56 protein-coding genes and 3 pseudogenes (2 of these 59 only partly in view) are annotated in these 55451 nt (G+C 71.4%); 22 read left to right on the top strand and 37 right to left on the bottom strand.

The annotated features are described in order from the left end of the window. Positions 1-216, top strand: partial view of a DUF3224 domain-containing protein gene (locus tag OG534_RS04420; RefSeq protein WP_326586748.1) — the 3' portion only. The gene continues 192 nt to the left of window position 1, outside the view; the window shows 216 of its 408 coding nt (coding positions 193-408); its start codon lies beyond the left edge, outside the window; its stop codon occupies positions 214-216. A gap of 34 nt (positions 217-250) precedes the next feature. Here OG534_RS04420 and OG534_RS04415 read toward each other — a convergent pair whose 3' ends face one another. From OG534_RS04415 to OG534_RS04370, 10 genes are all read right to left on the bottom strand, one after another. Beyond that, the gene (locus OG534_RS04415; RefSeq protein ID WP_326586747.1) at positions 251-1492 is read right to left on the bottom strand and encodes a glycosyltransferase; all 1242 of its coding nucleotides are present in this window, start codon (positions 1490-1492) and stop codon (positions 251-253) included. 135 nt (positions 1493-1627) lie between these two features. Then, positions 1628-1870 (bottom strand): DUF6296 family protein, encoded by a 243-nt coding sequence (locus OG534_RS04410; protein ID WP_326586746.1) that lies wholly within the window; start codon positions 1868-1870, stop codon positions 1628-1630. 251 nt (positions 1871-2121) lie between these two features. Then, positions 2122-2475: a PRC-barrel domain-containing protein gene (locus tag OG534_RS04405; RefSeq protein ID WP_326586745.1), complete on the bottom strand. Its 354-nt coding sequence runs from the start codon at positions 2473-2475 to the stop codon at positions 2122-2124. A 95-nt stretch (positions 2476-2570) separates the two neighbouring features. Beyond that, entirely contained in the window at positions 2571-3251 is a 681-nt protein-coding gene (locus tag OG534_RS04400) for a YoaK family protein (RefSeq protein WP_326586744.1), read from the bottom strand. A gap of 143 nt (positions 3252-3394) precedes the next feature. After that, positions 3395-3781, bottom strand: coding sequence for a VOC family protein (locus OG534_RS04395; RefSeq protein WP_326586743.1), 387 nt, complete (start codon positions 3779-3781; stop codon positions 3395-3397). A gap of 194 nt (positions 3782-3975) precedes the next feature. Beyond that, on the bottom strand, positions 3976-4782 hold the full coding sequence (locus OG534_RS04390; protein ID WP_442807211.1) for a polysaccharide deacetylase family protein: 807 nt from the start codon (positions 4780-4782) through the stop codon (positions 3976-3978). A 210-nt stretch (positions 4783-4992) separates the two neighbouring features. Further along, the gene (locus OG534_RS04385) at positions 4993-7194 is read right to left on the bottom strand and encodes a xanthine dehydrogenase family protein molybdopterin-binding subunit (RefSeq protein ID WP_326586741.1); all 2202 of its coding nucleotides are present in this window, start codon (positions 7192-7194) and stop codon (positions 4993-4995) included. Positions 7195-7261: 67 nt separating this feature from the next. After that, positions 7262-8254, bottom strand: coding sequence for an FAD binding domain-containing protein (locus OG534_RS04380; protein ID WP_326586740.1), 993 nt, complete (start codon positions 8252-8254; stop codon positions 7262-7264). Further along, a complete protein-coding gene (locus tag OG534_RS04375; RefSeq protein WP_326586739.1) occupies positions 8251-8823 on the bottom strand; it encodes a (2Fe-2S)-binding protein in 573 nt (190 codons plus the stop codon). Before OG534_RS04375 ends, OG534_RS04380 begins: the two co-directional genes overlap by 4 nt. Before the next feature lie 146 nt (positions 8824-8969). Then, a complete protein-coding gene (locus tag OG534_RS04370) occupies positions 8970-9557 on the bottom strand; it encodes a TetR family transcriptional regulator (protein WP_326586738.1) in 588 nt (195 codons plus the stop codon). Between the two features lie 112 nt (positions 9558-9669). Between OG534_RS04370 and OG534_RS04365 the strand changes: the two genes are divergently transcribed. After that, the gene (locus OG534_RS04365) at positions 9670-10653 is read left to right on the top strand and encodes an aldo/keto reductase (protein WP_326586737.1); all 984 of its coding nucleotides are present in this window, start codon (positions 9670-9672) and stop codon (positions 10651-10653) included. Here the strand turns inward: OG534_RS04365 and OG534_RS04360 are convergent. The 3 genes and pseudogenes from OG534_RS04360 to OG534_RS04350 all read right to left on the bottom strand — a co-directional run bounded on the left by OG534_RS04360 (position 10631) and on the right by OG534_RS04350 (position 11531). Beyond that, the gene (locus OG534_RS04360; RefSeq protein ID WP_326586736.1) at positions 10631-10834 is read right to left on the bottom strand and encodes a hypothetical protein; all 204 of its coding nucleotides are present in this window, start codon (positions 10832-10834) and stop codon (positions 10631-10633) included. The two genes, OG534_RS04365 and OG534_RS04360, sit on opposite strands and share 23 nt — an antisense overlap. A gap of 82 nt (positions 10835-10916) precedes the next feature. Next, positions 10917-11237 (bottom strand): annotated as a pseudogene (locus tag OG534_RS04355) (hypothetical protein); the annotation flags it as partial. A 102-nt stretch (positions 11238-11339) separates the two neighbouring features. After that, the gene (locus tag OG534_RS04350; protein WP_326586735.1) at positions 11340-11531 is read right to left on the bottom strand and encodes a hypothetical protein; all 192 of its coding nucleotides are present in this window, start codon (positions 11529-11531) and stop codon (positions 11340-11342) included. A gap of 308 nt (positions 11532-11839) precedes the next feature. On the opposite strand from OG534_RS04350, the gene OG534_RS04345 reads away from it, so the two are divergent. Continuing rightward, entirely contained in the window at positions 11840-12892 is a 1053-nt protein-coding gene (locus tag OG534_RS04345; RefSeq protein ID WP_326586734.1) for an ATP-binding cassette domain-containing protein, read from the top strand. Beyond that, positions 12889-13704 carry an ABC transporter permease gene (locus OG534_RS04340; protein WP_326586733.1) on the top strand — a complete coding sequence of 272 codons (816 nt, stop codon included), beginning with the start codon at positions 12889-12891 and terminating at the stop codon, positions 13702-13704. Before OG534_RS04345 ends, OG534_RS04340 begins: the two co-directional genes overlap by 4 nt. A gap of 26 nt (positions 13705-13730) precedes the next feature. On the opposite strand, the gene OG534_RS04335 is transcribed toward OG534_RS04340, so the two are convergent. From OG534_RS04335 to OG534_RS04325, 3 genes are all read right to left on the bottom strand, one after another. Beyond that, positions 13731-14528 carry a VOC family protein gene (locus tag OG534_RS04335; RefSeq protein WP_326586732.1) on the bottom strand — a complete coding sequence of 266 codons (798 nt, stop codon included), beginning with the start codon at positions 14526-14528 and terminating at the stop codon, positions 13731-13733. Between the two features lie 113 nt (positions 14529-14641). Then, positions 14642-15388 carry a hypothetical protein gene (locus OG534_RS04330; RefSeq protein ID WP_326586731.1) on the bottom strand — a complete coding sequence of 249 codons (747 nt, stop codon included), beginning with the start codon at positions 15386-15388 and terminating at the stop codon, positions 14642-14644. A gap of 120 nt (positions 15389-15508) precedes the next feature. Further along, complete coding sequence (locus OG534_RS04325; RefSeq protein WP_326586730.1) at positions 15509-15748, bottom strand: hypothetical protein; 240 nt, start codon at positions 15746-15748, stop codon at positions 15509-15511. Between the two features lie 124 nt (positions 15749-15872). On the opposite strand from OG534_RS04325, the gene OG534_RS04320 reads away from it, so the two are divergent. After that, entirely contained in the window at positions 15873-16394 is a 522-nt protein-coding gene (locus tag OG534_RS04320) for an AAA family ATPase (RefSeq protein ID WP_326586729.1), read from the top strand. A 71-nt stretch (positions 16395-16465) separates the two neighbouring features. Continuing rightward, on the top strand, positions 16466-17050 hold the full coding sequence (locus OG534_RS04315; RefSeq protein WP_326586728.1) for a GNAT family N-acetyltransferase: 585 nt from the start codon (positions 16466-16468) through the stop codon (positions 17048-17050). A gap of 157 nt (positions 17051-17207) precedes the next feature. On the opposite strand, the gene OG534_RS04310 is transcribed toward OG534_RS04315, so the two are convergent. From OG534_RS04310 to OG534_RS04300, 3 genes and pseudogenes are all read right to left on the bottom strand, one after another. Next, positions 17208-17834 carry an ATP-binding protein gene (locus OG534_RS04310; RefSeq protein ID WP_326586727.1) on the bottom strand — a complete coding sequence of 209 codons (627 nt, stop codon included), beginning with the start codon at positions 17832-17834 and terminating at the stop codon, positions 17208-17210. Between the two features lie 114 nt (positions 17835-17948). Next, positions 17949-18593 carry a thioredoxin domain-containing protein gene (locus OG534_RS04305; protein ID WP_326586726.1) on the bottom strand — a complete coding sequence of 215 codons (645 nt, stop codon included), beginning with the start codon at positions 18591-18593 and terminating at the stop codon, positions 17949-17951. A 25-nt stretch (positions 18594-18618) separates the two neighbouring features. Beyond that, a pseudogene (locus OG534_RS04300) lies at positions 18619-19095 on the bottom strand (helix-turn-helix domain-containing protein); the annotation flags it as partial. A gap of 163 nt (positions 19096-19258) precedes the next feature. On the opposite strand from OG534_RS04300, the gene OG534_RS04295 reads away from it, so the two are divergent. Together OG534_RS04295 and OG534_RS04290 are read left to right on the top strand one after the other, a co-directional pair. Next, complete coding sequence (locus OG534_RS04295) at positions 19259-19741, top strand: hypothetical protein (RefSeq protein ID WP_326593460.1); 483 nt, start codon at positions 19259-19261, stop codon at positions 19739-19741. Between the two features lie 80 nt (positions 19742-19821). After that, positions 19822-20430 carry a response regulator transcription factor gene (locus OG534_RS04290; protein ID WP_326586724.1) on the top strand — a complete coding sequence of 203 codons (609 nt, stop codon included), beginning with the start codon at positions 19822-19824 and terminating at the stop codon, positions 20428-20430. A 7-nt stretch (positions 20431-20437) separates the two neighbouring features. Here the strand turns inward: OG534_RS04290 and OG534_RS04285 are convergent, their stop codons facing one another. Next, positions 20438-22438 (bottom strand): sensor histidine kinase, encoded by a 2001-nt coding sequence (locus OG534_RS04285; protein WP_326586723.1) that lies wholly within the window; start codon positions 22436-22438, stop codon positions 20438-20440. Between the two features lie 115 nt (positions 22439-22553). Here OG534_RS04285 and OG534_RS04280 point away from each other — a divergent pair, with 115 nt between their 5' ends. From OG534_RS04280 to OG534_RS04270, 3 genes are all read left to right on the top strand, one after another. After that, entirely contained in the window at positions 22554-24554 is a 2001-nt protein-coding gene (locus tag OG534_RS04280; RefSeq protein WP_326586722.1) for a serine hydrolase domain-containing protein, read from the top strand. 84 nt (positions 24555-24638) lie between these two features. Then, positions 24639-25559: a twin-arginine translocation signal domain-containing protein gene (locus tag OG534_RS04275; RefSeq protein ID WP_326586721.1), complete on the top strand. Its 921-nt coding sequence runs from the start codon at positions 24639-24641 to the stop codon at positions 25557-25559. Positions 25560-25711: 152 nt separating this feature from the next. Then, positions 25712-26020 carry an SHOCT domain-containing protein gene (locus OG534_RS04270; protein WP_326586720.1) on the top strand — a complete coding sequence of 103 codons (309 nt, stop codon included), beginning with the start codon at positions 25712-25714 and terminating at the stop codon, positions 26018-26020. A 44-nt stretch (positions 26021-26064) separates the two neighbouring features. Here OG534_RS04270 and OG534_RS04265 read toward each other — a convergent pair whose 3' ends face one another. After that, positions 26065-26502: a DUF6325 family protein gene (locus OG534_RS04265; protein ID WP_326586719.1), complete on the bottom strand. Its 438-nt coding sequence runs from the start codon at positions 26500-26502 to the stop codon at positions 26065-26067. A 181-nt stretch (positions 26503-26683) separates the two neighbouring features. Then, entirely contained in the window at positions 26684-27385 is a 702-nt protein-coding gene (locus tag OG534_RS04260) for a GAP family protein (protein WP_326586718.1), read from the bottom strand. Positions 27386-27692: 307 nt separating this feature from the next. Between OG534_RS04260 and OG534_RS04255 the strand changes: the two genes are divergently transcribed. Further along, positions 27693-28664, top strand: a complete 972-nt coding sequence (locus tag OG534_RS04255; RefSeq protein ID WP_326586717.1) for a hypothetical protein — start codon at positions 27693-27695, stop codon at positions 28662-28664. A 160-nt stretch (positions 28665-28824) separates the two neighbouring features. Continuing rightward, the gene (locus OG534_RS04250; RefSeq protein WP_326586716.1) at positions 28825-29100 is read left to right on the top strand and encodes an SH3 domain-containing protein; all 276 of its coding nucleotides are present in this window, start codon (positions 28825-28827) and stop codon (positions 29098-29100) included. A gap of 129 nt (positions 29101-29229) precedes the next feature. Here the strand turns inward: OG534_RS04250 and OG534_RS04245 are convergent, their stop codons facing one another. The 5 genes from OG534_RS04245 to OG534_RS04225 all read right to left on the bottom strand — a co-directional run bounded on the left by OG534_RS04245 (position 29230) and on the right by OG534_RS04225 (position 36417). Then, entirely contained in the window at positions 29230-30183 is a 954-nt protein-coding gene (locus OG534_RS04245; protein WP_326586481.1) for an IS481 family transposase, read from the bottom strand. Between the two features lie 120 nt (positions 30184-30303). Beyond that, on the bottom strand, positions 30304-31512 hold the full coding sequence (locus tag OG534_RS04240) for an amidohydrolase family protein (protein WP_326593459.1): 1209 nt from the start codon (positions 31510-31512) through the stop codon (positions 30304-30306). Positions 31513-31667: 155 nt separating this feature from the next. Beyond that, a complete protein-coding gene (locus tag OG534_RS04235; protein ID WP_442807034.1) occupies positions 31668-32705 on the bottom strand; it encodes an ABC transporter substrate-binding protein in 1038 nt (345 codons plus the stop codon). 233 nt (positions 32706-32938) lie between these two features. Continuing rightward, on the bottom strand, positions 32939-35773 hold the full coding sequence (locus OG534_RS04230; RefSeq protein WP_326586715.1) for a SpoIIE family protein phosphatase: 2835 nt from the start codon (positions 35771-35773) through the stop codon (positions 32939-32941). A 47-nt stretch (positions 35774-35820) separates the two neighbouring features. Further along, positions 35821-36417 carry a hypothetical protein gene (locus tag OG534_RS04225; protein WP_326586714.1) on the bottom strand — a complete coding sequence of 199 codons (597 nt, stop codon included), beginning with the start codon at positions 36415-36417 and terminating at the stop codon, positions 35821-35823. A 200-nt stretch (positions 36418-36617) separates the two neighbouring features. Here OG534_RS04225 and OG534_RS38655 point away from each other — a divergent pair. From OG534_RS38655 to OG534_RS04215, 3 genes and pseudogenes are all read left to right on the top strand, one after another. Further along, positions 36618-36959: pseudogene (locus OG534_RS38655) on the top strand (serine hydrolase); the annotation flags it as partial. Next, entirely contained in the window at positions 36949-37701 is a 753-nt protein-coding gene (locus OG534_RS04220) for a serine hydrolase domain-containing protein (RefSeq protein WP_442807210.1), read from the top strand. The pseudogene OG534_RS38655 and the gene OG534_RS04220, both read left to right, overlap by 11 nt. 1188 nt (positions 37702-38889) lie before the next feature. Further along, complete coding sequence (locus tag OG534_RS04215) at positions 38890-39342, top strand: hypothetical protein (RefSeq protein ID WP_326586713.1); 453 nt, start codon at positions 38890-38892, stop codon at positions 39340-39342. Between the two features lie 288 nt (positions 39343-39630). Here the strand turns inward: OG534_RS04215 and OG534_RS04210 are convergent, their stop codons facing one another. The 3 genes from OG534_RS04210 to OG534_RS04200 all read right to left on the bottom strand — a co-directional run bounded on the left by OG534_RS04210 (position 39631) and on the right by OG534_RS04200 (position 42008). After that, positions 39631-40452: a hypothetical protein gene (locus tag OG534_RS04210; RefSeq protein ID WP_326586712.1), complete on the bottom strand. Its 822-nt coding sequence runs from the start codon at positions 40450-40452 to the stop codon at positions 39631-39633. After that, positions 40449-40982 (bottom strand): SigE family RNA polymerase sigma factor, encoded by a 534-nt coding sequence (locus tag OG534_RS04205; RefSeq protein WP_326586711.1) that lies wholly within the window; start codon positions 40980-40982, stop codon positions 40449-40451. The genes OG534_RS04210 and OG534_RS04205 overlap by 4 nt, the downstream gene beginning before the upstream one ends. Before the next feature lie 126 nt (positions 40983-41108). Beyond that, a complete protein-coding gene (locus OG534_RS04200) occupies positions 41109-42008 on the bottom strand; it encodes an expansin EXLX1 family cellulose-binding protein (protein ID WP_326586710.1) in 900 nt (299 codons plus the stop codon). Positions 42009-42250: 242 nt separating this feature from the next. On the opposite strand from OG534_RS04200, the gene OG534_RS04195 reads away from it, so the two are divergent. After that, on the top strand, positions 42251-42661 hold the full coding sequence (locus OG534_RS04195) for a hypothetical protein (protein WP_442807033.1): 411 nt from the start codon (positions 42251-42253) through the stop codon (positions 42659-42661). Next, positions 42658-43005 (top strand): hypothetical protein, encoded by a 348-nt coding sequence (locus OG534_RS04190; protein WP_326586709.1) that lies wholly within the window; start codon positions 42658-42660, stop codon positions 43003-43005. The genes OG534_RS04195 and OG534_RS04190 overlap by 4 nt, the downstream gene beginning before the upstream one ends. A gap of 55 nt (positions 43006-43060) precedes the next feature. Here OG534_RS04190 and mmsB read toward each other — a convergent pair whose 3' ends face one another. From mmsB to chvE, 3 genes are all read right to left on the bottom strand, one after another. Next, entirely contained in the window at positions 43061-44296 is a 1236-nt protein-coding gene (gene mmsB / locus OG534_RS04185; protein WP_326586708.1) for a multiple monosaccharide ABC transporter permease, read from the bottom strand. Positions 44297-44299: 3 nt separating this feature from the next. After that, on the bottom strand, positions 44300-45847 hold the full coding sequence (mmsA, locus tag OG534_RS04180; RefSeq protein WP_326586707.1) for a multiple monosaccharide ABC transporter ATP-binding protein: 1548 nt from the start codon (positions 45845-45847) through the stop codon (positions 44300-44302). A gap of 102 nt (positions 45848-45949) precedes the next feature. After that, positions 45950-47044, bottom strand: a complete 1095-nt coding sequence (gene chvE / locus OG534_RS04175; protein ID WP_326586706.1) for a multiple monosaccharide ABC transporter substrate-binding protein — start codon at positions 47042-47044, stop codon at positions 45950-45952. 1084 nt (positions 47045-48128) lie between these two features. Here chvE and OG534_RS04170 point away from each other — a divergent pair. Beyond that, positions 48129-49559 (top strand): non-reducing end alpha-L-arabinofuranosidase family hydrolase, encoded by a 1431-nt coding sequence (locus tag OG534_RS04170; protein ID WP_326586705.1) that lies wholly within the window; start codon positions 48129-48131, stop codon positions 49557-49559. A gap of 318 nt (positions 49560-49877) precedes the next feature. Here the strand turns inward: OG534_RS04170 and OG534_RS04165 are convergent, their stop codons facing one another. Both OG534_RS04165 and OG534_RS04160 read right to left on the bottom strand, forming a co-directional pair. Continuing rightward, positions 49878-50858 carry an NADPH:quinone reductase gene (locus OG534_RS04165; protein ID WP_326586704.1) on the bottom strand — a complete coding sequence of 327 codons (981 nt, stop codon included), beginning with the start codon at positions 50856-50858 and terminating at the stop codon, positions 49878-49880. A gap of 2 nt (positions 50859-50860) precedes the next feature. Next, a complete protein-coding gene (locus OG534_RS04160) occupies positions 50861-51436 on the bottom strand; it encodes a PadR family transcriptional regulator (protein ID WP_326586703.1) in 576 nt (191 codons plus the stop codon). Between the two features lie 132 nt (positions 51437-51568). On the opposite strand from OG534_RS04160, the gene OG534_RS04155 reads away from it, so the two are divergent. The 3 genes from OG534_RS04155 (at position 51569) to OG534_RS04145 (ending at position 53344) form a co-directional block, all read left to right on the top strand. Continuing rightward, complete coding sequence (locus OG534_RS04155; RefSeq protein ID WP_326586702.1) at positions 51569-52375, top strand: alpha/beta fold hydrolase; 807 nt, start codon at positions 51569-51571, stop codon at positions 52373-52375. A 73-nt stretch (positions 52376-52448) separates the two neighbouring features. Then, positions 52449-53186 carry a recombinase family protein gene (locus OG534_RS04150; RefSeq protein WP_326586701.1) on the top strand — a complete coding sequence of 246 codons (738 nt, stop codon included), beginning with the start codon at positions 52449-52451 and terminating at the stop codon, positions 53184-53186. Next, the gene (locus tag OG534_RS04145; protein WP_326586700.1) at positions 53132-53344 is read left to right on the top strand and encodes a hypothetical protein; all 213 of its coding nucleotides are present in this window, start codon (positions 53132-53134) and stop codon (positions 53342-53344) included. Before OG534_RS04150 ends, OG534_RS04145 begins: the two co-directional genes overlap by 55 nt. An 82-nt stretch (positions 53345-53426) precedes the next feature. Here OG534_RS04145 and araA read toward each other — a convergent pair whose 3' ends face one another. Next, positions 53427-54938, bottom strand: coding sequence for an L-arabinose isomerase (gene araA, locus OG534_RS04140; RefSeq protein WP_326586699.1), 1512 nt, complete (start codon positions 54936-54938; stop codon positions 53427-53429). Between the two features lie 83 nt (positions 54939-55021). Continuing rightward, a protein-coding gene (gene araB, locus OG534_RS04135; protein WP_326586698.1) for a ribulokinase crosses the window boundary here: on the bottom strand, positions 55022-55451 show its final stretch. The gene runs 1265 nt beyond the window's last position; only the last 430 of its 1695 coding nucleotides appear in the window; the start codon falls outside the window, past its right edge — the gene reads right to left on this strand; its stop codon occupies positions 55022-55024.

The raw sequence follows: 55451 nt of genomic DNA, 5'->3' as shown, positions 1-55451 counted from the left end.
GCCATGGAGTCCTTCGAGGGCTCGCTGCACGGCCGGGAGGGCGCCTTCAACTTCGTGCACTCGGCGACGACGTCCGGCAGCGACCGCACCGCCGAGTTCTTCACCGTCGTCCCCACGAGCGGCACCGGGGACCTTGCCGGGATCTCCGGCTCCGGCGGAATCGCGGTCGACTCCGACGGAACGCACCGGATCTGGTTCGACTACGAGCTCGGCTGACGGCTGACGACGGACGACGGACGACGGACGGGCCTCAACCGAGCCGCTCCACCGCGGTGAGGACCCGCGCGGCGCCGTCCTCCCGGGAGAGGCCGGCGGCAACGTGGCGGGCGCGGGCGGCGAAGGCGGGGGTCCGGGTGGCCGCCACGATCGCGGCGGCCAGCCGCGCTGCGGTCAGGCGCTGGTAGCGAAGCGGCGGGCCGCTGACGCCCAGGGCGGCGAGGCGGGCGGCCCAGAAGTGCTGGTCCAACTGGACCGGGACGGGGACGGCCGGGACCCCCGCGCGCAGACCGGCCGCGGTGGTGCCGGCGCCCGCGTGGTGGATCACGGCGGCCGTGCGAGGGAACAGCCAGGCGTGGGGCACCTCTTGGACGGTGAGCACCTCGTCGCCCTCGGCGCGCAGGCCGGACCATCCCGCCTGGACGATGCCGCGCACCCCGGCCCGTCGCAGGGCCTCGGTGACGAGCGCGCTCAGCCGCTCGGCATCGGCGGCGACGAAGCTGCCGAAGCCGACGAACACCGGCGGCGGCCCCGCGTCGAGGAAATCCAGCAGCCGCGGATCCGGCTGCCAGCCGGGCGGCGCCGCGGGCCACCAGTAGCCGGAGACGTCATGGCCCTCCGGCCAGTCGGCGGGGCGGCGGACGACCGTCGGGCTGAACCCGTGCAGGACGGTGCGCCCGCGCGGCAGGCCGAGCGGACCCCCGAACCTCTGTGCGGGCAGGCCCAGTTCGCGCCGCAGTTCACCCACCGCCGGGGCGAAGAGCCGGTCGGTCGCGGCCCACAGGGCCTGCGCGGCCAGCCTGTTCCCGTACGGTCCGAATGACCGGGTCCCGGTGACGAGGGGCGGGAAGGCCCCGGTCGGTTCGATCGGCTGCAGGTAGACACCGATGCTGGGCACCGCCGACGCCTCGCCGAGCGTCGCGCACACGGGGTCGGTGAGCGTGGAGGTCAGCAGCACGTCGGCGCCCTGCCGTACGGCGGCCACGACGCCCTCGGTGAGGCGGGGCATGAACTCCCGTGCCATGCGCACCACCCGGGCCATGGCCACGGGCGGGCTGACCGCTCGGGCCAGTCCCTGGCCGGCCGCGGAAGCCAGTTCCTCCCGCGGGTCCACGGGCAGGGGGCGGAAGCCGAGCCCGTGGGCGGTGACCGCGCCGTCGAAGCGGCCGTGCGTCGCGATCGTCACCTCGTGCCCCGCGGCACGCAGCCGTGCCCCCAACCCGGTGTAGGGGGCGACATCACCCCAGGATCCCGCGGTCACGATGAGTACGCGCACGACCTCATGATGTCAGGTCGGCCCCGGCTCATGGGAGGGTGACGGCGTCGCCCCGGGCCGCCGTTCTCCCGGGGGTTCCGCCGCCGACACCTCACCCGTGTCCGGTGCTTGGGGGTGTCAGCCCGGCTGATCGCCCTACCCCGCGCGGCGGGCGCGAACGGGGTGGGTCAGGGCCTGCTGGCCCCCTGACTGCAGTATCCGGAGTTCGCCCTGGTCGCTGATCTCGGCACGGATGATCCCGGTGTCGTCGGCGTAGACGGGATGGCCGCCCGGACCGGTCTGCGTCGTGCGGGTGACGACGACGATGTCCGTGCCTTCCGCCCCCGGTTCACCCCTGTCGAACACCAGCTCGTAGCGATCCTCTTGGTCGTCGCCCACCGCGTGCCTCCACATCCCGCTGTCGCGTGGCCCGCGCACCGGCGGGCCGCGTACCAACGTGCCCCATCAGCCTCGATGACGAGACGCACCACGCGGCACCGGGGTCCGACTGGGGGATCGAGGGATCCGGCAGGGGGCGCGGAGCCGGGCGCCGGGCCCGGTCGCCTCGGCCACGGCCGACGACGTCTCGGCGACCACGTCTCGGTCGACGCGGTCTCGGCCGACCACGGTCACGGCCGACCCCGTTCACGTCACATCAGCGGGCGGATGCCGTAGTAGCCGCCGAGCCGCTGCCAGTACTCCAGGTCCTGGAGGTGCTCTTCCCGTACGAAGACGGGGGCGTTCTTGATCTGGTCCTTGGTCAGCCTGACGTGGATCTTCTTCTCGTCCACGTCGATGCCGGTGACGGTGCCCGCCGGGAGGAGGACCTCCCTGCCGAAGATCCACGGGCCGGTGTCGACCACGAGATGGGCGGATCCGGCCTCGTGGGAGTGCTTGTCGACCTTTCCGATGCTGCCGTCGGTCGCCTCCACCTTGTAGCCGGACAGGTCCACGTCCTCGATGCGGCCCACCGTGAGGCGGTAGGTCCAGACGTTCTCTGTCATGGGGGAACAGCTCCCTTCATCGCGCCTTTGCCGTCATGGCGCGCTTGCCCTGCGGTCGTCCGGTCATGCGGTCGTCCGGTCATGCGGCCTGCCAGTCATGCGGCCTGCCCGGCCCGGTAGGCCCTCCCGGCCGCCACCGCGACGCCCGCCAGCAACACCAGCACGACCACCAGCACCCACCCCGGCCCCGGACCGGCGTGCAGCAGGCCGCCCACGAGCGCACCGCAGGCGAGGGACGCCACCGACAGGCCCCGCCGCCCCGCGGCCGGCCGTGGGGGATCGGCCGCCAGCCCCGTCAGGGTCCGCGTCACCACGGTGGTGGTCAGGTCCGGTACGCCCAGCCGGTGCACCACCGCGTTCTGCAGGCCCATCCCGGCCGCCAGCGGTACGAGGGCGGCGTACCGCCCGAGGTCCCACCCCACGGCGGCCAGGGCTACCCCGACCAGTACCGCCTGCACGGCCAGCAGGGGTGCGAACAGCCGGGTCGGCTCGGTGGCCGGCCGCCACCGCCCGCCGGCCAGGGCCCCGCCCAGGAACGCGGCCAAGGCCGTCGCGGACGCCGGCGCCGACGCCTCGCCGGAACCGGCCAGGGCGAAGCCGAGGAAGACCACGTTGCCGGTCATGTTGGCCACGAACACCCGTCCGAGCCCGAGGAAACTCACCGCGTCCACCAGGCCGCTGGCGAAGGTCAGCACCACCAGCAGCGGTCCCAGGTGCGCGTGGGGATGCCCCTCGGGGTAGAGCCACCCCGCCGGTCCGCGCCGCGCGCCGCTCATCCTCCGCCCTGCCGGGGAAGCTCCGCACCCGCGTCCATGCCCACCAGTGGATCATCCGGGTACGGCTGCCGCGACCGTACGCGGCCCAGCAGCGGCATGCTCCGTTCCGCGGCCGCGCCCGGCCGTGCCCGGCGCGGCCCGGCTCAGGGGCGGAAGCGCAGCGGGTGGTCGGCCGGCACCTCCACGACGGCGATGTGCACGCCGTCCGGGTCGGCGATCCACATCTCGATCAGGCCCCAGGGCTCGCGCAGCGGAGGCCGCAGCACCTCCGCACCCCGGCCGCGCAGTTCCTCGTACGCCGCCTGCACGTCCGCGACCTGGAGCCACAGCCGCATCCCGGGCGCGGGCGGCGCCTCGGCGCGCCCCGACACCTCCAGGAAGCCGCCGCCGAGGAAGTAGACCGTGCCGCGCTCGGGGCCGGTGCCGAACTCGCGGTAGACGGCGAGCCCCAGGACGTCGCCGTAGAAGGCGCGGGAGCGCTCGGGATCGGTGGGGCGCAGCAGGACCCTGCTGCCCAGTACGTGGACCATGGCCCTACCTTCGCCCACACGGAGCCCGACCGGTGTGCACGCGGCCTTCGGCGGGTCCCCGCTGGGGCGTACAGCGGAGGAGGGAGGGGGATCGCTGCGGCAGATGATCGAGGGCGGGCGGGGCGGGGCTTCAAGCCCGGGAAACGGCGGGTGCCACCCCGGAGGCCGACACCCCCTGGCGTTCGGCTCCGGGGTCAGGGGGCGGTGCGGACCGGGAAGGTGAAGGAGTAGCCGCGCTGGGCGAACCACGGCAGGACCTCGCGCAGGGCGGCCACGGTCTGCGAGCGGTCGCCGCCGCCGTCGTGGAAGAGGACGGTCGGGTGGGGCTGCTGCTCCTGCTGCTCCACGGCCGAGACGATGGCCGCCGCGCCCGGGCGGCTCCAGTCCTTGGGGTCCACGCTCCAGCCCAGCGGGCGCATGCCCTGGGCCGCGGCGATCTGCCGGCTGTCGGGGGTGAACGCGCCGCCCGGCGCCCGGTAGTAGTCCACGGTCGCGCCCGGCGCCGCCCGCTCGATCATGGCCTTGCCGTCGAGTATCTCCCGCTGCTGGAAGGCGACGGGCTTGTGATCCATCGTGGTGTCGTGGCTGACGGAGTGGTCGCACAGCCGGTGGCCGGCCGCGACCACGTCCTTGACCAGGTCCGGGTACTTCTGAGCGTTGGTGCCGATCATGCAGAAGGTCGCCTTGACGTCGTTCTGCTTGAGCACGTCGAGGACCTGCGGCGTCCACACCGGGTCCGGGCCGTCGTCGATGGTGATGGCGACGTCCCGTGCGCCGCCCCCGGCCGAGCGGGCGATCGTGAGGGGTACGGATGCCGGGGGCGCGGGGGGCGCCGGGGCCGGCTGGGCCGCCCGGGCATTCGCGGCCACCGGGGGAGCCTGCCGCTGAGCCGGCGTGCCGGGTGCGTCGGTTCCGGTTCCGGTTCCGGTGCCGGTGCCGGTTCCGGTGGCGGGGAGCGCGGTGGCGGTGCCCGTTCCCGTTCCCGTTCCCAGGAAGACCATCGGGGTCAGTACCGCTGCCGCGAGGGCCGCCCGGGCCGTGAGGCGGGCGGTGCGCGTGCTGGTGAGTGCCATGAATGCCGGTCTTCCGTTGCGGTGGGGCTGCCGGACTCCAGGCTAGGGACCCTCGGCCGCCCTGCGCTTCCCCCGAAAGTACGACCCGAACGCGCCCGGCCGGCTGCCCGCGACCGGCCGCGACCGGCCGCGCCGCCCTCACCCGCTGTCGAGGGTGGCCAGGACGCGGTCCGGGGTGAGGGGGAGGGAGCGGATCCGGCGCCCGCTCGCGTGGTGGAAGGCGTTGCCGATGGCCGCGGCCGTTCCGACGATGCCGATCTCGCCGATGCCCTTGCTGCCCATCGGGTTGAGGTGCTTGTCGTGCTCGTCCAGCCAGTGCACCTCGATGTCGGGCACGTCGGCGTGGGCGGGGACGTGGTAGGAGGCGAGGTCGTTCTCGGTGAAGTCGCCGAAGGCGGGGTCCAGGGTGCTGTGCTCGGTGAGGGCCATGCCCAGCCCCATGACCATGCCGCCGACGAACTGCGAGCGGGCGGTGAGCGGATTCAGGATGCGGCCCGCCGCGAAGACGCCCAGGAGCCGCCGGACCCGGACCTCGCCCGTGACGGTGTCGGCCTGCACCTCCGCGAAGTGGGCGCCGAACGCGTGCCGCGCGTACGGGGACTTCTGCTTGGCGGAGGCCGTCGTATCGGCCGGGACGGACACGCCGGCCTCCGGGAGCGGGCCGGTGCGGCGGGCGAGGAGGGCGAGGAGGCTCGTGCAGGCGTCGTGGACGGCCCAGCCCCAGGAGGCGGTGCCCGCCGAGCCTCCGGCGACCGAGCCCTGGGGCAGCGCCGAATGCCCGATCTCCACCTCCACCCGGTCCAGGGGGACCCGTAGCGCGTCGGCGGCGATCTGCGCGAGGACGGTGCGGGCGCCGGTGCCGAGGTCGGTGGCGTTGGTCCGGACGAGGTACGTGCCGTCGGGGAAGGCGTGGGCCCGCGCCGCGGAGGGGGCGATGTACACCGGGTAGGTGGCGGCGGCGACCCCGGTGCCGATCAGCAGCGGGCCGTCCCGGCGGGGGGTGCGGTGCGCGGCCCAGCCGAACCGGGCAGCGCCCTCGCGCAGGCATTCCACCAGATGGCGGCTGCTGAACGGCCGGCCGCTGTCGGGTTCGGCGTCCGGCTCGTTGCGGACGCGCAGTTCGACCGGGTCCATGCCGAGTGCGTCGGCCAGCTCGTCCATGGCCGATTCCAGGGCGTACATGCCGGGGCTCTCGCCGGGCGCCCGCATCCAGGAGGGCGTGGGTACGTCGAGGGGGACGACGCGGTGGGTGGTGAGGAGGGCGGGCGAGGCGTACATGACCCGTCCGGGGACGGCGGCCTGTTCGACGAACTCGCGGACGCGCGAGGTGTGGGTGGTGACCTCGTGGGCGAGGGAGGTGAGCGTGCCGTCCGTACGGGCGCCCAGGCGCACGCGGTGCAGGGTGGGCGCGCGGTGGCCGACGACGGCCGCGAGGTGGCGCCGGGGCAGCGCGAGGGTGACGGGGCGGCCGGTGTGCCGGGCGGCCATCACGGCGAGGACGACGTGCGGGCGGGGGGTGCCCTTGCAGCCGAAGGCGCCGCCGATGTGTTCGGAGACCACCGTGACGCGGTCCTCGGGCAGCCCGAAGAGAGCGGCCAGGGTGGAGCGTACGAGTCCGGATCCCTGGCTGGAGTCGTACACGGTGAGGGTGCCGGCCTCGCGGCCCGGCCCGGTGCCGGTGCGGGCGTCGGTGCCCGGGCCCGTGTCGGTGCGGGCGTCGGTGTCGGTGTCGGCGTCGGTGCCCGTGCCCGGCTCCCAGTGGGCGGTGGCGGCGTGCGGCTCCATGGGGTGGTTGTGCAGCGGGGGTACGGAGTATTCGCAGTCCACACGGACCGGCGCGGCGGCGAACGCGGCGGCCGCGTCGCCGTTCTCCCGGTGGGCGGGGTACCCGCCGTTGACCCTCTCGGGGGTGTAGGCGTCCGGATGCTCCGTGTGCAGGACGGTGTCGTGGGGCTCGGTGGCGTAGGTGACGCGGACGGCCCCGGCCGCCTCCCGGGCGGCCTCCGGGGTCTCGGCCACGGCCAGGGCCACGTACCAGCCGCGGTGGGGCACCTCGGGATCCTGGAGCACACGGAGGGTGGGGTCGTCGGCGGGGCCCAGCCTGGGCGCGTCGAAGGGGGTGAGGACGGCGAGGACACCGGGCAGCGCGAGGGCGCCGGCCGTGTCGACGGCCGTGACGCGTCCGCGGGCCACGGTGGCGGGGACCGGCCAGGCGTACGCCCGGTCCGGCGGGGCGTGCTCGGCCGCGTAGCGGGCCCTTCCGGTGACCTTCTCCCGGCCCTCGCGGCGGAGGACGGGGCTGCCGAGGGCGGGTGTCTGCGCGGCGGGGCTGGAGTCCATGGCGGTCCTCGCGATCCGGGACGGGGTGGGACGCAGGTGGGCGGAGCGAGTGGGGCGGGGGCGGCGCTCAGGAACGGGCGTCGCGGGCGAGGGAGTTCAGCACGTCGCAGGCGAGGTTGCGGGCGAGCGGCACCTTGAAGGCGTTGTCGCGCAGCGGCTCCGCCCGGTCGAGCTCGGCCCCGACGGCCTCCCGTACGGCGCGCTCGGTGGGTTCGGCGCCCAGCAGCCGTTCCTCGGCGATGGTGGCCCGCCAGGGCCGGTGGGCGAGTCCGCCGAAGGCGAGCGCGACATGGCGGACGCGTCCCTCGGCGATGTCGAGCACGACGGCGACGGAGGCGAGCGCGAAGGCGTACGAGGCACGGTCACGGGCCTTGCGGTACCGCGAGGGCAGCCCGGCGCGCTCCGCCGGGAGCGTGACCGCCGTGACGATCTCGCCGGGCTCCACGACGGTGTCCCGTTCCGGGTGGTCGCCCGGCAGCCGGTGGAACGCGGTCGCGGGTACGGTACGGGCGCCGTTCGGGCCGAGGAGTTCGACGGCCGCGTCGAGCGCGGCGAGCGCCACGGCCATGTCCGAAGGATGGGTGGCGATGCACTGCGCGGAGTGGCCGAGGACGGCGTGGTCGCGGTGGACTCCGTCGCGGGCGCCGCAGCCGGTGCCGGGCTCCCGCTTGTTGCAGGGCTTGGCCACGTCCTGGAAGGAGGGGCAGCGGGTTCGCTGGAGCAGGTTGCCGCCGGTGGTCGCGACATTGCGCAGCTGGGCCGACGCGCCGGCCAGGAGCGCCTGGGACAGCGCGGGGTAGCGGGTGCGGACGAGGGGGTGGCGGGCGAGGTCGCTGCCCCGGACCCCGGCGCCGACGCGCAGGCCGCCGGCCGCGTCCTCCTCGACGGATCCGAGCGGCAGCCCGCGGAGATCAACGACGGTGTCGGGTGCTTCGACCCCGAGCTTCATGAGGTCCACGAGGTTGGTGCCGCCGCCGAGGTAGCGGGAGCCGGGCCGCGCGCCGTGGGCGGCGATGGCCTCCGTCAGGTCGGTGGCGCGCACGTACGCGAAGGGCTTCACGCGACCACCCGCCCGGCGTCGGCCGGATCGGCCGGATCGGCCGGATCGGCCGCACCGGTCTCCGCCGAGGCCGCGGCCACGTCCCGTACGGCGTCCAGGATGCGGGGGTACGCGCCGCAGCGGCACAGGTTGCCGCTCATCGCCTCGGCGATCCCGGCGCGGCCGAGGTCCGCGGCCCCGGGGTCGGCGGCCGCCTCGGCGAGCAGGCCGACGGCGGAGCAGAGCTGACCGGGCGTGCAGTAGCCGCACTGGAAGGCGTCCCGTGCCAGGAAGGCCTCCTGCAAGGGGTGCAGCCCCTGCGTGTCGTCGCCCAGTCCTTCCACGGTGGTGACCCGTGAGCCGTCGTGGGCGACGGCGAGCAGCAGGCAGCTGTTGACGCGCCGCCCCTCGACCAGGACGGTGCAGGCGCCGCACTGGCCGTGGTCGCAGCCCTTCTTGGCGCCGGTCAGGCCGAGGTGCTCCCGCAGCAGGTCCAGGAGCGTGACGCGGTGATCCACGTCGAGCTCGTACGACCGGCCGTTCACGTGCAGCCCGATGCGGGAGCGGGTCTCCTTGGTCGGATGCTCCACGGTTTCCCCTTTGTTCCGGAATGTAGACGTACATCCCCTCGGATAACCGGTGGGAGCACATTTCACACCTCGCGCAGGGGGCGAGCGCGTACGGCGGCCTGCGGGCCGCCGGGGTCGTCGTCGTGGAGAGACCCTGCCCTGGATGCCTAGTCCGCCGCGCGCGCCGGCCGGATCAGGCGGCGGACGGATTCGACCACCGTCTCGCGGTGGCGGGCCAGTCGCGCCGGGTCCCATGCGGCGTCCGGGCCGCCCGCCGCCGCGCCGCCCACCGCGCCCGTCCATGCCTGCGCCAGGCCCAGTATGAGCGTGAGCAGGTCCTCCGGGTCGAGCGCCGGGTCGATCCGCCCCGCCTGCTGCGCCCGTGCCACTGCCGCGATCTTGCCCCGGTAGGACTCCGCCTCGGCGTCGGTCGTGCCCGGCCGCTCCAGCTGCTTCCACTGCACCAGCCGCATCAGCTCCGGCCGCTCGGCCAGGTGGTCGAAGATGGCGCCCGCGTAGCCGGGCAGGTCGTCGACGTCGAACGGAACGGACTCCGAGCCGGTCTCCAGGGCCCGCTGGAGCACGGCGTCGAAGAGCTGCTCCTTGTTGCCGTAGTAGACGTAGATGAGCCGCTTGTTCGCCTGGGCGCTCTCCGCGATGCGGTCGACCCGCGCCCCGGCGATGCCGTACGCGGCGAACTCGGAGAACGCCGCGTCGAGCAGCCGTGCCTTCGTTGCGCTGGAATCCCGTGCCATGGCAGGCAGCCTAGCAAGTAACTATCTGGTTATTGACATCTGGCGCGACCGTCCTGCACACTCGAACTATCCGGTTAGTTACTTACTGACCCATCACCCCACGGAGGACACCATGGAGATCCGCGCACTGGGCGGCCAGGGACTGAAGGTCGGCGCCGAGGGCCTCGGCCTCATGGGCATGAGCGCCCACTACGGCGCCACCGACGAGACCGAGTCCCTCGCCACCATCGACCGCGCCCTCGAACTGGGCGTGACCCTGCTCGACACCGCCGAGGGCTACGGCCCCTTCCGCAACGAGCAGCTCCTCGGCAAGGCCCTCACCGGCCGCCGCGACGCCGCCGTCGTCGCCACGAAGACCGGCGTCGAGTTCACCGACGAAGGCGCCTTCCTCGGCCACAACGCCACCCCCGAGTACATCCACCGCTCCGCCGACCGCTCCCTGCGCCACCTCGGCACCGACCACATCGACCTCTACTACCTCCACCGCGTCGACCCGAACGTGCCGATCGAGGAGAGCATCGGCGCCATGTCCGAGCTGGTCGCCGCCGGCAAGGTCGGCCACATCGGCATCTGCGAGGCCGCGGCGACCACCATCGCCCGCGCCCACGCCGTCCACCCGCTGGCCGCCGTGCAGACCGAGTACAGCCTCTTCGAGCGCGGCATCGAGCACGACGGCGTCCTGGACACCCTGCGCGAGCTGGGCATCGGGCTCGTCGCCTACTCCCCGCTCGGCCGCGGCTTCCTCTCTGGCGCCATCACCACTCCGGACGACTTCGCCGCCGACGACTTCCGCCGCACCGACCCCCGCTTCCAGGGCGAGAACTTCGACCGCAACCTGGCCGTCGTCGACCGGGTCCGCCGCCTCGCCGCCGAGAAGGGGGTCACCCCCTCGCAGCTCGCGCTCGCCTGGACCCTGAGCCGGGGCGCCGTGCCGATCCCCGGCACCAAGCGCCGCCGCTACCTGGAGGAGAACGTCGCCGCGACCGCGGTCACGCTCACCGACGCCGACCTGGCCTCCATCGACGCCGTCGCGCCGCACGGCGTGGTCGCGGGGGACCGGTACGCGCCCGAGCTCATGACGTCACTGAACGGCTGAGCCCGGCGCCCCCTCGTGGGCCGTGCGGACGCATTCGATCAGGTAGTCGCCGTTCTCGGGATCCACGGTCACCCCGTGGGCCTCGCTGTGGGAAGCCCGGGAAGGCCCGGTCGAAGGCCTCCAGGGCGCGCAGGTACCGCAGCAGCGGCCAGTCCGGAGCGCCGGTGGACTCCCCGGGCATCAGTACGGGGATCCCCCGGGGGCGTCACGGTCACCATCGCCGCGGCCACCCGCCCGGCCGCCTCGGCCAGCCGTACGCGCTCCGTACCGCCCCGGATCAGCGGCTGGTAGCAGTGGCGGGGCGAGGCGACCGGCTCCGGGAGCTCCTGGTAGGCCGCGTCGAGGGCGGTGATCAGCTCGGCGCGGGTCAGGTGCTCGTGCATCTCGCGGCACAGGGCGCCGAGGGGGGTGTGGCCGTAGCGCCGCGGGAAGCGCCCGACCAGCTCCGGCAGGGCCCGGGCCGCCGTCGCGACCCGGCCCGCGATGAAGGACGGCGTGTCCTCCAGCGGCCAGATGTAGCCGACCACCGTCTCCGAGACCCACAGCGGCAGCCGCTCCAGGTCCTGGTCCGTGTCGTCCGCCATCACCAGGAAGACCGGCAGGTCCTTGAAGCGGCGCCCGATGTGCCGCAGGACCTCCCCGCCGCCGCCCTCCTCGACCGCGCCTCCCGCCGTACGCGGCAGGTCTCATGCGACTACGGCCGCCGTGAGAGCGGCCTCGGTCTGCAGGCCGGCCTGTGCGTCGCGCGCACTCGGCGCCCAGCGCAGCTCCAGGCCCTGGTTCTCCAACTCCTTGCCGATGCGGCGTAGCTGCTCGGCGCTGACGCCGCCGCCCATCGGGTTCTCCCGCAGTACCAGCAGGACCGGGCCGTTCGCCATCTTTGCGCTCCCCGGACCAAGGGGTACGGCCGCCCGTACCGGGCCACAGTGTTCCGGCCCTCCGGGCACCCCCGACGATCTTCGACGGGGCTTCACCCGCAGGTGGGCGCGGCGGCGAGCCTGCGGGGCGGCGGGGCGGCGGGGCGGCGGGGCGGCGGGGTGGCGAGTCGGCGTGGCGGCGAGCCGGCGGGGCGCGGTGCCGCGCGACGTCCGGCAGGAAGGCGGGACCACCCCGCCGGGCGGTGTCAGTGGTGTGCGTCACAGTGGAGGGAGGTGTCGGCACGTACCCCTCCGTCCGAGGTGATCTTATGAGGTACGCGGTCCAGGCCGAAGGTCTGGCGAAGTCGTTCAAGCAGACGCGCGCGCTGGCCGGTGTGGATCTTCAGGTGCCGGTCGGGACCGTGCTCGGCCTGCTCGGTCCCAACGGTGCGGGCAAGACGACCGCCGTCCGTATCTTCGCCACCCTGCTGCTGCCCGACGGCGGCCGCGCGGAAGTCGGCGGGTACGACGTCGTGCGGCAGGCGGGCCGGGTCCGTTCGGTGATCGGGCTGACGGGCCAGTACGCCGCCGTGGACGAAAACCTGACCGGCACGGAGAACCTGCTGATGATCGGGCGTCTGCTCGGCATGTCCCGCGGTACGGCCCGGGCCCGGTCGGCCGAACTGCTCGACCGCTTCCAGCTGGGCGACACCGCGGGGCGGGCCGCCAAGACCTACTCGGGCGGCATGCGACGGCGTCTCGACCTCGCGGCGAGCCTGGTCGGACGGCCGCGGATCCTCTTTCTGGACGAGCCGACCACGGGTCTCGATCCGCACAGCCGCGGCGAGGTGTGGGACATGCTGCGCGACCTGGTCGCGGAGGGCGTGACGGTCCTGCTGACCACGCAGTATCTGGACGAGGCGGACCGGCTCGCCGACAGCATCGTCGTGATCGACAAGGGCAGGGTGATCGCCAATGGCACGCCCGACGAGCTGAAGTCGCAGGTCGGCGGGCAGGTGCTGCAGCTGCGGCCCGCCCACGCCGCCGATCTCGGCGCGGCGCACGCCCTGCTCACCGAGGAGGCGGGGCCACAGGCCACGATCGAGGGCGATGAGATAGCCGTGCCCGTCAACGACCCGTCGCTGATGCCGAGCGTGGTGCGTCGGCTGGATCAGGCCGGCATCGCGGTGGCCGAGCTGACCCTGCGGCGCTCGTCCCTCGACGAGGTGTTCATGGTCCTGACCGGCCACCGGGCGGAGCCGGAGCCCGGGGACGCCGGGGGCGACGGCGCTGGCGCTGGCGCCGGCGGGGGCGACGGCGCTGGCGGGGGTGACGCCGGGGGTGACGATGAGGAGTACGCGCCGGCGAGGAGCCTGTCATGACCACCGCCGACACCTCCCTGACCGACACGCTCGGCGGCAGCGGCAGGGTGCGCCCCCTGGCGGCCCTGCGGCAGACCGCGACGCTGGCATGGCGGAGCCTGGTCTCCGTCAAGCACAATCCGCTGGAACTCGTCGACTACAGCATTTCGCCGATCATGTTCGTGCTCCTGTTCACCTACGTCTTCGGCGGGCAGATGGCCGGGTCCCCGCAGGACTACCTCCAGTACGCGCTCGCCGGGATCATCGTCCAGAACACGCTCTTCATGAGCACGTACACCGCCATGGCGTTGAACACCGACCTCACCAAGGGCGTCTTCGACCGCCTCCGCAGTCTGCCCATCGCCCGGCCGGCGCCGCTCTTCGGACGCATCACGGCCGACCTGGCCAAGCAGCTCTGGGCGATGGTGCTGATGATCGCCCTCGGCACCCTGCTGGGCTTCGAGGTCAACGGCGGCCCCGCGGGCTTCGTCGGCGCGCTCCTGCTGCTGCTGACCTTCGCCGCCGCCGTCTCCTGGACGGCGGTACTGATCGGGATGCTGGCCGGCGACGCGGAGAAGGTGCAGGTCTTCGCCTTCACGCTCATCTTCCCGATCACCTTCACGAGCAGCGCGTTCGTGCAGGTCGACACCATGCCCGGCTGGCTCCAGGCCTGGGTGAACATCAACCCCGTCACCCACCTGTCGGACGCCTTCCGGGGGCTGCTGGACGGCACCCCTGCGGGGCAGGCGATCATGTGGTCCCTGCTCTGGGCGGCGGGCATCGCCCTGGTCTTCATGCCCTTGGCCCTGCGCGCGTACCGCTCCCGGACCTGAAGGTCTCCTGCCGATGAGGCCGGACCTCAGCTGTCGGACGGGGCCAGCACCACGAAGTCCGCGTTCGCCGGGTCGAGGCAGACGGCCAGCCGGCCGACGCCCTCGGCGTCCTCCGGCCCCATCTGCACGCTGCCACCGTTCTCGGTGACCTTGGCGACGGCGGCGTCGCAGGCGGTGACGGCGAAGACCGGGTGCCAGTAGGGCCGCCCGTTCGCCAGGGCGAGGTGCTCCGCGGGCAGCTCCATGAGGCCGCCGTGCATGCGTTCCTCGGGGAGTCCGGCGGGGGTGATGAGGGAGTAGGTGCCTCCGCCGCCCGGCACCTCCATGTCGCTGAAGCGCCAGCCGAAGACGCCACCGTAGAAGTCCTTGGCGGCCGACGTGTCGCTCGTGTAGAGCTCCGTCCAGGACAGCGAACCCGGCTTGTCCACCAGATCGACGCCCTTGCTCGTACCCGGCTGCCACACGGCGAACTGACCCCCCAACGGGTCGCTGTACTGCGCCATCCGGCCCCACTCGTCGAGGTCCGTCGGCGCGACCCGCACCGTGCCGCCGGCGCGCTCGACGGCCTGGGTCGCGGCGTCCGCGTCGGTGACGCTGAAGTAGATCATCCAGGCCGAGCGCGCGCCCGCCTCGGTGAGCTTCCCGAGCCCGGCGACGATCTTGCCGTCCTTCCGGAACATCCCGCCTTCCATGTCCTCGCCCTCACCCATGGACTCGTACTCCCACCCGAGTACGGCGCCGTAGAAGGCCGCGGCGGCGGGGATGTCGGGAGAACCGAGGTCGATCCAGCAGGGAGAGCCGGGGTCGAAGTCAGTGGTGATCACGGCCGTTCCCTTCGCGTGTCGTACGGCCTCAGCCTGGCACCGGACCCTGACGTGCGCTCCTCGGCGAACGCGGCCCCGCCGGTGGCGGTCACTCCTGGGTCACTACTGAGTCACTACTGGAGCTGCGACAGGTCGACCGAGTCGTCCGGCGCCGGGGGCTCGGGCACGACGGCCTCGCCGAAGTCGGAGAAGGTGGCTTCCACCCGATCTCCGGAGGCCTCTGCACCCTGGATCCGCAGGAGGTAGGGCTCGTCCTCGGTGGAGACCTGGAAGGCGCCCGTCTCGCCGTCGTGCCGGCTGTTGACCGTGATGGCCGGGCGGCCGTCGACGGTGGTCCGCGCGCCCTTGACCAGCTGCTCGCTCGCCGGTTTCGAGGTCAACTCCTCCTTGTAGAAGTCGAGGTCGCAGAATTCCGCGAAGTCGCGCAGGAGGAGGCTGCTCGTGGTGCCGTGCACGTAACGGCCGTCGATGAGTGCGATCGCGTCGTCGGCCGCTCCACCCGGGACGTGGGCCCGGAGAAGGTCGTCGTCGAGCTTCATCCACACGTCGTCGCCGCGTTTGATGATGTCGGCCCTGCCCGCGTCACCGGGGGGCGTGACGGAGCCGACGCAGTTGCCCTGCTCGTCGAACCGGAGGTCCAGAGCGGTGGTACCCGACTTCTCGGTCGCCTTCGCCACCATGTGCATGGACGTGACCTCGGACATCGCCTCGCGGGCGGCGTCCGCGATGGCCTGGGCGCTCTTGTCGGCGAGGCCGTTGTCATCGGCCCTGGCGGTGCCCACGCCCGCGCCCGCGAACAGGAGCAGACAGACGGTTCCGGCGGCCGCGCGGCGGGCCGCGGCTGCCCGGGGTGCGGACATCGGGCTCACCTCCCTGCGGCTGCCCCCGGATGGCGCCAAGCGGCGCCATGACCTCCGGCGCAGCCGAGTCACCCGATCAGCGTAGGCCCGCGCCGCGGCGGGCGCAGTCCGGCCCGCCCCTCACGCGGCCTCCACCCAGGCGGCCCGCGCCCGGGCCGCGCGGCGCAGCTCCACCAGGTCGGCGTACGAGTGTCCGGGCTCGGCCCAGTACGGGTGGGCGTACAGCCGGCGCAGATCCTCGATCAGCTGGTGCCGCAGCGCCGCGGTGTGGCCGCCGAGGGGGCGGGCGAGGGCGGCGTAGGTCCGGATCACCCGGACCTGGGTCAGCAGAAGATCGTCGGGAAACACTGTTCGCGCCATGACTCAATTAGGTCACGTGTTCGATTTCCAGTGCAAGTCGATCCCCGCCCCTGTGACGCTCGACTGAGACCGGACCTCTGCTGTGCTCGTTCCCGCGGCCCGCACGGCGCTAGATTCGGGTTCCATGATCGTATGGCTCAACGGCACCCACGGTGTGGGCAAGACGACGACCAGTGCACTCGTGCAGCAGCTGATCCCGGATTCACGGGTTTTCGACGCCGAGAAGGTCGGCGAGACACTCATGGACATCACGCCGGGGCTGCCCCGGACGGACAACTTCCAGCACTGGCCGCCGTGGCGGCCGCTCGTGGTCGAGACCGCCCGCCGCGTACTCGACTACACCGGCGGCACCCTGGTGATGCCCATGACCGTCCTGGTCGAGCAGTACTGGCGCGAGATCAGCGCGGGCCTCGCCCGCCATGCCGTTCCCGTACGGCACTTCGTCCTCCACGCCGACCAGGACACTCTCCGCGGGCGCATCGAGGGGGACACCGTTCTCGGCCCCTCTCCCTTCCGTCTCAAGTACCTCGAGCCCTACGCCGAGGCGGCTCGCACGTGGCTCCACGACGAGGCCGAGGTCGTGGATACCACCCACCTCACGCCCGCCCAGGCCGCCCTGGAGATCGCAGAGGCCGTCAACGGTTGAGGTGACACGGGCCGTTCGGATCGGGTTCCCAAGGGCCTGTGCAACGCACACTGCGCATGATCGAATAGGGGATGAAATCGTTCTGGACTGGCGACCGGGTACGCCTTCGCGGCATCGAGCCCGATGACTGGGCGGCGTTCATGCGCTTCGCCGTCGACGAGGAGCGGTTGGGAGATGTGCTGCATCCACCCCGTTCTGCCGAGGGGTTCCGTACCTGGGCGAAGGAGCAGGCCGCTGCCAAGTTCGACAACGACTGCTTCGGGTTGGCAATCGAAGCCGTCGGCACGGGGGAGATGGTCGGTGCCGTCGGCTCGCATCATGCTGATCCACGTGCGGGCTGGTTCGAGTACGGCATCACGATGGGTGCTGACCATCGACGCAAGGGCTACGCGGCAGAGGCCGTGGTGATGTTGATGCGTTTCATGTTCGCCGAGCGGCGCTATCACAAGTGCGGGGCGCGGATCTTCGCCCACAACGAGGCATCGCTGGCACTTCATCGTCGGCTCGGCTTCGTCGAGGAGGGTCGCCTCCGCGATCACGTGTTCTTCGCCGGTCGGCACCACGACCTCGTCGTGATGGGCATGCTCGCTGACGAGTTCGCGCAGCTGCACGCGATGGGCGAACTCGACCGAGTTTTGAACCCCATGGGCGGCTGACTGCGTGGCCCTTGGATGCGATGTTTGGTCGTGCCCGCCTCCCCCTCCTGCGCAAGCGGCTCCTGCTGACCGGCGCCTGCCGCCGACCACAGACCGCGACGGTCGTCACAGCGAGCTGATCACTGTGGTGCGAGACCGGTCATCGTCACCGAATCTGTCAGTCATTGCGCCGGTCATCGACCTGAACCTCCAGATGCGGCCAGGCCGTGGCCAGGCGCGATTGGTCGCCGGCCGCCGGCACGGTCACCGAACCCAACGACCCGTCCGGCCTGAAATGGACCAGCGTCCCGGTCGTGCCGTCGACCTCAACGGGCTCAAGATCGGTGACGGGGACGCCATTTTCGTAGCGCTGAGTCCAGGCCCCGTTGAGGCGGCGGTTGGTATGGGCGAGCCACTCGCTGAGCGCCGCAACCACGGACATGCCGCGCCGAGGATGGCCGTCAGGCAGTACCTCGACCTGCGGGAAATCGAAGAACCGGAGATCCTTCGTAGCCATGACCGGCTTCTTCACGCTCCGGCCGTGCTCGTCCACACGGGTGTCAGTGCCCCGTCCGTCATCCCGGACAGACAGGGAACCGTCGGGATGGAGAACGACGACGCAGCGTCCCCCGCCCTTGCTTGACGCTTCGTCGGCGGCATAGGCAAGTACCTCAAGGACGAGGTGCCAAGGTCCATCCGGAGCGAACTCCCAGGGACTCTGTCGGATATGTGCCAGATGATCCGCATCAACGATGCTGGACCAATCGTGCGTCGTGTTGACCCAGGAAGCCCTCGATATGTCCATCAGGCAAGTATCCCGCCTGGTGATGACGGTCTTGAGGCCATCCCCCTGGCTGACGACGGTTCACGGAATTCGTGCCTGAACCCGAACAAGGGCCCCGTGTTGCCCGGTCTGCGGCTAGTTGTCGGCTGAGTTCAGGAGCAGGTGGAACGTCTCCTTCTCGAAGAGCCAGTCGTACAGGCCACCCTTGATCTGGGTGCCGTTGATGGCGACCGTGGGGGTGCCAGGGCCGCGTGGGTCGTCGCCACCGGCTGCCTCATAAGTCTTCTCCGATGCGGTGACGAAGTCTTTGTGCTTCATCGTCGCCACCGCGGAGTCGAAGGTATCGCTTCGCAGTCCCTCGACCTGGTCGGCCAGTTCCAGGAGGGAGGCCGTGGTGTAGCCGCCTGCGAGTTCGTTTTCGGCCATGTTCTCGAACAGCACGGCGTGGTATTCGGTGAACTTGCCGGCGTCCAGCGCTGCGCGGAGGGCGTTAACCGCCCTCTTCGATCCGTCGCCGCCCACACGGTCGTCCCTGAAGGACGCGAGGGTGTACTCGGTCTTGGCCTCGCGGCGCAGCGTCATCTCGCGTAGCGCCGGGGCACCGGTCGCCTCGAACTCCTCGACGACCGGACAGCGTGGGTCCTCGTACAGCCGGACGGTGGTTGCCGCGGCCGGGTCGCCCACCACGACGAACGGCGCCACGCGCGGGTCGTCGAAGGGATGCCGGAGCGTGGCGACGTTGAGCTGGGCGAGGTGGGCGGCATGCGCGGATGCGGTCATGGCCTCATCCCAGCACGGCGTGCCCAGTGTCCTCGACGGCTTCCAGGTGTGGCTCGTAGCCGCGGGCGGTCAGCACCTCCATGGCCTCTTCGAGGCCTCCGCAGGGTGCCGACGAGCCGCGCAGGGCCTCGCCCCGGCGGCGTGCGGCCGCGCAGAGCGCGGCGTCCAGCCCGGCCTCCTCGGCGGTCTCGGCGAGCAGCTCGGCCGCGGTGCGGTAGTCGCGGCCGGGCAATGACACCGACCGCTCGGCCCGCGCCCGCGTGTACACCTTGGCGGGACGGCCCGCCCCCGGTCCCGAGCGGCCCGTCAGGCGGCGACTGCCGCTTTCCAGCAGCCCGGCCTCGGTCAACTTGTCCAGATGGTGCGCGGCGAGCGTGCGTGCCACCCCGGCCGCCTCGGCGGCCTCGTTGCGGCCGACCTCGCGGCCCTGCGCCGCCACGTACTCGTACAGGCGGCGCCGTACGGGATCCTGCAACGCCGCGATCGCATCGATGTCCCTCACCCGGCCATTCTGGGAACAACGCAGGTTGGAGATGGAAAAGGACAGAAAGGCAGGCGCTGGGCACGGCCCTGCACCGGCCGTGGGGTGTTCGGGCTGGGCGCCGCGCGCCGAAATCGAGGTGCGCACGGGAGCGGGGGAGTGCCACAGTCCGGTCGTGACCTTGATGGACGTACTCGTCGGCTTCTCCCGCACCGGCCGGATCGGGCCGCTCACCTGCGGGATGTCGCTGACCGATGCCGAAGACCTCCTCGGCCCGGGCCGCCCGCACCCGGCCCACATGATGAAGGGGCCCGACATCGACGGCTATCCCTATTCCTGGGGCGGGTTGCAGCTGGTGACCACCCGGCGGGTCGTGAGCGGCATCGGTATCCGCCTCCGGCCGGGTTCGACCGTCAGCCTTCCGCCGCTCGTCCTGCCCGCTTCCGAGAGCTTCGAGGCCACGGTGCTCCGCGAGGAGCTGATCGCCGCGCTCGACGCCGCAGGCTGCCGGCACGTGGTCAACGGCGTCCTCACCTTCGACGAACAGTCCAGCATCCTCACCCGGCCCGCCGACGTCTGTGCGGTCTTCGGCCTGCCCGGACGGGACGACCACGTGCCGCACCGTGATCGGCACTACCTCGACGTGATTCACAAGCACACGGCCTGACGTCCGAGGGTCCCCTGCCGCCGACCGCTCGCGTTCCGTGCCGCCCCGACGCAGGCCGTTACGATCCTCCGGGAGGGACTGTGATCCGCATTCTGCTGGCCGAGGACATGCACATGCTCCGGGGGGCGCTGGCCGCGCTGCTGGACCTGGAAGCCGACATGGAGGTCGTCGCCGAGGTGGCCCGGGGGGACGCCGTCCTCCCCGCCGCGCTCGCCCACCGGCCCACCGTCGCGGTGCTCGACCTGGACATGCCCGGTGCGGACGGACTCTCCGCCGCCCGCGATCTCGAAGCCGCGCTGCCCGACTGCCGGATCCTGATCCTCACCGCGCTGGGCAGCCCCGAGGCGCTGCGGTCGGCACTCGCCGCCCGGGTGGGCGGGTTCATGCTCAAGGACGCGCAGCCGGATCAGCTCGCCGCCGCGATCCGCAGCGTGGCCGCGGGGGAGCACGTCATCGATCCCAAACTGGCCGCCGCGGCGCTCACCGCCAAGGTGAGCCCGCTCACCCCGCGTGAAACCGATGTGCTGCGACTGGCCGCCGCCGGCGCCGAACTCGACGCGATAGCCCGGGAGTTGCACCTCACCCAGGGCACCGTACGGAACTACCTCGGCGCGGCCGTCACCAAGCTCGACGCGCGCACCCGCCTCGACGCCGTGCGGATCGCCCGGGAACAGGGCTGGTTGGGGTAACGGCGAGTCATCCGGAGACGGAGGCGGATGGTGAGGCGGAAGCGGAGGGGGAGTCCAGGCGGACGGTCAGGACGTAGCCGCGCCCGTGCGGAGCCGGTCCGGCCTCCAGGACCCCACCGACCGCGGCCGCTCGCTCACGCAGGTTCCTCAGCCCGTTGCCGCCGCCGCCCGCTCCGGTGCCGTCCTTCCGTGGCGGTACGGGAAGCACGCGGCCGTCGTCCGCCACCCGCAGCAGCCCGGGACCGAAGACCACCTCGCACCGACGGGCTCCCGCCGCATGTCGCAGCACGTTGGTCACCGCCTCCCGCAGCACCGTGGCGAACAGCGTCTCCGCCACCTCGTCCACCCGGTCCACCCGGTCCACCCCGTCCACCCCGTCCACCCCGTCCACCCTGACCGTCCCGCTTGCCCCGCCCGGCCCGCCCGCCCCGTCCGTCTCGCCCCGCACCCGCACGGCTATGCCTGCGGCGGCCAGTACCTTCCGGGCGGAGGCCAGTTCCTCCGCCAGCGCGAACTCCGGGCCTTCTCCCGGGATCGCCCGAAGGTCCGCCAGCGCCCGGTCCGCCAGGGCCGCCGCATCGGCGAGGTGCCGCTCGGCCCGCTCCCGGTCAGGGTCGCGGCTCGCCAGCTCACCCTTCATCGCGATCGCGGCCAGCCCGTACCCCAGCAGGTCGTGGACGTCCCGGGCGATGCGCCGGCGCTCGCGCGCCACGGCCAGCGAAGCCAGCGCTTCGCGGGCCTCCCGTACCTGGTGGACCAGGCCGGTGAGCAGGGCGAGGCCGTAGAAGACCGAAGCGATCACCACGATGTCCAGCAGGAGGAGAGCGGTGCCACGAACCCCGGGCCCGTCCGTGCGCACCAGCAACGCGATCGCCACCAGTGCGGTCAGCATCCCGGCCGCCGGCCAGGCGGTGCGCCCGGGAAGGACGATCAGCACCGAGGCTGCGGCGAACGCCACCAGCTGGGGGTACGGCCCGTCCGGCGCCGCCAGCACGCCCAGGGCAAGAGCGAGCTGCACACCCAGCGTCCACACGACGCACGGGGGACGCACGCCCGGCGGACGCGGCAGGGAGTGGTACGCCTGCAGCCCGACCACCGTCGCCAGCGCGGCCCCGTACGCGGCGATCCGCAGGCCCGACAGCCCGGCGCCGAGCAGGAAGGCGGCCCCCACGACCAGGTACTCGACGTGGGTGGCGACCACGATGGGCCACACCAGCCGGGGCGTCATGGCGCCCACGGGGATCTCTGCCCCGTCGGCCGCCCGCGCGGTCGGCGCGGCGCGCACGCGCTCCGTCGCCGCCCGCGCGACCGCCACCATGTCCCGCGCCGCCCGCGTGCCCTGCCCGGCCAGCCGGATGATGTCCGCCAGGGCCGTTCCCAGCACCGTGTCCAAGTCCCGCCCGGCGCGCTCCCGTTCGGCCGTGACGAGGGCCTCGGCCAGTGCGCCGCGGGTGGTGCGGAGTTCGGTGTAGAGGTCGGTGAGCCGGGTCAGCGCATAGATGATCAATCCGTGGGCGAGGGCGTTCCCGATGCCGTTGAGTACGGAATGGACGCTGCCGTCGCCGGGTGCGAGCGGTCCGGCGGCCAGCACGACGACCATGAACAGCGGCCACCGGACGGGCCGTTCGACGATCAGCAGCACGGAGGCGCCGAGAAACCCGGGCAGGCCGGACCAGGGCGTGAGCAGGATCTGAGCGGCGAGGGTCCAGGCCCCGCGCAGCCGCCGTGTCGAGGGCAGGCAGGTGGCCAGCTGGAGCAGCAGCATCGGCACGGCGGCCGGGCGCGGCAGGACGACACCGGGCTCGAAGGCGAATCCGAGAATGACGACGACGAGGACCACCGATACGACCGCCGGCGTGGGCCCGGCGTCGGATTCGGCGTCGGAGTCGGCCTCGGCCTCGGCGTAGGCCGACTCGCCCCTCGAGCGCGAGGTGTGCTCTCTGCCCGGCTCGGCGCCCCCGGGCCCGATGCCGCGTCCGCGCCGAAACGCCGTGCCCCACCCGCTCATGAGGTCACGTTAGACGCATGCCCGTGCACCCCACCCGGCCCGCCTGTGTGAAATACACATCGACCGGTGTGTCTCGCACTGCCGCCGGCCCGCCCCCGAACGCGATCGTCTTCGTATGCGTACGACGTCGATACGGACCCGCACCACGACGGCCGCCACGATCGCCATCACGATCACGATCACGGCCGTCTTCGCCGCGCTGGTTTCCGTCGCTGCCCCCACCCCCACCCCCGCTCACGCGGCCGCTCCGCCCCGTCTCGACTCGCTCGTCGACACCGCCGTCGCCGGCTATCTGGAGGACGACCGCATCCCCGGCGCGGCCGTCACCGTCGTAGCGGGCGGCCGGACCGTCCTGGCCAAGGGCTACGGTGTCGCCGACGTCCGCACCGGCACCCGGGTCGACCCGGACCGCACCCCCTTCTTCCTCGGCTCACTCGCCAAGCTGTTCACCGCGCAAGCCGCCTCCCAGCTCGTCGCCCAGGGCGACATCGACCCGAAGGCCGACGTCAACGAATACCTCCGTGCGGTCACCGTTCCCGACACGTACCCCGGACGCCCCGTCACCCTGGACCAACTCCTCACCCACACCGCGGGCTTCGACAGCGATCTCGTCGGCCGCAACAGGACCGGTGCGAAGGACGTCGAACCCTTCGCCGAAAGCCTGACGACGCGCCGCCCGCCCCGGGTCCGCACCCCGGGCACCATCGCCGCCTACGACAACTACGGCTACGCGCTCGCGGGTCAGCTCGTCGCCGACACCTCCGGCCTGCCCTTCCCCGCATACGTCGACGAGCACATCCTCAAGCCCCTGGGCATGACCCGCTCCACGTTCGCCCAGCCGCAGCCCGCCCCGATCGCGGCCGATCTCGCCCGCGGCTACCGGCCCAGCGGCGCATCCGGCTGGACGCAGGACAGGGGCCAGTACGGCGCGTGGAGTCCGACCGGGCCCGGTGCGGTCAGCACCGCCGCCGACATGGGCCGCTGGATGACCGGGCAGCTCACCGACGACACTCCGGCGAACCGCCTCATGCAGCAGGTGCACCACCGCCAGGATCCCCGCATGCCCGGCCTCGGCTACGGCTTCGAGGAGTGGCGAAGCGGCGGGCGGACGGGCTGGTTCAAGGACGGCGACATCTCCGGCTTCCACGCCAACCTGCTGCTCGTCCCCGGCCACGACGTGGGGGTGTTCGTCGTCTTCAACGGCGACGGGACGAACGGCCGCGCCTCCTGGGACGGCAAGGACCTCATCCACCGGATCGTGGCCGCCCTCGTCCCGGAGGTCCCGGAGGTCCCGGCGGTCCCGGATGCCCCCAACGTCCCGAACGGCCCTGCGACCGCAGCGCCGAGCGGCGCCACCGCCGATCCCTCCCTCGACTCCTACACCGGCTCCTACCGTCCGGCCCGGGTCAGTCGCACCAGCCTCATGGCGCTGGAGGGCCTGGTCGCGGGTGTCACGGTCGAGAAGGACGGCAGCAACGGCCTGCGCACCACCGGGCTCTCCCTCGACCCCGGCCAGCCCGAGCAGAGCTGGCTCGCGCTCGGCGACGGCCTGTTCCGGGAGCGCGGCGGAACGGGCGCGACGCTCGCCTTCGCCAAGGACGGGGTGCTCGTCTCGTCGGCGACGCCGTCGACGGCGTACGAGCAGCTGACGTGGCGCCAGTCCCCGTCCCTGCACCTGGCACTGCTCGGCGCCGGCGCGGGTGTGCTGCTGCTCGCCGCGATCGCCTTCCCCGCGACCGCCCTGGTACGGAGGCTTCGGGGCGCGCCGCCGCACCCGCGCGCAGCACGGGCGGCGAGGACGATCGCCGTGGTGGCCGGGCTGATCACCGCAGCGTTCGCGGCCGCGCTCGCGGCGGTCGTCTCGGACGGCAACGCGATGATGGAAGCGGTGCCGCTGGGATCGCCGCTGCTGACCACCGTGACCGTGCTGGGCGCGGCGCTCGTGCCGTTGACGCTGGGCGTGGTGGCGGGGGCGATCGCGGCCTGGCTCCGCGGTTGGTGGAACATCACCGGCCGCGTCCTGTTCACCGTCACCGCGGCGGGCGCGGTCGCGATGGCGGGCATGTTGCTCCAGTACCACCTGGTGGGCGCCCCGTTCGACTGGCTCGCCCGGTGAACGGGCCACCACGCGGCCTGCCTCCAATCCAGCCCCTGTGAGACGCACGACCATCCGTTGTCACGGCAAGCAGAGGAGCAGATCATGAGCAAGTGGACCAGGCGCGGTCTTCTGACCGCCGGTGCTGCGACGGGAGTTGTCGCGCTCATCGGCGCCGGACCGCCTCAGCGGCGGCCGGAGCCGCTCGACATCGTGACCGGTGAGGACGGGTTCAGCGCGCCGGCGACCGCGGCCGCCGGCGCGGTGACCTTCCGGGTGCGGACGACCAGTACCCGTACCGGCATCGTCGGCATCGCCCGACTCCGCCCCGGCGTCGGCGAGGCCGCCTTCCGCAGGCATCTGCGCGACGTCTTCGAGAAGGAGGATCCGGAGGACGTGATCCGGGCGTCCGGGGAACTGATGGCCGGCGCCGAGCTGTTGGGCGGCGCGATGGCGGTGCACGGATCGCGGTCGTCCTTCACCGCGGCGCTCCGGCCCGGCCGGTACCTCGTCCTGGAGTACAAGGACTTCGAGGGGCCGTACATCGGACGCGACCCGCTCCCCGGCCAGGAATACGTCCGCCCGCTCCTCGTCCACGGGGGAGACGACACCGGCGCCCGGCGCCCGAGCCCGTTGGCCGCGGCGGCGGCCACGGCCACCGTCACCGCCGTCGACACCGCGCGGGGCCCGCGCTTCGTCCTGGAGGGCCGCATCCGCCGGGACCGGCCCGTGCGCTGTGTCAACGCGATGCGCGGACAGGTCGACGAGCTCGCGGTGTACCCGCTCACGAACGACTCCGTCACCGAGGCCGACATCCAGAGGTACTTCCGGTCCCCCCGGAACACGCCCGAACCCTTCGACCTCGCCGCGCAGCTGGGCACCCCACCGCTCTCCCCGGGCCGGAGCGCCGTCATCCGGATGCCCCTCGCCCCGGGCCGGTACGCCCTCACCAGCTGGGTCACGAGCATGAAGGACGCACAACACCTGTCCGCCCACGGTCAGGTGCTCATCGTCACCGTGCCCTGACCGCTCGTGACCTGCGCGCCTGCGCGTGAACCCGCTGCCGGGCGCACGCGCACGGCGACCGGCCCCGGTGCGATGCTGGAAGGAGGGCCAGGGGCCGGCAGCCGCACACCGTCCGATGCCCGGCCCGGGCCCCGTCAGCGAGGAGAAGCGACGTGCCAGGTCTTCTTCGAGGAATAGCGCGCACCGCGGTGGTGGCCGGTACGGCCACTGCGGTCTCCCACCGGGTCTCGCGGCGCCAGGCGGGCCGGTGGGCCGAGCAGGACACTCACGCCTACGAGCAGAACGCCCCGGCCGCGCCCGCACAAGCCGCGCCCGCCCCGGCTCCCGCACCGCCCCCGGCGCCGGGCGACGACATGAGCACGCGGATCGATCAGCTCAAGGAACTCGGAACGTTGAAGGAGCAGGGAATCCTGACCGAGGCCGAGTTCGCGGAACAGAAGAGCAGAATCCTCGGCTCCTGACCGGTACCGGGCCCTCCTAGGTCTCCTGGGCCCTCCTAGGTCTCCTAGGTCTCCTCGGCGTCGAGGGAGGCCAGGAGGGCCTGTACGGGAATCCGGCCGCTGGCCACCATCTGCGCACCACTGCGCCGCAGGGCCCGGGCGAAGGGGGCGGCCCACAGGTTCTCGTACACGAGGATCGCGGCCGAGTTGCCGGGCTCCAGGGCGTGGCCGGCCTCTTCGAGGTCGTCCTGGCCGAGCAGGCCGGACGAGGCTCCTTCGAAGACGGACAGCCCGAGCCCGCTCCCGTCCTCCAGTTGCGTGACTTCCAGGCCGGCGACGTTCCCGTCGGCGTCCTTCTGCACGAAGCGCATGTCGAGGATGCGGACGATGCCCTGGTCGACCAGGTCGACCAGCAGGGGGAACGCCTCGCCCGTCATCCGGTTGCCCGGAAACTCGACGACCAGGTAGTCGACGGGCCCCATGTCTTCGATGTCGCCGCTCATGAGCACTCCTCGCGCGCGGATTCGGTGGCCTGGCCGTTGCTCCCGACCGCTGTCCTGCGCGGCCTCGTGCCGCCCCTCGGCGGGACGACCTCGGCACGGCCCAGGTCCGTAGTCATTGCAGCATCCGCCTTGAGGGCCCGCACCTCCACAGGATCCTGGCGCGTCGCCGGGCGCGCGGTGTTCACCCCGTGAGCTGGTAGAGGCTCCTGCCGACGAGCCACAGTCCCAGGACAAGGCAGGTGACCACGATCGCCGGTTCCTTGTGGCGTTCGAGCCATGCGCGCATGTTCCGCAGGGCGCGCTGGGCCTTCTCGGGTGAGAACACCGCGTACAGCTCCATGGCCAGCAGGGTGGAGGTGGCCAGGAGACAGAAGGCCATGAGGGCCACGAAGGACGCGCCGTGGGAGAGGTTGGCCTGCACGACGGTGGCGGCAGCGGCGCCGACCATCCCCCAGGGCTGCAGGAGCACGGCGAGCGCGGCCGCCGACCATCCGGTGGCGTCGTCCATCCGCGAGTTCAGCGACTCCCCGGAGTCCGCTGAGTCCCCGGAGTCCGCAGACCGCTCGTTCGCGGCGGAGTCCGGGGACGAGGCGGTACGTCGTCGCCGGCGGCGCCTGTGTTCGCTGTAGAAGATCAGGCCCAGACCGATGACCAGCGTGGCGGCAAGGGCCGCGACGGAGGGCGGAGAGCGGGGCGGGGGCGGCTGCCCGCCGGTGAGGAACAGGACGATCGCGATCACCGTGACGAGGCAGGCCAGCCAGGCAAGGATGAAGGCCAGCCCCTTCCGGGTGCCACGCGGTGCGGACACGACCAGCACGAAGGCCATGATCGGCAGCGGGAAGAGCGTGATGATCAAGCCGATGACGAGCAGGTCAAGCACCATGGCCGCGCACCCCGTGCCCGTGCTTCGCCCCGGCCGGCAAGAAGGGCAGGGCCGTCCGCGGAGTCGCTCTCACCGACGTGAGGCTCATCTGTCCATCGTGGCCCGGCCTCGCTCGGGAGTGCAAAAGATGCGGTGCACGCGCTCTCCGCCCGTCGCCGTGCCCGGCGGCGACTCCGTGGTCCGGCTCGCGCGGGATATTCAGGGCTGTGATGGTGGGGGTGTGATGGTGGGGGAGGGACTCGTACAGCGCCCCTCCGTGTCTCCCGCCCCCGACCCGTGTCCGGTCCTGACGCCCTGCGGAGGTCTCGTGTCGCACACCTCCTCGTCCCACCTGTGCCGACCGACGCCCGCTGCGGCCCTTGTCTGCGGGGCATGTCTGATCGTGCTGGCGCCGGGTCCTGCCGGGGCGTTCACCGGCGGCAACCACGAGAAGATCACGCGCGCAGCGCTGAGCTGGCAGCCCAGGTCGTTGTCGGCGATGGCCGATGCCCGCCAGGGGGCGATCGTGGCCAACGACCAGGGCGAGTACTTCGACCTCGGCGTCCTGCACTGTGACAACGCCGACCACCTCGCCGCGCGGTACGCACCCGCGTACCCGCGGACCCGTGACGAGGCGACCACCGAACTGCTCGCCTGCATCCGCGGCTCCGTCGCCCGCCTGCGGGCCGCCGTCCGCGACGCCGACGGGTTGGTCGACGCCGACGGCAGGATCATCGAGGCCCAGAGCAACCTGGACTCCCCCTGCGCGTGGAACGAGAGGCCGGACCGCGCCAAGTGCGACGTCCTGGAACAGCTCGGCCGGGGCTGGCACGCGATCGAGGACTTCTACTCCCACAGCAACTGGTCCGACAAGGCCGACGCCGCCGCCCCCCTCGGCACCACCAATCCGCCCGGCCTCGACCGCACCACCGTCGCGCCGTTCCTCGACATCCGTCGCTACAGCTCGATGGACGACGCCGACTGGACCCGGGAAGCCGCCGAACTGATCCCCGAGGACCTGGCCACCGGCTGCTACCCCGACTTCGATTCGACCGGATTCAAGCCCGTCGACTGCGCCGGACGCGTCAAGCACAACGGCACCCTCAACAAGGACACCGAGGCCTCCGAGCGTTCGAGGAACGGCAACTTCCAGCGGGCGTCCGAGCTCGCCGCCCAGGACATCGCCCGCCAGTGGAAGGACTTCACGGCGGAGCTCATCGAAACCTACCCGGACAACAGGCGCGGTGAGCAGATGGTCTGCGCGCTCACCCACGACACCCCTGCGTCCAGCTGCCCCTGAACGGAACCCGGCCGACGGAACCATCGGAATGACGCCCTGGCGCCGGTCGTGGGGTGCCCCCGCACGCCTCCGGCACCCCGGCGGGAATCGGCCTTACCGTGCGAGCAGCCCGTCCGAATACCGGACGGCGTCCCACCACTCCGGCGTGCCCCTGGAGGCCATGATGCCCAGTCCACCCAAGCCGTTCGGCACCGTCGTCAGCAACGTCGGCGTCAACCTACGGCAGTATCCGAGCACGGACTCGTCCGTCGTCGGCAACCTGAGCCACGGCACCGAGGTCGCTCTGCACAGCAAGGTGCACGCCCAGACCATCGACGGCAACAGCATCTGGTACCTGCTGCGCGACGAGGGAGTGTGGGTCGCCGCCCGGCACGTCGACAACACCGGAGAGGTACCGCTGTCCAAGGACGTCGAACCGGACGCTCCGCAGGGCTGACGGCGGACCGGGGCCCCTGCAGGGCCACCCGAAGCCCGTCCCGGGGGCAGCCCCACGGCTGTCCCCGTCCCCGTACCCGTACCCGGAGCCCAGGACCATGGCCGTGCTCGGCGAGCGAGGCGGTGACCGCTAGGTGTATTGCCCTGTGAGGTTGGGGACGCGGCTGGCGGGTGGTTTGCCTGCGAGCGCGGTGTGTCCGCGGTGGTGATTGTAGGTGTGCAGCCAGCCGGGGAAAGCGTCGCGTCGTTCCTGCTCTGACCGGTAGGGGCGGGCATAGGCCCATTCCTCCAGCAGGGTGCGGTTGAGGCGTTCGACTTTGCCGTTGGTCTGGGGCCGGTAGGGCCGGGTTCGCTTGTGGGTGATCCCGGCCGCCGCCAGGGTGTCGCGCCAGGCGTGGGACTTGTAGCAGGCGCCGTTGTCGGTCAGGACGCGTTCGACGGTGATCCCGCAGCCGGTGAAGAACGCCTGGGCCCGGGTCCAGAAGCCGGCGGCGGTCTCCTTCTTCTCGTCGGCCAGGATCTCGCTGTAGGCGAGGCGGGAGTGGTCGTCGACGGCGGTGTGGATGTAGCTGTAGCCCGTGCCGGACCTGGTCTTGCGGCCTGCCTGTCGGCCGAGAGCCCTGTGGCCGCCGCCGTCAGGGATGTTGCCGAGCTTCTTGATGTCGACGTGGACGAGTTCGCCGGGCTTGGGTCGTTCGTAGCGTCGTATGACGCGGCCGGTGGCCCGGTCCAGATGGGACAGGCGGGCCAGGCCGAACCGGGTCAGCACCCGGTGCACGGTTGAGGGCACCAGGCCGAGCAGGTGGGCGATGCGGGCGGGTCCCCACCTGCGCAGGACGCGGACCTTGATGATCCGGCGTTCGGTGCGGGTCGGGGTCCGGCGCGGGCTGTTGTGCGGGCGGGAAGACCGGTCGTGCATGCCCGCGTCGCCGAGCGTTCGGTAGCGGTCGGCCCACCGCTGGGCGGTCGTCGGGGAGACCTGGAAGCGTTCGGCTGCCCGGCGGTGGGTCCAGCCGTCCTCGACCACGCAGCGGGCAAGCCGCAGCCGTCCGGTCTCGGTCAGGGGTGCATTACGGTGGGGCATGAGGGCCTTCCGGTCGGTGTAGACGTCGCAATCCACACCAAACCCGGAAGGCCCTCACCCGTTCAAGATCCCCCAGCCGAGACCTGCATCACCCGTCCACAACCTCCCGGGGCATTACAGCTAGGGCGTGCCGTGCCGGCGCAGCGCCGCGTCGAGCGGGCGGCCCGCGGCCAGGACCAGGCGTACCGAGCGCAGCGCCCGCAGGTCGGCCAGCGGGTTGCCGTCCACGACGAGGACGTCGGCGCGGTGGCCCGCCGCCAGCCGGCCGGTGTCGTGGGAGATGCCCAGGGCCCGCGCCGCGCCCGTCGTGGCCAGGTCGACGATCTCGGCCGGTGGCATCCCGAGGTGTGCGAAGAACTCCAGGCTGGAGACGAAGCCGTCGAAGACGGCGCGCGAGACCCCCGCGTCGGTCCCGGGCAGGAGCCGTACGCCGCGCTGCGCCATCCACCGGATCCGGTCGAACATCTCCTCGGCCCGTTCCCGGCCGAAGCGCTCCGCGAAGCCCCGCCAGTCGGGGCTGGCCGCCGGGCCGACCGCGATGCCCTGAGCGGCGATCGCGGTCACCAGGTCCTCCCGTACGTCGAATCCGTCGCGCCCCATCCAGGTGCAGTGCTCGATGGTGTCCACGCCGGCCGCCACGGCGGCCGCGATGCCCTCGGTGCCGTGGGCGTGCGCGGCGACGGGCAGGCCGAACCGCCGCGCCTCCTCCACGACGAGCCGCAGCTCCTGCGTCGTGAACTGCGCCTGCCAGACGGGCGGGCCGCCCTTGGTGATGCCCCCGCCGGTGGCCATCACCTTGATGAGGTCCACCCCGCCCTCCGCGTTACGGCGGACCGCGGCCCGGATCGCGTCCGCGCCCTCGACCTCGCCACCGAGGAACCAGCAGTGCCCACCGGGCCCGGTCAGCGGTGTCCCGGCGGCCAGGACGCGCGGCCCCGGGAGCCGCCCGCCCGCGATCTCGTCGCGCAGACGAACCGCGAGCCCGCCCCGGTCGCCGAGGTCGCGCACGGTGGTCACCCCCGTGGCGAGAAGCCGCCCGGCCCGCTCGGCCATCCCGCGGTACAGCTCGGTGTCGGTGGCGGCCCGCAGGGTTTCCACCGGATCGGGACCCGCGTCGAGCGCCAGGTGCACGTGGGTGTCGATGAGTCCCGGCAGCAGCGTGCCCCGCGGAAAGGCGAGCCGGGGAACGGCCGGACCGGCCTGGGCTTCGACCTCGGCGCGCGGGCCGGCCGCCGTGATCACGCCCTTCTCGACGAACACGGCGCCGTCGGCGGTCTCCTGCCCACCAGGGCCGGTCACCATCCGCCCCGCCGTTATCACTGCCTGCATCATGGGCCCCTCAGGCACGGTGCGTTGTCGTGGTGGTGTACACCGATCCAACAAGGCCCGCCTGCCGGCAACCAGAAGGAAATCGGTCAATCCCGCCGGACCGAGTTACGCGGGGCGCTAGGAGCGCGACGGCCCGCCCCGCCCGCCCCGCCCGGTCATCCGCCCGAGACGGCCTCGGCCCAGCCGCGGTTGACGGTCTCCCTCGCCTTCTCCGTCTGTTCCTCCGTCGGAAACGCTGGCGTGCCCTCGACCGTCGGCAGTTTCTCGGCGGCGGCCTTGTCGAGGGTGCCGTCCTCCTCCATGGCGTCCATGAGGACGGGGCGTGCGAAGGCGCCGAGCCGGATGTTCTGGCCCTCCGGGCTGAAGACGTACTCCTGCCACAGACGCGCCGCCGCGGGGTGCGGGGCGTCCTTGTTCACCCCGTTCGCGTAGTACTCGGCGAAGCTGCCGTCGAAGGGGATGGCGGTCCGCCAGTCGACGTCCGCGCCCCTCTTGCGGAAATCGTCGGCGTATCCGAGGTTGAGGAAGTCCCAGTCGATGCTGATCGGGGTCTCGCCCGTCGCGATCGTGGCCGGCGAGGATGCGACCGGGACGAAGTTGCCGTTTCGGCTGAGCTCGGCGAAGAAGTCGAGGCCGGGCTGGATGTTGTCGAAGGAACCCCCGTTCGCGAGGGCCGCCGCGTAGACCCCGGCGAAGGCGGAGCCGGATTTGGTGGGGTCGCCGTTGAGCGCGACCTTGCCCTTGTACTCGGGCCTGCGCAGGTCCGAGAAGGTCGAGGGGCAGGTCTTGACGCGCTTGGCGTCGCAGCCGATCGAGATGTAGCCGCCGTAGTTGTTGTACCAGCGGGCCTTCGGGTCCTTCTGTTCCTCGGGGATCTGGTCGAACGCGGCGACCTTGTACGGAGCGAGCAGGCCCTCCCGGGCCGCGGACTGCGCGAAGGAGCCGCCCACGTCGATCACGTCGGGGGCGGTGCCGTCGGTCCTGTGCTCCTTCAGGGCGTTGACCTCGTCCTGGCTGGTGCCCTCCGGGTTCTCCACCGTGACCTTGATCCCGTACTTCTTCTCGAAGCCGTCGATCAGTGCGCCGTAGTTGGCCCAGTCGCTCGGGAGCGCGATCGTGTTGAGCGCGCCCTCCTTCTTCGCCGCCGCGGTCAGTGCCGCCATGCCGCCGGTGTCCGCGGCGGAGGTGGCCACCGCGGGTGCTCTGGGCGTGGCAGGGGGTTTGTCTCCGCAGGCGCCGAGGGGCGCCGCCGCGAGGGCCAGGAAGGCGGCGGCAGAGGCTGTCCGGAGACGAGGTGCGGGCACAAAGGCTCCATAACGGGCGATCGCGTACTGATCAAGGCCAGCGTACGTTCGGCTGCCTCGGCCGCGCAGCCCCAGACGGTGGTGTCCGCCGTCTTCCCTGCGGCTGCCGCGGCGGGGCGTCCTCAGAACCCCTCGTCGTCCCACCCGGCCAGGAGCGCCTCCCCGAGACCCATCGCGGGTGGTGCGGCCCCGTCGTGGAGGGCCTGCTCGCTCCAGATGATCTTGCCGCGGGCGGTGTAGCGGGTGCCCCAGCGCTCGGCGAACTGCGCGACGAGGAACAGGCCGCGCCCGCCCTCGTCGGTGGCGGCGGCCCGGCGCAGGTGCGGGGAGGTGCTGGACCCGTCGGAGACCTCGCACACCAGGCTGCGGTCGTACAGCAGCCTCACCCGGATGGGCTCGGTGCCGTAGCGGATGGCGTTGGTGATCAGCTCGCTGAGGATGAGTTCCGTGGTGAAGGCGATGTCCTCCAGGCCCCACTCCGCGAGCCGGCGGGCGCAGGCGTTGCGTACCGGGGACACCGCCGCGGGGTCGGGGGCCACGTCCCACTCGGCGATCCGCGAGGGGTCCAGGCGGCGGGTGCGGGCCACCAGCAGCGCGACGTCGTCGCTGGGCCTGGTGGGCAGCATCGCGTCGATCACCGCGGTGCAGGTCTCGTCCGGGGTGCGGGCCGGCCCGGCCAGGGCGGCGCTCAGAGCCGCCAGGCCCGCGTCCGGATCGCGGTCGCGGCTCTCGATCAGCCCGTCGGTGAAGAGCGCCAGCAGGGAGCCCTCGGGCAGCGTGAGCGTCATGGTCTCCATGGGCATGCCCGCGCCCAGGCCCAGCGGCGGGGAGACCGGCACCTCGGGGAAGGACACGGTTCCGTCGGGGTGGACCAGCGCGGGGCCCGGATGCCCGGCGGTCGCGGCCGTCACCTGCCCCGAGACGGGATCGTAGATGGCGCACAGGCAGGTGGCTCCGGTGATCCCCTGCCACTCCTGCTCGTCGGTGTCGATGTGGGCGACCAGCTCGTCCAGGTGGCTCAGGAGCTCGTCCGGGGGCAGGTCGAGGGTGGAGAAGTTGTACACGGCGGTGCGCAGGCGGCCCATGGTGGCGGCGGCGTGCAGACCGTGGCCGACGACGTCCCCGACCACCAGGGCCACCCGGGCGCCCGGCAGCGGGATGGCGTCGAACCAGTCACCGCCCACCCCGGCCTGGGCGGCCAGATAGCGGTGCGCGACCTCTACGGCGGACTGCTCCGGTACGCCCCGGGGCAGCAGACTGCGCTGCAGGGTGACGGCCATGTTGTGCTCGCGGGTGTAGCGGCGGGCATTGTCGACGGACAGGGCCGCCCGGGCGGTCAGCTCCTCGGCGAAGGACACGTCCTCCTCGTCGAACGGCAGGGAGTCCTGCCCCCGCCAGTAGCCGGCCATCCCCAGCACCACGCCCCGGGCCCGCAGCGGCACGACGATCAGGGAGTGGATGCCGCGCTCCAGGATCTGCCGGGCGTTGGCCTGGTCCTGGGCCCGCCAGCGGTGGCTGGCACGCAGGTCCGCCTCAAGGACCGCATGGCCGCCGGCCAGCCCGACGGCCATGGGACCGGTCGGAGCGAACCGGATCAGCTCGCCGACGGGGGAGAGCGGGTGGTCGCCCGCAAGGCCGGCGACGGCGGTGCGGCGCATCTCGGTGTTCGCTTCGGGCGGCTCCTCGCCGCGCAGCACCGGGTCCAGCAGGTCGACCGTGACCACGTCCGCGAACCGCGGGACCGCCACCTCCGCCAGTTCCTCCGCGGTGCGCTCCACGTTCAGCGTGGTTCCGACCTGCACCCCCGCGTCGTAGAGCAGCATCAGGCGCTCGCGGGCCATCTCGGCCCTGCCGGATAGCGCCCGCAGCTCGGTGGTGTCCCGCAGCGTGACGACGGTCCCGGCCTGCCCGTAGGGGGCGGTGGGCCGGATGTTCACCGCCAGCAGCCGATCGGCCGCCATGTGCAGCTCGTCGGTCGCGGAACGGCCCGATGCGATGGAGTCGGCGATCCCCTCCTCCAGACCCAGGTCCGCGACGGGGAGCCCCTCCGCGTCCTCGGGCAGGTCCAGCAGCCGCCGCGCCTCGTCATTGGCCAGCAGCAGCCGCCCGCCGCCGCCGACGATCAGCACGCCCTCCCGCACCGCGTGCAGCACCGCGTCGTGGTGCTCGTACATCCTCGTCATCTCGGTCGGCCCCAGGCCATGGGTCCGGCGCAGCAGCCGGCGGCTCACCAGGGCGGTTCCGCCCGCGGACAGGGCGAGCACCCCGGCCGCGCTGCCGAGGACGACCGGCAGCTGCCGGTTCACCATGCCCTGGACGTTCTGGACCGTGACGGGGGAGGAGACGATGGCGATGACGCGCCCGTCGGGGTCCTTGACGGGGACCACCGAGACCACGGACTGGCCCAGGGACCCTTCGAACGTCTCGGTGAACGACTTGCCGGCCGCCGCCTTGGAGAAGGGGCCGACGACGTGCTTGCCGATCTGGCGCGGGTCGCTGTGGGTGAGCGTGACCCCGTCGAGTGTGTACACGTTGATGCCGTCGACCCCGGCGATCTTCCGGGCCGCCTCCGCGCTCGGCTGCAGCACCGCGCTCGGATCGGGGCTGCGCAGGGCCTCGACGATCCCCGGCGATTCCGCGAACGTCCCGGCGGCGGCGAGCGTACGGTGCCCGGCGTCCATCATGGCGGCGCTCCGCCCCTGCACCACGAGCGCCACCACCGCGGCGGTGACGAGAAGCACCACGACGGCCAGCTGCAGGAGGAACACCTCGCCGGCCACGCTGCGCACGCTCAGCAGGGAGGACAGACGCTGCGGCCGCCGCGCTCCTTCCCCGGGGCGCTGGGCCTGCTCCTGATGCTCCTGGTGGTGTCCTGAGCGGGGGCGTCGGGGGGAAGCGGAAGAGCTCGTGGTCGAGCCGAGCAGCCGACGCCGGACGACTCCAAGGAGGTCGCTCATACTCCATTTTCTAACCTCTCCGGCCCGTTGGCAGCGGGGAGCGCCGGTCACCGGTCGGCATGAGTCCTGCAAGCCCCTGGACTGCTGACCGAAAGTGCACCGTCATGGTCCGCGGAGACCGCCCTGACCTGTACGAAGTGGGCAGGGAGCAGATGTATCCCGTGTATCCCGCGGCGGCGTTCAGAGTCCGTGCCGGTCGAGAAGGCCATGAGCCTTCGCTTGCGTCTCTGGCCGGCGCGCAGGGCGGCCACGTACGTGGCGAAGTCGTCCTCGGTACCGAGGGCGCGATGGCAGGCACGGGCGCTGAGCAGCAGGTCCGCGAGGCGTTCGTACGTACGGTCGCCGGTCTGCCCGCGCAGCGGCGGCTCGATCGAGCGCAGGTAGACGGTCAGGGCGTCGGCCGGCTGCCGGTCGCGGATCAAGCCGGCCAGGGCCCGCCACTGCCCTTGGAGGTTCTGCGGGCCGCCGCCCGGCCGGGGAAGGGCCGGTCGTGCAAGTCTCCACCGGGCCGGGTCGGGCCGGGCGGTGCGGCAGGCTTCCAGATGGGCTTCGGCCAGTCCGGAGGCCACGCCCGCCATCAGGCCGACCGAGTCGTCGATCTCCCCGTACGTGCGCCCCAGAACCCGGAGAGCCTCGCGGGCCATCTCCACCGCGGCTGCAGACCGTCCGCTCGCCGTCAGCGCGCGCAGTTCCTCCCGAGAGGGGCGCGGTGTGTGTTGCCGCCGTCCGTGTGCACGGGTTCGGACCACCCGGTAACGTCGATTGCGCGCGTTCCGCCCACAACGCCCCGGTGGGCAACCGTCGATCGGCAGAGGAACGGGAGAAGACGGTGTCCGTGAAGCGGATGGTGGCGTGGTGCACCACCGGGGGCGCCCTGGTCGCGGTCGTACTGGCCGGTGTCGCACACCCGCAGGCACACGCGACCGGCGACGACCGCGAGAAGCGCAGCGCGGATGTTCTCCAGGAGTTGGTGCCTTCTCCTGATGGCCCGGGCTGTGCGGCAGCCGTCGGCAAACGGGTAAGCGTCGTCTGGGAGGCGGGGAGGGGGAAGGCCGATCTGGCGGTCGGCCGCGCCATCACCCCGAAGACGGTCTTCGACATGGCATCCAACTCCAAGCAATTCACCGCGGACGCCGTCCTCTTGCTGGCCGGGCGGCACCAACTCGCTCTGGACGATCCCCTGTCCGACTTCCTCGACCATCCGCCCGCCTGGACGCGCGACGCTGGGCGACCTGATGCGTCACACCAGCGGCATTGCCGACTACCAGGACCTGCTGGAGGCCAAGGGCATCGAGCTGACGGATCCGGCCGGCCAGAAGGAAGCGATCGCGGCCATCCTCGCCTCACAGCCGGAAGATCCGCCAGGTAGGCGTTTCTCCTACTCCACCTCCAACTACCTCCTCCTGGCACATGTCGTCGAGAGGGTCACGGGCAAGCCGTTCCCGGCCTTCCTCCAACAGGAATTCTTCACCCCGCTGCACCTGCGCATGACGTTGTCCCCGGCGGTGGACGTTCCCGGCAAGGCGAAGTCGTACGACGAGAAGGACGGCTCCTTCACTCCCAATTCCTCCCCCTGGAAACAGTACGGAGACGGGTCCGTCCAAACCACCCCTGGGGAATTCGTCCGCTGGGCCGACAATTACCGCACCGGTCGCATCGGCGGAACGGAATTGCTCACCGGAGTAACCGAGGGAGCGGTGAGTGTGGGCGACGTCCTGCGCCCGCGCGGTATCGAAGCAGGGCGGTACGGGGCCGGAATCCTCCTTCTCCCCGACGAGAGCCTGGTGCATCGCGGCGACTGGGAGGGATTTCACAGCACCTTCAAGGTGAGCCCGGACCGGACCACCGCCGTGACCGTCGCGTGCAACGTGGATTCACCCGACCATTTCCGTGCGGCCGATCAGCTGCTGGACATATGGGTCGAATGACGGGTCGGTCCGGATGCGTCGGACGAGTCGGCCATCGGTCAGCGTGAGTCCTCATGGGCCCCGGGGCAGCTGACCGGACAGGCGGATCGTTGCAGGCTCCGGGGAACGCCCTTGACCTGCGGGAAGCAGGCAGGGAGCAGACGAACCGGGAGTTAATTCATGCTTCGGACCATGTTCAAGTCCGACATCTGGCATCTGGACGTTTCCGCAGGTCAGCGGCGTGGAGTCGGGGCTTTGGTCAGCAATCGGTCAGCATCAGCCCCGTGGGTTGTTCACGGAGGCACACCAGCCGGCGGTCGCGCATGCTGCTGGCGCAGGGGGCTTGTCGGCGCGCCGTGACTCGAACATGGCCGACCCCGCCGTAGGTGCGCACCCACCCGCTGTAGCCCGCCGGCTTCCCAGCCGGGCGAAGCGGCGCACGGACATCCTGCGCGGGTACGAGAAGTTCAACTCCGATCGCCGCAGGGGGATTCCTCCGGTGCTGTGGCCGTTCTTCGCACCGGACCCGGACCGGTACTACCGCTGGCGGGTTCAGCTGGATTGCGCTTGCGTCAAGGAGCTCTTGACACCGGACGACTGCACCCCGCCGAGCGAGAGGCAGTGGCGTGCTCTCGGGGATGGTGAAGCATTGCCGTCGGGACAGGTGTACTGCCGGCACGATGATTCCGCTGATGCCCCCTACCGCGACATCGACGCTGGCCTGCGGACACGTCGAAGAGGTCGTAGCGCCAGCCCTCGACTGGAAACCCGATGATGGGCCGGGCTTGGCCGAGGACACAAGGGTGAAACAGATGATCGAGGAATTCGAGCAGATCTGGGATTCAGACCCGATGCTTCAATCCGAACACCAACGTGATCACATCCGCCGGATGCTGGCGGCAGGCTGGCCGCGTCCGAGGCCGGAACGGTCTTGCCATACGTGTCCCCACGCTCGCGCGATCGTCGCGTATCAGCGCGTGGGCTGGCTCGTTCCCCGCAATGAGGCGCCGAAGCCCGAAAACCCGCCGCGGGCTCGCGCTGTCTTGGAGCGCCGACTGCGCCGGGCCGAGACCCAGGCGGAGCGGCTACGTGTGCAGCTGGCCGGGTACGGGGAGCGCCGGGACGCCTGACAGACGGGCCCTGTGAGCTGGAGACGGGGTCGTCCCACTTCGAGTCCCATCCGAGCAGCGGCCATGTCTTCCGCTGGGCGTGGACCTCGGTGCGGTACCGCTCCAACTGGCCGTTCTCGAGATGGCGGAAGAGGCCCTTCGCGACTCCGGAGAACGCCTCGACCCGGGTCCTGTTGAGACGGAGGACCTGATCGGTGCCGACGAAGTCGATGCCGTGGAGCTGTACGCATGCGTCCTGGATGCTGTCGGTGGCGGCATGGATCCGGCCGCCCGTGAAGTGGCGCTGTCCCTGCCTCTTGGTCAGGTACTGCGCGGTGGCCTTGCCATCTCCGGCGAAGGCCGTCAGGCCGGAGGCGGCGGTTCGGGCGAGGACCCGCCGAAACCACGGATAATGCTCGGGCTGGACGTGGAACCCTGGCTCAGACACCGGCGGTTCGTCGCCTACGGCGGGCCGCTGGATTCCTGGGTAGATGTTGTCGTCGTCGACGGCTCTCCGGGCTTCCAGACCTCGGCGAGGAACCGCGGCCGGTAGCGGTAGCCGGAGCGTGGTCCGGAGTCACGGCTGGTGAGGGCCCAGCCGGCCCGCAGAGCGGTGTCGGCAGGGACGATCGAGATCAGGTGATCCGGATACCGGCGGACCGTCAGAGCCTGGCGGTACTTCAGGCACCTCAGTGCTCCGCAAGCCCGCGGCCGGCTTCTCGCCGAGACAGGGCGATGGCCCGGCCGAGCGTGTGCAAGACGTCCCAGGGCGCGAGCGCCGGACATCTGGACGAACACGCCGCAGTCCTGGGTGGCTTCGCCCAGGACTGCGGGCATGGCCTCATCCTGGCGGGGTGAAGCCGCCCCAGACCGAGAGGGCGCCGCGGGGACCGTTGGCGTCGACGAGGTAGCCGTCGTGCTCGACCTCGCGTGCGCCGGCGGCGTGGTTGTACTGGCCGGCGAAGACATGCTGTCCGGCCGGTACCGTGCGGCCCGGCTTGAGGATCCAGCGGTAGACCACTGCTCCGCCCTCGTTCTGCACGGTGACGGTGAAATCCTCGGGGGGCAGCGTCCGCCAGCTGCCGGTGCTCTGCACTGCGCCGGTCTGCGCGATGCGCAGTTCCACGGTGAGCGCGGTAAGCGGCTGGGTGGACTTGAGGGTGATGTTGCTCTGCGCCCAGAAGCTGTTGCTGTTCGTGCCCAAGGAGCCGGCCGACGACAGAGGCCCGTCCTGGACGTGCGCGCCGCCGGGCCGGGCCGAGCCGCCTGCGGCGCCTGACGCAGAAGGGCTGGGGCCCGCCGGGGACGAACGGTCCGGCGTGGTCGGGCGGCCGGTGGCTGGCGCCGACGGTGTCGCTGGCGCCGATGGTGTCGACCGGGGCGTCCCGGACGGCGCCGACGGCGCGGCGGGGGTGGCCGAGACGTCCGGCCGGGCCGGCGGCGACTGGACGATGGCGGCGACGGCGAAGCCGCCGACCGCCAGAGTGCCGGCCGCAGCCAGGGAAGCGAGCGCGATCCTGGGCCAGGGCCTCGCGCCCGAGGACTCGCGGTGGCGGACGGGGGCACCGGACATGCCGCGTTCCACGCGTGTCAGGATCCGGGCACGATCGGGCTGGTGGGCCTCGGCGGCCGCGCGCAGCCGCCCGGTGAGTTCCTCGTTCAACGGCTCCTCCTCCCCGCCAACAGTTCCCCGGCTGCTCCTGTGCTGCCCAGCATCCGTTCCAGCTCGGCCATCCCCTTCGAGGTCTGGCTCTTCACCGTACCGACCGATATTCCGAGCGCCAGAGCGGTGTCCCTCTCCGACAGGTCGAAGGCATGCCGCAGGACCACGCACGACCGCTTCCGGAACGGCAATCGGGCGAGAGCGGTCCGCACGTCCACCACGGCGGCCACGTCCGGACCGTGCAACGGCTCCGCACCGCGGGACCAGAACAGGGCGATCCGGCGGCGCTCGCGCACCGTGCTGCGGATCCGTGACCGTGCCAGGTTGGCGACCACGCCACGGGCGTAGGCGAGTGGGTACTCGGCCCGGCGCAGCCGGTCCCAGCGCTGCCACAGTGCGATCAGGGCGTCCGCGGCCAGATCGTCGGCGCCGTCCGCCTCGCCCGTCAGGAGATGGGCGAACCGGGCGAGTTCGGCATAGTGGCGTTCGAAGAAGTCGTGGAACTCCGCGGACGCGTCATCGAGGACCATGTCCGTTGGTCGTCCCCTCCGCGAAATGTGTGCGCTAACATCCGGGCGGCAGCGTACCAGTGCCCGGTTGGCCGGGGCGCGCCGATGCGGCGTGCCCCGGCTCCGCCACCCCGCCGCGGTGAGGTTTCAGTGCGCGGCGAACTGGACCCTGGTCGGTTGTGCGACGTTCGGCAGCAGCGCTGTCCCGTCGACCGTCAACTGCTCTCCGTAGATGTCGGTGATCCTTATCGCGCCGCCGCACCCACCGCCGTCTGAGGAGAGGAAGTAGTTGTAGTCGGTACGGGGCAGTCGCCGCCAGCCCTTGCCGGTGCGTACCTCCAGCCGTGCGACCGGATTCCGGTGGTCGATCACCTGGATGCCGCACCAGTGGGCGCTGGACCCTGTCTTGTACCGGAGGGAGAGGGTGTCGGACGTGCGGGGGCTCACCAGGCTCCAGGTGATCGGGATGCGGCCGACCTTGAGCTCGGCCAGTTTCGCGAAGGCCTGTTCGCTGAGGTCCAGTTGTCCGGGCGCGCAGGGGAGCGGGCATTCGTTGGTGATCCGGACCGTGATCGAGGCGCCGTTCGCGGCGCGGACGCGCACGTACGCGCCACAGGCCCTGGACGACTCGTAGTCGGTGGTGTTCATCGCCGCGATCATGAGGTCGTCGCTCGGGCCGAACAGGCAGGCGCCGTTGCCGTCGGCGGCGGCGTAGGCGGTGGCGACGCCCTTGTAGGTGGTACCCGGCCGGATGCGTCCTGCCGACGGTGCCGGGGTGGATGCCGCCGGTGGGGTTTCCTTCGCCGAAGGCGTTGGCGTCGCCGCAGTGGTCGCTGCGGCGGTCGCGCTCGGGGGTGCCGCGGCATGTGAGCTGGCCGCCGGGGGCGCTGGGCTCGTCGGGGCCGAAGGCGCGGCTCCCGCAGGGGTGGCGGCGGGGGCGGCCACGTCGGCCCCAGCGCCTGCCCCGGCCTTGGGGCCGGGGAGCATGGCCGTCACCAGGTAGAAGAGGAGGCCCGCGGTGGTCAGTATCACTGCCGTCCCCAGCATCAGCCTGTGTCTATGCCTGCGCTGCCGCGCGGCCTGCCGTGCAGTCTGCATGTCCGTCCGTTCGAAGATCCGAGTCGAGGTGCACTGCCTTGTCGCCGCAGGACGCGAAAAGGTTGCCGACGGTGGGAAGCAGGCGCGCGGCGGGTCCTTCAGGGCGGCCGGGCAGCGGTGTCCCGAATCGGTCCGCTCACTGAGCGAGGGAGTGCGGGGAAACGGGCTGGGCGGCACGGATGCTGGCGGAAATGAACACCGAGGGGGTGCCGCCGGTGCGGTACGGGACGCCGCTGTCCGAGGCCTATGCGCAGGGATCCTTCGTCCGTCGGCTGCTGGAACTTCCGCAGGTGGCAGGGGCCCTGCACAGCCTCGTGGGCCCGGAGCCCTGGGTGGACCACCACTTCGTGCACACCCGCGAGCCCCACGGCGGCGAAGCGCAGCCGCTGCGCGGGGACGCCGTCATCGACGTCCGGCCGGACGCCTTCGACGTGCAGCTGATGTACTTTCCGCAGGCGGTGACGCTGGAGATGGGCGGAACGCTCACCGTGCCGGGCAGCCACCTCCGGCGGATCAACGAGTCCGACACCGGCCGCTCCAGAACCGCGCGGCCAAGACCGACTGGTGGGGTCTCCAACCGCCCGGCGGAGGCACAGGCATGACGACCGGAGCTATCCTCCCCGAGCGGGCGCAAGGCGCCGCGCCGGTGCTGCGGCAGCAGGTGCTGGTCCTCTACTTGGCCACCTCGGCGCTGGACTCCCCTGTCGTGGGCTGGTCGCTGTACGACGGCACGGGCCGCACCTCGCCCACCACGGGCGACAGTGACGAGCCGCCGTACGAGTCGGGGGTGGCGGCGCTCCGGGCGGGCCGGCGGCTGGTCCAGGCCGCTCAGCTGATCCCGCCGTACCCGGGGCATGAGTACGACGTCTCCTTCCTCGAGCACGAGTTCTTCTTCGAGCGGATCGTCGACGTGCGAGCGGAGCTGCGGGAGGCGTGCCTCCGGTAGGCGAGGCACCCCTCCTCGTGCGGGCGGCGGCATCGAGGAAGGGCAGGGGCAGGGGTCAGGCTCCGGCCTTGCGCTTGTTGTAGACGTCGAAGCCGACGGCCGCCAGCAGTACCAGGCCCTTGATCACCTGCTGGTAGTCGGTACCCACGCCGACCAGCGACATGCCGTTGTTCAGCACGCCCAGCACCAGCCCGCCGGTCAGCGCACCGAGGACGGTACCCACACCGCCGCTCGCGGAGGCGCCGCCGATGAAGGCGGCGGCGATCGCCTCCAGCTCGAAGTTGATGCCGGCTTGTGGGGTACCGGCGTTGAGCCGCGCGGCGAACACCATCCCGGCCAGGGCCGCGAGGACGCCCATGTTCACGAAGGCCAGGAAGACGACCCGCTTGCTCTTCACCCCGGACAGCCTCGCCGCCGCCTCGTTTCCGCCGATGGCGTAGGTGTGCCGGCCGAGGATCGAGTTGCGCATCACGTATCCGAAGCCGACCAGCAGGACGCCGAGGATCAGCAGGACGATCGGCACCCCGTGGTAGCTGGCCAGCAGCAGTGTGAAGGCCACCACGGCCGCGGTGATCGCGCCGAGCTTCACCAGGAACAGACCGGTCGGGAGCGGTTCCAGCCCGTACGAGGCGGCCCGCCGCCGTCCGCGCACCTCCTGCAGGATCGCGACGGCCAGCACCACGAGGCCCAGCAGCAGGGTGAGGTTGTGGTAGTTGGTGTGGGGGCCGACCGCGGGGAGGAAGCCGCTGCTGATGTTCTGGAAGCCCTTGGGGAACGGCGCCACCGACTGGCCCTGCAGGAGGATTTGGGTCCCCCCGCGGAACAGCAGCATGCCGGCCAGCGTGACGATGAATGAGGGGATCCCGAGATAGGCGATCCAGAACCCCTGCCAGGCTCCGGCGAGAGCGCCGATCAGCAGCGCGGCCACCAGCGCCACGGGCCACGGCGCGTGGTGTTTGACCATCATCACCGCTGCGGCCGCCCCGACGAAGGCGGCGAGCGACCCGACCGACAGGTCGATGTGCCCGGCGATGATCACGATCATCATGCCGATGGCCAGGATGAGGATGTAGCCGTTCTGCTGGATCAGATTGGTGATGTTGAGCGGCTGGAGCAGGATGCCGCCCGTCCAGAACTGGAACAGCAGCACGATCAGCGCCAGCGCGAGCAGCATCCCGTACTGGCGCAGGTTGCCGCGCAGCGCTCGGGCCAGTACGGCACCGGCCGACGGTCGTCGGCCGGGCTCCGGTGTGCGGGGCGTGGTGTCTGGGGTGGTCTTGGTCTGGGCCATGCCTCACACCTGCTTGTCGGGGTATGCCGCGCTCATGGTCATGAGCCGCATGAGGGATTCCTGGGTGGCTTCCGCGCGGTTGACCTCACCGGTGATCCGGCCTTCGGCCATGGTGTAGATCCGGTCGCACAGGCCCAGGAGTTCGGGGAGTTCGGAGGAGATGACGAGCACCGCCTTGCCCTGGGCGGCGAGTTCGGCGATGACGGTGTAGATCTCCGCCTTGGCGCCGATGTCGATGCCCCGGGTGGGCTCGTCGAGGATCAGCACCTCAGGCTCGGCGAAGATCCACTTGCTGAGGACGACCTTCTGCTGGTTGCCGCCGCTGAGTTTGCCGGTCTCCGCGAACACCGAGGGGGCCTTGATGTTCATGCTCCGGCGGAACGATTCGGCGCTCCGGGCCTCCTCGTGCCGGTCGACCCAGCCCCGCCGGGCGACCTTGCCCAGGGCGCTCAGAGAGATGTTCCGGCTGATGTCGTCGCCCAGGTTGAGGCCGAGCTGCTTGCGGTCCTCGGTCACGTACGCGATGCCGTGCCCGATTGCCTCCGGCACCGTCCGGGTACGGATCTCCCGGCCGTCCAGCCGCACCCGGCCGCCGGTCCACCGCCCGTACGAGCGGCCGAAGACGCTCATGGCCAGTTCGGTGCGGCCTGCGCCCATGAGGCCGGCGATGCCGACGATCTCGCCTCGACGGACGTTGAGGGAGACGCCGTCGACCACCTTGCGCCGGTGGTCGATCGGGTGTTGGACGCTCCAGTCCTCGATCTCGAAGGCGACCTCGCCGATCTCGGAGGCGCGCTCGGGGTAGCGGTGTTCCAGGTCGCGGCCGACCATGCCGCGGATGATCCGCTCCTCGGAGATGCCCTCGGGACCGATCGCGATGGTCTCGATGGTCCGCCCGTCGCGCAGGATGGTGACGGCATCGGCGACCCGGGCGATCTCGTTCAGCTTGTGCGAGATGAGGATGCAGGAGATGCCCTGTGCCTTGAGTTCGAGGATCAGGTCGAGCAGCTTGCGGCTGTCCTCGTCGTTCAGGGCGGCCGTCGGCTCGTCCAGGATGAGCAGCTTGACCTTCTTGGCGAGCGCCTTGGCGATCTCGACCAACTGCTGTTTGCCCACGCCGAGATCGGCGATCCTGGTGTGCGGGCTCTCGTCGAGTCCGACCTGCCGGATCAGTGCGGCGGCGTGGGTCAGCGTCTTGTGCCAGCTGATGACGCCCCGGGTGGCGTGCTCGTTGCCGAGGAAGATGTTCTCGGCAATGGACAGGTAGGGCACCAGCGCGAGTTCCTGGTGGATGATCACGATGCCGCGCTGCTCGCTGGCCCGGATGTCCCGGAACCGGCAGGGCTCGCCCTCGAAGTAGATCTCGCCCTGGTAGCCGCCGTGGGGGTGGACCCCGCTGAGTACCTTCATCAGCGTGGACTTGCCGGCGCCGTTCTCACCGCAGACGGCGTGCACCTCACCCGCGGTGACGGTGAGGTTGACCTCGGAGAGGGCCTTCACACCGGGAAACGTCTTGCTGATCGACCGCATCTCGAGAACGGGTCGGGCCATGGTTGTGCATCCGTATCGTCGGGGCGGTGCGGCGCCGGGCGGTCCCGTGGGCGTCGCACCGCCGTTTCGTCGTCGCCGGACCCGTCGGTCGGGCTCCGTGGGCTACTTGAGCTGGTCCGCGGTGTACTGGCCGCTGTCCACCAGGACCTTCTGGTAGTTCTCCTTGTCGACGCTGACCGGCTGGAGCAGCTGCGCCGGTACGGTCTTGACGCCATTGTTGTACTGGCCGGTGTCGTTGACCTCGGGCTTGCCGCCCGTCAGCAGCGCGTCGCCCATCTGGACTGCGGACTTGGCCAGTTGGCGGGTGTCCTTGTAGACGGTCTGGGTCTGCTCGCCCGCGATGATCGACTTCACCGAGGCCAGCTCGCCGTCCTGGCCCGTGACGACGGGAATGGGCTGGCCGGCACCGTAGCCGACGCCCTTGAGCGAGGAGATGATGCCGATCGAGATGCCGTCGTACGGCGAGAGCACGGCGTCGACGCGGGCGGCGGTGTACGACTTGCTCAGCAGGTTGTCCATCCGGGACTGGGCGAGGCCGCCGTCCCAGCGCAGCGTGGCGATCTGGTTGAAGGAGGTCTGGCCGCTCTGCACGACCAGCTTCTTGTCGTCGATGTACGGCTTGAGGACGCTCATCGCACCGTTGAAGAAGAACGTCGCGTTGTTGTCGTCCGGCGAGCCGGCGAACAGCTCGATGTTGAACGGGCCCTTGCCGTCCTTGAGGCCGAGCTTGTCGACGATGTAACTGCCCTGGAGGACGCCGACCTTGTGGTTGTCGAAGGTCGCGTAGTAGTCGACGTTCCCGGTGCCGCGGATCAGCCGGTCGTAGGAGATGACGGGGATGTGGGCGTCGGCGGCCTTCTGCAGCACGTTGGTGAGCGAGGAACCGTCGATGGCGGCGATCACCAGCAGCTTGGCGCCCTTGGTGATCATGTTCTCCACCTGGGAGACCTGGTTCTCCACGACGTTGTCGCCGTACTGGAGATCGGTCTTGTAACCCTTGGCCTGGAACTCCTTGACCATGTTGTTGCCGTCGTTGATCCAGCGCTCCGACGACTTGGTCGGCATCGCGATGCCGACGAGGCCGCCTTTGGCCTCCCCGCCGGCCCCACCCTCGCCTGCTCCGTTGGCGCTCTGGCCGCAGGCTGCCAGCGACAGCGTCAGACCCAGGGTGACAAGGCCCGCTGAAAGCTTCCGCACAGTTCCTCCAGTGATGTTCCGCGACCGGCACGGTGCGACCCGGTTGGGAGAAGCCGGAAGCGGTTGAGCGGGGCCGGCCGGGAGTCGTCTCCTCGCACTGTGCGAAGTCCGGGTTCGCGGCGGCTCCGGCCTGGCGATACCTGAGTGTTAACGCTCACAAGTGTGCCGTCAAGGGTCTGTTCGGATCGCCGTTGGGGCAACCACGAGTGGACCGGATCTTGGTTCTGGGCGCCCGCCAGCCTACCGTCGGCCGTTCGTCTGCTCGAGGACGGGAGTGTGACGGGGTTTCGCGGGGCCCGCCCCGCCCGGCGTGTCGGTTCCGTGCCGCACGTCGCGGTCGGATCCAGCAGCCGGCTGAGGGTCCCATGGCTGCGGTGGAGAACAGATCCGGGGCCCGAGGCGGCTACCAGGCACGGTACTTGCTGCTCGGTCTCGGCCACCGCGGCGTACACGACCTGGGCGCCCGGGGTTGGTTGCCTGGTCTTACGTTTTTACTGCGGGTTCGGACCGCTCATTCGTAGGACCGCCGGAGCCCAGGGGCTCTGGGTATGGCTCGTTGCCTGTTGCAGTTGGTATGGCTTAGGCAACTTGGCCGCCCGGAGCCCCGCGACGACTCGACCGCCCATGGGGATTCGCGACTCGATCGCCTTGTAAGGCAACCTCGGCGAGGTCGTCTGCGGGAACAGTGTGACGACGAGCCAGCGGAGGGGATCGTGCGCGGGCGCAGTCGCTTGACTTCAGGTGGGCAGTGCCGTGCCGCTACGGGTTGAGGCCGACCTTCTGGGCCTCAACTCCATCAAATCCCCGTGTGGTTGACCGTCCTGATCTACTTCAGTGATCCGACGGATTCTTGCAGAAGATCTTGACAGTCGCTCAGACCCCTGGTCTCCTGCCTCCAACGCCGATGTGCGAACTGCAAATTGTTAGCGCTAACAATGCTCCGGCGTCCCCCACCACCTCAGGGGCCACACCTTGCCGCCGCTCCGACGCGCCGTGCCCGATCCAGCCCGATCCGCAGGTGCCGAGGGCAGGTCACCCCTGCCTGAACCGCGTGACGGCTCATCCAGTCACAAAGGAGATCTCAATGCGCAGACAGAGTTCCAGCCGCAGACACCTGTCCGCGGTGCTCGCCGCCGCGGTTGCCGCCCTGGCCGCGTTGGCGGCGCTGCTCGTCGCCGGCCCGGCTCAGGCGGCCACCACCAGCGACTTGCGCGGTGTTGCTTCCGGCCGCTGTCTCGATGTGGCGGGCTTCAGTCAGTCCGACGGCGCAAACGTGCACATCTGGGACTGTCACGGTGGCACCAACCAGCAGTGGACGTTGACGGACAGCAGCCAGCTGACCGTGTACGGCAACAAGTGCCTGGATGTCCGGGGCGGCGCCACCACGTCCGGGACCCCGGTGCAGATCTGGACGTGCAACGGCAGTGAGAACCAGCAGTGGCGGGTGAACCCCGACGGCACGATCGTCGGCGTGCGGTCCGGGCTGTGCCTGGAGGTCGCGGGCTGGGGTACGGCCAACGGCACGGGGGTGCAGATCTGGTCGTGCCACGGTGGCACCAACCAGAAGTGGACCGGCCTGTCCGGGGCGAGCAACGCGTGTGCTCTTCCGTCGACCTACCGGTGGACCTCGACGGCTCCGCTGGCGCAGCCGGCGAACGGGCAGCTCGCGCTGAAGGACTTCAGCACCACCACGTACAACGGCAAGCACCTGGTCTACGGGACCACCTCCAGCGGAACGGCGTGGGGCTCGACGGTGTTCAGTCCCTTCACGAACTGGTCGGACATGGGGGCGGCCACCCAGACCGGGATGAACGAGCCCGCGGTGGCGCCGGAACTGTTCTACTTCGCGCCCAAGAACGTCTGGGTGATGGTGTCCCAGTGGAGTCAGTGGCCGCTCTACTACCGCACATCCAGCGACCCCACCAACCCCAACGGCTGGTCCGCCGCGCAGCCGCTGTTCACCGGCAGCCTGCCCGTGGGACCCGGGGACCGGAGGGACGCCCCGATCGACCCGACCATGATCGCCGATGACCAGAACATGTACCTGTTCTTCGCCGCCGACAACGGCAAGATCTACCGGGCGAGCATGCCGATCGGGAACTTCCCGGGCAACTTCGGCTCCTCGTACACGACGGTCATGAGCGACACGACGGACCTTCTGTTCGAGGCGCCGGAGGTCTACAAGGTCCAGGGCCGGAACCAGTACCTCATGATCGTTGAGGCGCAGGGTTCGAACCGCTACTTCCGCTCGTTCACCGCCTCCAGCCTGAACGGTCCGTGGACCGTCCAGGCCGGCAGCGAGAGCAGCCCCTTCGCGGGTCAGGCCAACAGCGGTTCCACCTGGGCCAAGGGCGTCAGCCACGGTGACCTGGTCCGCAACAACCCCGACCAGACCATGACCATCGATCCCTGCAACCTGCAGTTCCTCTACCAGGGCCTCCCCACCAACACACCGGAGGGCACCGAATACCTGAAGCTGCCGTACCGGCCGGGCCTGCTCACCCTGCAGCGCTGACCCGCCTGAACCGCGGTGATCGCGATGGGGTGCGGTCCGTCGACGCGTAGACGAGCGGTTTACGGCGTGGGCAACTCCACCTGCTGACCGATACTCACCGCACCGAGGAACCCCAGCCGCGCATCGGCTGGGGTTCCTCATCCTGTACCGGCGGCCAAGGCGCGGCGGAGCCGGGCCGTGGAACGCCACGGCCCGGCTCTTGGGTGCACCGGCTCAGCGGGCGCCGAGGAGGTGTTCGAGGGCGAGCTGGTCCAGCTGCTCGAAGGCCATGCCGCGGCGGGCGGCGGCGTCGACGTCGGAGGTCACGCCGGAGTTTCTTTACTGGGGGATGTCGACCAGTACACGGCCGCGGCCGCCGGCGTCGATGCGGTCGTGGGCCTTGGCGATGTCGGCGAGCGGGAAGCGGTCGCCGACATCGACGGTGAGGGCGCCGACGGCGGCCGCGGCGGTGAGGTCGCGGGCGGCCTGGCGCCTGGCCGCGGCGGGGAAGTCGTCGCTGCCGAGCAGGCGCAGGGTGACGTTGTTGAACAGCAGGGTCCAGAACGGGATCTTGGTGCGGTCGTCGCGGGTGGCGTACGCGGCGATGACCGCGCCGTTCGCGGCGACGGCGTCGTCCAGGTCGGCGTTGTCGGACAGGGCAACCTCGATGATCCGGTTCACGCCGTCGGGTGCGTGGGCGCGGATCGCGGCGGCGGGGTCGCCTGAGTCGAGGGCGACGGCGTGGGAGACGACTGCGGGGTCGATCCGGTTCAGTTCGGTGCTGCGGCGGACGGTGCCGATGACCGTGGCGCCGCCCCAGCGGGCGAGCTGGGCGGCCAGTGAGCCGACCCCGCCGAGGACGCCGTTGACCAGCACCAGTTTGCCGTCGACGGGACCGTCGGCGAAGACAGTGCGGTGCGCGGTGATACCGGGAATGCCCAGGCTCGCGCCGAGATCGTCGGACAGGTGGTCGGGCAGGGGGACGGCGAGGTCGCCGGGGACGACGGTGTACTGGGCGGCGGTGCCGAAGGGGCGGTAGGACTGGGCGCCGTACACCCACACGCGCGTCCCGACGCGGCGCGCGTCGACGCCGTCGCCCACGGCGTCGATGATGCCGGCGGCGTCGCTGTGCGGGATCACCCGCGGATAGGGCATGGCCGAGCCGGTCCAGCCCCGCCGCTTCTTGGTGTCGCCGGGGTTGGCGCCGGAGACGGTGACGCGGACACGGACCTCACCGGGGCCGGGGGTGGGGTCGGGCAGCTCACCGAACTGGAGCACTTCGGTGGCCGGGCCCTGCTGGTCGTACCAGGACGCAAGCATGTTCAGTCCTTCCGATCACGGGTGTGGGTCTGCGGGTGGGGCTGTTCGTCCGCTGCTCGGCTGCCGTCGCCGTCCAGGATCTCGTGGAGCCAGGCGCGTTCTGCGCGGCTGGTGGCGCGGGCGGTGAGCAGCATGCCGCGCCGGTAAGGGTCGGTGACCTGCTCGGCGCGCAGCGGGGTGTCACCGTCGTAGAAGAAGCCTGCGGGGGCCTCCAGGAAGTCCAGGCGGCGTCGCAGCACGGCGTGCTGCTCGGCACTGTTGGGCAGCAGTGAGAGGAACGCCAGGATCACGAACCAGCGGGAGAAGTCGGTGATCTCGTGCTCGGCCGGTTCCCGCAGCCGCCGCAGCATGTCCTCGCGTCCTGCCGCGGTCAGGTTCAGCACGTACCGGCCGCCGCCCGCCTCGGGTGCGCGGCGCCGTTCGATAAGGCCGGCCTTCGTCAGCCGGTTGATCGCCGGGTAGAGGGTGCCGTCGCTGACCGGACGGCTGTAGCCGGTCAGGTGCGTGATGCGGCGGCGCAGCTCGTGACCGGGCAGGGGGCCTTCGGCGAGGAAGCCGAGTATGGCGAGTTCAAGCATGACCCCAGGATCTCACATCGAAACGATGTGTACATCGTTTCGATGTTACGGTGAATTTGGAGGCGCCTCCTCCGTACCGCCCGCAAGGCCGCCCCGGGTGGGCCGCCGCCCGGCCGCACAAGGAAGAAGATCATGACTGCCGCTACCCCCCGCCAGGCCCGCGTGACCTCCACCGACGGAACAGAGATCGCCGTCACGGTTACCGGCCAGGGCCGCCCCTTGGTCGTCTCCCCGGGTGCCCTCAACGCATCCCAGGACTGGCAGCTCCTCGCCGACCTGCTGGCTCCGCACTTCACCACCTACGCGATCGACCGCCGCGGCCGGGGCGCCAGCGGCGACAACAGCGAGCACACCATCCAGCGGGAGGCCGACGACATCGCCGCCGTTCTCGACCTCGCCGGCCCTGACGCGATCCTGCTCGGCCACTCCTACGGCGGACTGGTCACCCTCGCCCACGCCCTGCACCAGCCCCCGGCGGCGTTCATCCTCTACGAGCCCCCGATCCCGCTGAGCGGCCCCGTCGGCGGCGACGCTCTCGCCCCCTTCGAGGAGGCCGTCCAGGCCGGCGACCTCGACCAGGCCCTCACCCTCGGGCTGCGGAACTTCCTGAAGCTCCCCGACGAGGCCATCGAGGAGTTCCGCCAGACCCCGTTCTGGGCCATCCGCGCGTCCATGACCCCGACATGGGCCCGCGAGATGCGCGCGATGGACAGCTTCGGCGATGACCTCACCCGCTTCGCCACCCTCGACATCCCGACCCTCCTTGTGATCGGCGAACTCAGCCCCCGCTGGCTGACCGACGTCTCCCGCCGCCTGCACCAGGCCTTGCCCGACGCCCGCCTCGTCGAGATCCCCGGCGAAGCCCACGACGCCTTCCTCACCGGCCCGCACGCCCTCGCCGACGCCATCACCGCCTTCGCCGCCGACTTGACTGACTGACCGGCCGGAGCCTTCCCCGCCCGCCGGGTCGGAAGCCGATCTCGTCGAACGCCATCCGTGCCCGAAGTGCAAGGTGGCTCCCGGCTCGCCGTGCCGCTCGCGCAGCGGAGCGGTCGCCAGCGCGTACCACACCGGCCGCTTCACCAAGGTGCCCAAGCTCGCGAAGGAGCTGCGGGTACAGACGCCGGCCGACCGTGGACCCGGCCAGCAGTGGCGGCCCGGGGCTCCGGTGCCCGCCGCGGTCGATCCGGACCTGCCGAGCGCGGACATCCGCATCGGCTACGCCCGTTGCTCGACGCTTGGGCAGGAACTCGATTCGCAGCTGGACGCGCTCGCCAAGCACGGCATCGACAGGGACAAGGTCTTCAGCGAGAAGATCAGCACCCGCATCAAGGTCCGCCCCGCCTTCGAGGAGGCGCTGAAGACCGCCCGGGAGATCAAGGCGCACGCCCCACACTGCCGGGTCCTGTTCACGGTGTACGAGATGAAGAGGCTGGGACGGGACGCGGCCGAGCTCACCGCCCTCGCCGACCATCTGACCGAGCACGGCCTGGTGCTGGAGATGCTCGCCGGACCGCTGCCCGGCATCTACGACCCCACCGGGCCGGGCAAGCTCCTGTTCGGCTTCTTCGCGGCGATGGCGGAGACCGAGCGGGAGGCCATCCGCGACTCGACGCTGGAAGGGCTCGACACCGCGGCCCGCAAGGGCAAGTACGGCGGCCGGCCCCCGGTCATCACCGACGACATGCTGCACCCGTGCTGCGGCGCAAGGCACTCGGCGAGTCCGTCGAGCAGATCCAGCCCGACCTGATCATCCCCACCGGCAAGCGCAAGGGCGAGCACCCGTCCGTGGCCAGCATCTACCGGGCGCTCGCCGAGCACGAGAAGACCCGCGCGTACCCCGAGGCCGTCGAGGCGGCGCACGACGACTTCGCCGCTCTTCAGCAGCGCGACCGCAGCCCCGTGTAGTTACTCAGTGTTACTCGCCACTTGGCGGCAGCTAACACGAGAACTGGGCCGTGACGGCGGGACGCCCCGGGCTTCGAGCGGTTCACAGCCCCAGTGCCAGCCGGTAGTAGGCCTGGTTCCAGCGCAGATCGCGCCGGAACTGCCTCGGGGTGGTGGTCTCGTCGATGAGGGCGAGTTCCAGGCGGAGCATCTCCGCCAGGTCGTCGAGGTGGTCGGAGGTGAGGGCGGTGCTGAGGACGGTGTGGTGCGGTCCTCCGGCCGTCAGCCAGGATTCGGTGGAGGTCCGCAGGTCGGGGTGGGGCCGCCAGACCGCGCGGGCGACGGGCAGGGCGGGCAGCGGGTGAGGGGGCGCCACCACGTCGATGTCGTTGGCGATCAGGCGGAAGCGGTCGCCGAGGTCGGCGAGCCCGACCACCACGGCCGGTCCGGGGGCCGCGCCGAACACCAGGCGCACCGGGTCCTGGCGCCCGCCGATGCCGAGGGGGTGGATCTCGCAGCTGGGCCTGGCGGCGGCGATGGTGGGGCAGACTTCCAGCATGTGCGCGCCGAGGATGAGCTCGTTGCCGGGTGTCAGGTCGTAGGTGTAGTCCTCCATGAAGGAGGTGCCGCCCGGGAGACCGGCGGCAGCCACCTTGAGGGCGCGCAGCAGGACGGCGGTCTTCCAGTCGCCCTCTCCTCCGAAGCCGTACCCCTGGGCCATGAGCCGCTGCACGGCGAGGCCGGGCAGCTGGCGCAGTCCGCCCAGGTCCTCGAAGTTGGTGGTGAAGGCTCCGAAGCCGCCCGTTTCGAGGAAGGTGCGCAGGCCGGCTTCGATGCGGGCCGCGTAACGCAGCGCGTCGTGCCGTTCGCCGCCCGGTCGCAGTTCCGGCGCCAGGTCGTACAGGTCGGCGTACTCCTCGACGAGGGAAGCCACCTCGGTCTCGTCCGCGCTGTCGACGACCTCCACCAGGTCGTTGACGCCGTAGGTGTTGACGGAGACGCCGAAGCGCAGCTGGGCCTCGACCTTGTCGCCCTCGGTGACGGCCACGTCGCGCATGTTGTCGCCGAAGCGGGCGACCTTGAGGGTGGCCAGTTCGGATCGTGCGGCGGCCGCCCGCGCCCAGACCGCGACGCGTGCGCTCGTCACCGGATCGGTGACGTGGCCGGCCACGGTCTTGCGGGGTACGCCGAGACGGGTCTGGATGTGCCCGAACTCGCGGTCTCCGTGGGCGGCTTGGTTGAGGTTCATGAAGTCCATGTCGATGGTGTCCCAGGGCAGGGCCACGTTCGACTGGGTGTGGAGGTGCAGCAAGGGCTTGCGCAGCGCGTCCAGTCCGGCGATCCACATCTTGGCCGGCGAGAAGGTGTGCATCCAGGCGATGAGCCCGATGCACCGGTCGTCGGCGTTCGCGTCGAGGCACACCCGGCGGATGGCGTCGGCGTCGGTCAGGACCGGCTTCCACACCACACGCGCGGGAATGCCGGAGGCGTCGGCCAGCGCGGCGGCGATCTGCCGCGACTGATCGGCGACCTGCTTCAGCGTCTCCTCCCCGTACAGGCCTTGGCTGCCGGTGAGGAACCAGATCTCCTGGGCGGGGAATGTTCGGCTGGGCACATGGACTCCTGAAGGTGACGTCCCGCAGCGCTGGTGAGGGCGGCGCGCGGGTGGGGATTCGTGAACGAAAGCGGGGGCGGGGGTCAGCCCGCGGTGTGGGTCGTGTCGCGGATGTGCCTCAGGCGGTGCAGCAGGCCACCAGTGGCGAAGTGGTCGTGCAGGAGCCTGTATTCGGCGAAGAGGGCGTCGTAAGCGTCGGCCCGCGGGGCGTCGGGCATGTAGACGGCCGGCAGCCGGCGGCCCATGGCGGCGGTGGCCGTCCGTACGTCGGCGTGCGCGCCGGCGGCTACGGCGGCGTGGATGGCCGATCCGAGGGCGGGGCCCTGGTCGGACGCGGCGAGGGAGACGGGGCGGCGCAGCACGTCGGAGTAGATCTGCATCAGCAGTTCGTTCTTGGCCAGTCCGCCCGCGACGATGAACTCGTGGACTGGTACGCCGCCTGCTTCCAGGGTCTCCACGATGACGCGGGTGCCGAACGCGGTGGCTTCGAGCAGTGCGCGGTAGACGTCCTCG

Origin of the sequence: Streptomyces sp. NBC_01294, assembly GCF_035917235.1 — a bacterium.
Taxonomy (GTDB): domain Bacteria; phylum Actinomycetota; class Actinomycetes; order Streptomycetales; family Streptomycetaceae; genus Streptomyces; species Streptomyces caledonius.
The sequence above is the reverse complement of the archived record's forward strand: the minus strand, read 5'-3'. Positions and strand labels throughout refer to the sequence as shown.

Bases quoted from the DNA above. Each gene is read 5' to 3' on its own strand.
- OG534_RS04405 (WP_326586745.1), bottom strand. From the start codon at position 2,475: ATGACAGAGAACGTCTGGACCTACCGCCTCACGGTGGGCCGCATCGAG.
- OG534_RS04400 (WP_326586744.1), bottom strand. From the start codon at position 3,251: ATGAGCGGCGCGCGGCGCGGACCGGCGGGGTGGCTCTACCCCGAGGGG.
- OG534_RS04395 (WP_326586743.1), bottom strand. From the start codon at position 3,781: ATGGTCCACGTACTGGGCAGCAGGGTCCTGCTGCGCCCCACCGATCCC.
- OG534_RS04390 (WP_442807211.1), bottom strand. From the start codon at position 4,782: ATGGTCTTCCTGGGAACGGGAACGGGAACGGGCACCGCCACCGCGCTC.
- OG534_RS04385 (WP_326586741.1), bottom strand. From the start codon at position 7,194: ATGGACTCCAGCCCCGCCGCGCAGACACCCGCCCTCGGCAGCCCCGTC.
- OG534_RS04370 (WP_326586738.1), bottom strand. From the start codon at position 9,557: ATGGCACGGGATTCCAGCGCAACGAAGGCACGGCTGCTCGACGCGGCG.
- OG534_RS04365 (WP_326586737.1), top strand. From the start codon at position 9,670: ATGGAGATCCGCGCACTGGGCGGCCAGGGACTGAAGGTCGGCGCCGAG.
- OG534_RS04360 (WP_326586736.1), bottom strand. From the start codon at position 10,834: ATGCCCGGGGAGTCCACCGGCGCTCCGGACTGGCCGCTGCTGCGGTAC.
- OG534_RS04350 (WP_326586735.1), bottom strand. From the start codon at position 11,531: ATGGCGAACGGCCCGGTCCTGCTGGTACTGCGGGAGAACCCGATGGGC.
- OG534_RS04345 (WP_326586734.1), top strand. From the start codon at position 11,840: ATGAGGTACGCGGTCCAGGCCGAAGGTCTGGCGAAGTCGTTCAAGCAG.
- OG534_RS04340 (WP_326586733.1), top strand. From the start codon at position 12,889: ATGACCACCGCCGACACCTCCCTGACCGACACGCTCGGCGGCAGCGGC.
- OG534_RS04330 (WP_326586731.1), bottom strand. From the start codon at position 15,388: ATGTCCGCACCCCGGGCAGCCGCGGCCCGCCGCGCGGCCGCCGGAACC.
- OG534_RS04325 (WP_326586730.1), bottom strand. From the start codon at position 15,748: ATGGCGCGAACAGTGTTTCCCGACGATCTTCTGCTGACCCAGGTCCGG.
- OG534_RS04320 (WP_326586729.1), top strand. From the start codon at position 15,873: ATGATCGTATGGCTCAACGGCACCCACGGTGTGGGCAAGACGACGACC.
- OG534_RS04315 (WP_326586728.1), top strand. From the start codon at position 16,466: ATGAAATCGTTCTGGACTGGCGACCGGGTACGCCTTCGCGGCATCGAG.
- OG534_RS04310 (WP_326586727.1), bottom strand. From the start codon at position 17,834: ATGGACATATCGAGGGCTTCCTGGGTCAACACGACGCACGATTGGTCC.
- OG534_RS04305 (WP_326586726.1), bottom strand. From the start codon at position 18,593: ATGACCGCATCCGCGCATGCCGCCCACCTCGCCCAGCTCAACGTCGCC.
- OG534_RS04295 (WP_326593460.1), top strand. From the start codon at position 19,259: ATGGACGTACTCGTCGGCTTCTCCCGCACCGGCCGGATCGGGCCGCTC.
- OG534_RS04285 (WP_326586723.1), bottom strand. From the start codon at position 22,438: ATGAGCGGGTGGGGCACGGCGTTTCGGCGCGGACGCGGCATCGGGCCC.
- OG534_RS04280 (WP_326586722.1), top strand. From the start codon at position 22,554: ATGCGTACGACGTCGATACGGACCCGCACCACGACGGCCGCCACGATC.
- OG534_RS04275 (WP_326586721.1), top strand. From the start codon at position 24,639: ATGAGCAAGTGGACCAGGCGCGGTCTTCTGACCGCCGGTGCTGCGACG.
- OG534_RS04265 (WP_326586719.1), bottom strand. From the start codon at position 26,502: ATGAGCGGCGACATCGAAGACATGGGGCCCGTCGACTACCTGGTCGTC.
- OG534_RS04260 (WP_326586718.1), bottom strand. From the start codon at position 27,385: ATGGTGCTTGACCTGCTCGTCATCGGCTTGATCATCACGCTCTTCCCG.
- OG534_RS04250 (WP_326586716.1), top strand. From the start codon at position 28,825: ATGATGCCCAGTCCACCCAAGCCGTTCGGCACCGTCGTCAGCAACGTC.
- OG534_RS04245 (WP_326586481.1), bottom strand. From the start codon at position 30,183: ATGCCCCACCGTAATGCACCCCTGACCGAGACCGGACGGCTGCGGCTT.
- OG534_RS04240 (WP_326593459.1), bottom strand. From the start codon at position 31,512: ATGCAGGCAGTGATAACGGCGGGGCGGATGGTGACCGGCCCTGGTGGG.
- OG534_RS04230 (WP_326586715.1), bottom strand. From the start codon at position 35,773: ATGAGCGACCTCCTTGGAGTCGTCCGGCGTCGGCTGCTCGGCTCGACC.
- OG534_RS04225 (WP_326586714.1), bottom strand. From the start codon at position 36,417: ATGGCCCGCGAGGCTCTCCGGGTTCTGGGGCGCACGTACGGGGAGATC.
- OG534_RS04205 (WP_326586711.1), bottom strand. From the start codon at position 40,982: ATGGTCCTCGATGACGCGTCCGCGGAGTTCCACGACTTCTTCGAACGC.
- OG534_RS04200 (WP_326586710.1), bottom strand. From the start codon at position 42,008: ATGCTGGGGACGGCAGTGATACTGACCACCGCGGGCCTCCTCTTCTAC.
- OG534_RS04195 (WP_442807033.1), top strand. From the start codon at position 42,251: ATGAACACCGAGGGGGTGCCGCCGGTGCGGTACGGGACGCCGCTGTCC.
- OG534_RS04190 (WP_326586709.1), top strand. From the start codon at position 42,658: ATGACGACCGGAGCTATCCTCCCCGAGCGGGCGCAAGGCGCCGCGCCG.
- mmsB (WP_326586708.1), bottom strand. From the start codon at position 44,296: ATGGCCCAGACCAAGACCACCCCAGACACCACGCCCCGCACACCGGAG.
- mmsA (WP_326586707.1), bottom strand. From the start codon at position 45,847: ATGGCCCGACCCGTTCTCGAGATGCGGTCGATCAGCAAGACGTTTCCC.
- OG534_RS04170 (WP_326586705.1), top strand. From the start codon at position 48,129: ATGCGCAGACAGAGTTCCAGCCGCAGACACCTGTCCGCGGTGCTCGCC.
- OG534_RS04165 (WP_326586704.1), bottom strand. From the start codon at position 50,858: ATGCTTGCGTCCTGGTACGACCAGCAGGGCCCGGCCACCGAAGTGCTC.
- OG534_RS04160 (WP_326586703.1), bottom strand. From the start codon at position 51,436: ATGCTTGAACTCGCCATACTCGGCTTCCTCGCCGAAGGCCCCCTGCCC.
- OG534_RS04155 (WP_326586702.1), top strand. From the start codon at position 51,569: ATGACTGCCGCTACCCCCCGCCAGGCCCGCGTGACCTCCACCGACGGA.